The sequence below is a fragment of the Hominimerdicola alba genome (genome assembly GCF_900112155.1).
GTDB classification, from domain to species: domain Bacteria; phylum Bacillota; class Clostridia; order Oscillospirales; family Ruminococcaceae; genus Hominimerdicola; species Hominimerdicola alba_D.
Window position 1 is genome coordinate 1 of sequence record NZ_FOKQ01000014.1, and the last position, 47,921, is coordinate 47,921.

At 43.5% G+C, this 47,921-nt stretch carries 44 protein-coding genes and 2 pseudogenes; 16 read left to right on the forward strand and 30 right to left on the reverse strand.

Going from position 1 to position 47,921, the window contains the following annotated elements:
* Positions 1-368: 368 nt before the first annotated feature.
* Positions 369-590 carry a hypothetical protein gene (locus tag BM265_RS09000; RefSeq protein WP_074961238.1) on the reverse strand — a complete coding sequence of 74 codons (222 nt, stop codon included), beginning with the start codon at positions 588-590 and terminating at the stop codon, positions 369-371.
* A 522-nt stretch (positions 591-1,112) separates the two neighbouring features.
* Here BM265_RS09000 and BM265_RS09005 point away from each other — a divergent pair.
* From BM265_RS09005 to BM265_RS09020, 4 genes are all read left to right on the forward strand, one after another.
* Complete coding sequence (locus BM265_RS09005) at positions 1,113-2,021, forward strand: hypothetical protein (RefSeq protein WP_074961239.1); 909 nt, start codon at positions 1,113-1,115, stop codon at positions 2,019-2,021.
* A gap of 13 nt (positions 2,022-2,034) precedes the next feature.
* Entirely contained in the window at positions 2,035-2,856 is an 822-nt protein-coding gene (locus BM265_RS09010) for a VanW family protein (RefSeq protein WP_074961240.1), read from the forward strand.
* A 175-nt stretch (positions 2,857-3,031) separates the two neighbouring features.
* Positions 3,032-3,568: an RNA polymerase sigma factor gene (locus tag BM265_RS09015; protein ID WP_074961241.1), complete on the forward strand. Its 537-nt coding sequence runs from the start codon at positions 3,032-3,034 to the stop codon at positions 3,566-3,568.
* Positions 3,546-5,333: a hypothetical protein gene (locus BM265_RS09020; protein ID WP_074961242.1), complete on the forward strand. Its 1,788-nt coding sequence runs from the start codon at positions 3,546-3,548 to the stop codon at positions 5,331-5,333. The genes BM265_RS09015 and BM265_RS09020 overlap by 23 nt, the downstream gene beginning before the upstream one ends.
* A 264-nt stretch (positions 5,334-5,597) precedes the next feature.
* Here the strand turns inward: BM265_RS09020 and BM265_RS09025 are convergent, their stop codons facing one another.
* The 3 genes from BM265_RS09025 to BM265_RS09035 all read right to left on the reverse strand — a co-directional run bounded on the left by BM265_RS09025 (position 5,598) and on the right by BM265_RS09035 (position 8,834).
* Positions 5,598-6,722, reverse strand: a complete 1,125-nt coding sequence (locus tag BM265_RS09025) for a DUF4179 domain-containing protein (protein ID WP_074961243.1) — start codon at positions 6,720-6,722, stop codon at positions 5,598-5,600.
* Positions 6,715-7,278: an RNA polymerase sigma factor gene (locus tag BM265_RS09030; protein WP_074961244.1), complete on the reverse strand. Its 564-nt coding sequence runs from the start codon at positions 7,276-7,278 to the stop codon at positions 6,715-6,717. Before BM265_RS09030 ends, BM265_RS09025 begins: the two co-directional genes overlap by 8 nt.
* A gap of 317 nt (positions 7,279-7,595) precedes the next feature.
* Positions 7,596-8,834, reverse strand: coding sequence for a DUF3810 family protein (locus tag BM265_RS09035; RefSeq protein ID WP_074961245.1), 1,239 nt, complete (start codon positions 8,832-8,834; stop codon positions 7,596-7,598).
* Between the two features lie 348 nt (positions 8,835-9,182).
* Here BM265_RS09035 and BM265_RS09040 point away from each other — a divergent pair, with 348 nt between their 5' ends.
* Positions 9,183-11,327, forward strand: coding sequence for a BspA family leucine-rich repeat surface protein (locus tag BM265_RS09040; protein ID WP_074961246.1), 2,145 nt, complete (start codon positions 9,183-9,185; stop codon positions 11,325-11,327).
* 484 nt (positions 11,328-11,811) lie between these two features.
* Here the strand turns inward: BM265_RS09040 and BM265_RS09045 are convergent, their stop codons facing one another.
* Complete coding sequence (locus BM265_RS09045) at positions 11,812-14,814, reverse strand: glycoside hydrolase family 9 protein (RefSeq protein ID WP_074961247.1); 3,003 nt, start codon at positions 14,812-14,814, stop codon at positions 11,812-11,814.
* Between the two features lie 415 nt (positions 14,815-15,229).
* Here BM265_RS09045 and BM265_RS09050 point away from each other — a divergent pair, with 415 nt between their 5' ends.
* A complete protein-coding gene (locus BM265_RS09050; protein WP_074961248.1) occupies positions 15,230-15,529 on the forward strand; it encodes a MerR family transcriptional regulator in 300 nt (99 codons plus the stop codon).
* 198 nt (positions 15,530-15,727) lie between these two features.
* Here BM265_RS09050 and BM265_RS20995 read toward each other — a convergent pair.
* The 3 genes and pseudogenes from BM265_RS20995 to BM265_RS09065 all read right to left on the reverse strand — a co-directional run bounded on the left by BM265_RS20995 (position 15,728) and on the right by BM265_RS09065 (position 20,845).
* Positions 15,728-17,202 (reverse strand): annotated as a pseudogene (locus BM265_RS20995) (IS1182 family transposase).
* 221 nt (positions 17,203-17,423) lie between these two features.
* A complete protein-coding gene (locus BM265_RS09060; RefSeq protein ID WP_074961249.1) occupies positions 17,424-19,643 on the reverse strand; it encodes a BspA family leucine-rich repeat surface protein in 2,220 nt (739 codons plus the stop codon).
* Positions 19,644-19,969: 326 nt separating this feature from the next.
* A complete protein-coding gene (locus tag BM265_RS09065) occupies positions 19,970-20,845 on the reverse strand; it encodes a hypothetical protein (protein WP_074961250.1) in 876 nt (291 codons plus the stop codon).
* A 121-nt stretch (positions 20,846-20,966) separates the two neighbouring features.
* Here BM265_RS09065 and BM265_RS20620 point away from each other — a divergent pair.
* A pseudogene (locus tag BM265_RS20620) lies at positions 20,967-22,079 on the forward strand (ISAs1 family transposase).
* Positions 22,080-22,118: 39 nt separating this feature from the next.
* Here the strand turns inward: BM265_RS20620 and BM265_RS09080 are convergent.
* The 14 genes from BM265_RS09080 to BM265_RS09145 form a co-directional block, all read right to left on the reverse strand.
* Entirely contained in the window at positions 22,119-22,595 is a 477-nt protein-coding gene (locus tag BM265_RS09080; RefSeq protein ID WP_074961253.1) for a nucleoside phosphorylase-I family protein, read from the reverse strand.
* Positions 22,596-22,664: 69 nt separating this feature from the next.
* Positions 22,665-22,904, reverse strand: coding sequence for a hypothetical protein (locus BM265_RS09085; RefSeq protein ID WP_074961254.1), 240 nt, complete (start codon positions 22,902-22,904; stop codon positions 22,665-22,667).
* A 166-nt stretch (positions 22,905-23,070) separates the two neighbouring features.
* Positions 23,071-23,580 (reverse strand): GNAT family N-acetyltransferase, encoded by a 510-nt coding sequence (locus tag BM265_RS09090; protein WP_074961255.1) that lies wholly within the window; start codon positions 23,578-23,580, stop codon positions 23,071-23,073.
* 25 nt (positions 23,581-23,605) lie between these two features.
* Positions 23,606-24,166: a DJ-1/PfpI family protein gene (locus tag BM265_RS09095; RefSeq protein ID WP_074961256.1), complete on the reverse strand. Its 561-nt coding sequence runs from the start codon at positions 24,164-24,166 to the stop codon at positions 23,606-23,608.
* Positions 24,167-24,168: 2 nt separating this feature from the next.
* Positions 24,169-24,792: a transglutaminase-like domain-containing protein gene (locus tag BM265_RS09100; RefSeq protein WP_074961257.1), complete on the reverse strand. Its 624-nt coding sequence runs from the start codon at positions 24,790-24,792 to the stop codon at positions 24,169-24,171.
* A gap of 18 nt (positions 24,793-24,810) precedes the next feature.
* Positions 24,811-25,560: a class I SAM-dependent methyltransferase gene (locus tag BM265_RS09105; protein WP_074961258.1), complete on the reverse strand. Its 750-nt coding sequence runs from the start codon at positions 25,558-25,560 to the stop codon at positions 24,811-24,813.
* 413 nt (positions 25,561-25,973) lie between these two features.
* Positions 25,974-26,729 (reverse strand): carboxymuconolactone decarboxylase family protein, encoded by a 756-nt coding sequence (locus tag BM265_RS09110; protein ID WP_074961259.1) that lies wholly within the window; start codon positions 26,727-26,729, stop codon positions 25,974-25,976.
* A gap of 12 nt (positions 26,730-26,741) precedes the next feature.
* Positions 26,742-27,227 carry a flavodoxin gene (locus tag BM265_RS09115; protein ID WP_074961260.1) on the reverse strand — a complete coding sequence of 162 codons (486 nt, stop codon included), beginning with the start codon at positions 27,225-27,227 and terminating at the stop codon, positions 26,742-26,744.
* Between the two features lie 52 nt (positions 27,228-27,279).
* The gene (locus BM265_RS09120; RefSeq protein ID WP_074961261.1) at positions 27,280-27,906 is read right to left on the reverse strand and encodes a flavodoxin family protein; all 627 of its coding nucleotides are present in this window, start codon (positions 27,904-27,906) and stop codon (positions 27,280-27,282) included.
* Between the two features lie 17 nt (positions 27,907-27,923).
* Positions 27,924-28,256 carry an antibiotic biosynthesis monooxygenase family protein gene (locus BM265_RS09125; protein ID WP_074961262.1) on the reverse strand — a complete coding sequence of 111 codons (333 nt, stop codon included), beginning with the start codon at positions 28,254-28,256 and terminating at the stop codon, positions 27,924-27,926.
* Positions 28,257-28,260: 4 nt separating this feature from the next.
* Positions 28,261-29,115, reverse strand: coding sequence for an aldo/keto reductase (locus BM265_RS09130; RefSeq protein WP_074961263.1), 855 nt, complete (start codon positions 29,113-29,115; stop codon positions 28,261-28,263).
* A 54-nt stretch (positions 29,116-29,169) separates the two neighbouring features.
* Entirely contained in the window at positions 29,170-30,336 is a 1,167-nt protein-coding gene (locus BM265_RS09135; protein ID WP_074961264.1) for an iron-containing alcohol dehydrogenase, read from the reverse strand.
* A 15-nt stretch (positions 30,337-30,351) separates the two neighbouring features.
* Complete coding sequence (locus BM265_RS09140) at positions 30,352-30,594, reverse strand: hypothetical protein (protein WP_074961265.1); 243 nt, start codon at positions 30,592-30,594, stop codon at positions 30,352-30,354.
* A gap of 95 nt (positions 30,595-30,689) precedes the next feature.
* Positions 30,690-31,571 (reverse strand): LysR family transcriptional regulator, encoded by an 882-nt coding sequence (locus tag BM265_RS09145; RefSeq protein WP_074961266.1) that lies wholly within the window; start codon positions 31,569-31,571, stop codon positions 30,690-30,692.
* A 201-nt stretch (positions 31,572-31,772) separates the two neighbouring features.
* Here BM265_RS09145 and BM265_RS20890 point away from each other — a divergent pair, with 201 nt between their 5' ends.
* Genes BM265_RS20890 through BM265_RS09155 form a run of 3 tightly spaced genes read left to right on the forward strand, consistent with a single transcriptional unit; the run spans position 31,773 to position 33,593 of the window.
* Positions 31,773-32,096 (forward strand): SDR family NAD(P)-dependent oxidoreductase, encoded by a 324-nt coding sequence (locus BM265_RS20890; RefSeq protein ID WP_278287620.1) that lies wholly within the window; start codon positions 31,773-31,775, stop codon positions 32,094-32,096.
* The gene (locus tag BM265_RS20895; RefSeq protein WP_278287621.1) at positions 32,075-32,566 is read left to right on the forward strand and encodes an SDR family NAD(P)-dependent oxidoreductase; all 492 of its coding nucleotides are present in this window, start codon (positions 32,075-32,077) and stop codon (positions 32,564-32,566) included. Before BM265_RS20890 ends, BM265_RS20895 begins: the two co-directional genes overlap by 22 nt.
* A gap of 49 nt (positions 32,567-32,615) precedes the next feature.
* On the forward strand, positions 32,616-33,593 hold the full coding sequence (locus tag BM265_RS09155) for an AraC family transcriptional regulator (protein WP_074961267.1): 978 nt from the start codon (positions 32,616-32,618) through the stop codon (positions 33,591-33,593).
* A gap of 331 nt (positions 33,594-33,924) precedes the next feature.
* Here the strand turns inward: BM265_RS09155 and BM265_RS09160 are convergent, their stop codons facing one another.
* From BM265_RS09160 to BM265_RS09195, 8 genes are all read right to left on the reverse strand, one after another.
* Positions 33,925-35,391: a sensor histidine kinase gene (locus BM265_RS09160; RefSeq protein WP_074961268.1), complete on the reverse strand. Its 1,467-nt coding sequence runs from the start codon at positions 35,389-35,391 to the stop codon at positions 33,925-33,927.
* Entirely contained in the window at positions 35,381-36,055 is a 675-nt protein-coding gene (locus BM265_RS09165; RefSeq protein WP_074961269.1) for a response regulator transcription factor, read from the reverse strand. Before BM265_RS09165 ends, BM265_RS09160 begins: the two co-directional genes overlap by 11 nt.
* Positions 36,056-36,136: 81 nt before the next feature.
* Positions 36,137-36,649 carry a hypothetical protein gene (locus tag BM265_RS20035; protein WP_074961270.1) on the reverse strand — a complete coding sequence of 171 codons (513 nt, stop codon included), beginning with the start codon at positions 36,647-36,649 and terminating at the stop codon, positions 36,137-36,139.
* Positions 36,646-37,347, reverse strand: coding sequence for an urease accessory protein UreH domain-containing protein (locus BM265_RS09175; RefSeq protein WP_074961271.1), 702 nt, complete (start codon positions 37,345-37,347; stop codon positions 36,646-36,648). The genes BM265_RS20035 and BM265_RS09175 overlap by 4 nt, the downstream gene beginning before the upstream one ends.
* Before the next feature lie 4 nt (positions 37,348-37,351).
* Entirely contained in the window at positions 37,352-38,137 is a 786-nt protein-coding gene (locus BM265_RS09180; protein WP_074961272.1) for an acyl-CoA dehydratase activase, read from the reverse strand.
* Positions 38,137-39,447 (reverse strand): 2-hydroxyacyl-CoA dehydratase family protein, encoded by a 1,311-nt coding sequence (locus BM265_RS09185; protein WP_074961273.1) that lies wholly within the window; start codon positions 39,445-39,447, stop codon positions 38,137-38,139. Before BM265_RS09185 ends, BM265_RS09180 begins: the two co-directional genes overlap by 1 nt.
* Positions 39,448-39,457: 10 nt before the next feature.
* Positions 39,458-40,618 (reverse strand): 4Fe-4S binding protein, encoded by a 1,161-nt coding sequence (locus BM265_RS09190; protein ID WP_074961274.1) that lies wholly within the window; start codon positions 40,616-40,618, stop codon positions 39,458-39,460.
* Entirely contained in the window at positions 40,615-41,079 is a 465-nt protein-coding gene (locus tag BM265_RS09195; RefSeq protein WP_074961275.1) for a 2-hydroxyacyl-CoA dehydratase family protein, read from the reverse strand. Before BM265_RS09195 ends, BM265_RS09190 begins: the two co-directional genes overlap by 4 nt.
* 436 nt (positions 41,080-41,515) lie before the next feature.
* Here BM265_RS09195 and BM265_RS09200 point away from each other — a divergent pair, with 436 nt between their 5' ends.
* The 6 genes from BM265_RS09200 to BM265_RS20040 all read left to right on the forward strand — a co-directional run.
* Positions 41,516-42,613 (forward strand): site-specific integrase, encoded by a 1,098-nt coding sequence (locus tag BM265_RS09200; RefSeq protein WP_074961276.1) that lies wholly within the window; start codon positions 41,516-41,518, stop codon positions 42,611-42,613.
* Between the two features lie 156 nt (positions 42,614-42,769).
* A complete protein-coding gene (locus BM265_RS09205) occupies positions 42,770-43,363 on the forward strand; it encodes a tetratricopeptide repeat protein (RefSeq protein ID WP_074961277.1) in 594 nt (197 codons plus the stop codon).
* A gap of 24 nt (positions 43,364-43,387) precedes the next feature.
* On the forward strand, positions 43,388-44,029 hold the full coding sequence (locus tag BM265_RS09210; protein WP_074961278.1) for a hypothetical protein: 642 nt from the start codon (positions 43,388-43,390) through the stop codon (positions 44,027-44,029).
* Positions 44,030-44,063: 34 nt separating this feature from the next.
* Positions 44,064-44,549: a membrane protein insertion efficiency factor YidD gene (gene yidD / locus BM265_RS20625; RefSeq protein WP_242940812.1), complete on the forward strand. Its 486-nt coding sequence runs from the start codon at positions 44,064-44,066 to the stop codon at positions 44,547-44,549.
* Between the two features lie 10 nt (positions 44,550-44,559).
* The gene (locus tag BM265_RS09220) at positions 44,560-47,244 is read left to right on the forward strand and encodes an ATP-binding protein (RefSeq protein ID WP_074961279.1); all 2,685 of its coding nucleotides are present in this window, start codon (positions 44,560-44,562) and stop codon (positions 47,242-47,244) included.
* Positions 47,245-47,260: 16 nt separating this feature from the next.
* Positions 47,261-47,921, forward strand: a 661-nt coding sequence (locus BM265_RS20040) for a hypothetical protein (RefSeq protein WP_074961280.1), incomplete at its 3' end; no start/stop codon positions are given.

Sequence of the window (47,921 nt, forward strand, 5' to 3'; positions counted from 1 at the left end):
TTTTGATTACTTTTTCTTGCACTTCTATTATACCATATTTTGTTGGATTTGTCGATATTTCGTTGCTTTATTGCTGTGTGAGGAGAGACTAATTATAGGTCCGAGAGTATTGTATTCCTCGAACCTATAATATTGTTTGAATGATGATCACACTGTGGTTAAAATATCCGTGTTTGCTATCGGCATTAGTTACAAATCAACTCTTCGGCAGAATCCTGTCGAAGAGTTTGCATTTGATAGCTAAAAGATATATAACAGCAATTACATTATAATGCCTTCTCATAAAGTAAAGAAATGGTATCCGAGCAGAATTCAGTAGGGTGGTTTTTAACGCTTGCTTCAGAAACTTTGAAGCAGTTATCTGCGAACTACGAAATGACTTCTTTGGTAAAACCTTCATCGGAAAGCCTTACTCTGAGATCTATACTGTCAAGAAAACTCCGCATAGCGTCAGCGCAGTCTTTCTCGCTTCTGCCGTGCAGCAGCTTTGAAATAGCAGCATATTTTTCAGCCGCTATTAGTAATCCTAAATATCCTAACTGTTCAATATTATCAATATCCAGAGCTTCCCCATAAACGCTCAGACACACATATGCATATTTTTTGTACCTAACCCTGATACTTGATACAAAGCACCTGTTTAGCTTAGCGATCTCCCGATTTACTGCGATATGAATACCTTACATCAAATAGCTAAAGAAGGCAAGCGTGTTTACGCGCAGGAATAATATATCAATAACGCCAACATATATACAGAAAATACATCAGCTATTTGTGCAATAATACAAAGCGTAAAATTCTTTCTAAATAAAGCGTTACTTTTGAGCTGAATTCGGCATTAGTATATGAATGCATTCAATAACAGCAATGAAAGTCGACTCAAATAAACATAAGAAAATTATAAAGCAGATCTTGAAACTATGAAAGATCAAAAAGAAAATGAGGCGGAAGCTTATGAAAAAGAATATCGCATATATTCGTCAAAGGCTTAAACCTTCTTCCGAGTTGAAACGGCGTGTGATGAAGCGTGCAGAAAAGCTCGAAGCCGGAAATAAGACATTCGGCTATAATAGGACAACAACGGATCACATAATAAAAAGGAGCAGATTCAAATGAAAGCAAATAATACAAGAGAGAACTCAAAAATCAAAAAACGTTTTCCAATAGCCGTTATTTCGGTTGCAGCGTGCGCAGCACTTGTTATGGGTCTGACAGCGTGCAGTAATAATAATGACCAAACAGATCTCTCGGCGGCTGCTAAGGACAGCAGTACAAACATAAGCGTGGACAACACTAATGAAACCAACATTGTTTCCGAAACAACGGAGAGCAGTGTTTCAAATGACGTTCAGAATGATCCAGTCGGTGACAGCAATATCCCCTCTGACAACAACGACAATAATCCCGAAGCAGCAAACAGTCAGACTGAAAATGTGGAGATGTCTGTAGATAAAATGCTTTCAATGGACGGTGAACAGCTCAGGGCACTTTCAAATGATGATTATGAGATACTTGAAGCGGCATCGTCGCAATGCGCTAATTTTGGTCTGAAATGCGCCGCATTCCCCGAATACGTCTTTGTGCTTGAATGCGCGAACTATATGTACAACAAGCCGGAAATCACCATAAAAGTACCTTACCATGGTGATGAGTTTGGGCTGGGTAACAAGATAACACAGCTGAATCTTTATGAAGGCGCGAACGTCGGCAACGGTGTGACTGTCGGAATGACATATAATGAGATAGAAGAACAGCTGGGACATGATATCGGAGTAAGTATGGTCAATACTACACTTGGTCTGGCTGCATGGACCGAAATAGACGGCAGATACTGGGCTCTGCATTTTGATGTGACCGATGTACCGGATGGTGAGATATGGAAGAGACTGGAAGAATCAACGGAAGGTGGAGAAATCAATCTTGACGATCCCGGTCACGCTGACTTATCTGATATTAATCCCGTATGCGATCTGGCTGTATTTGATATAGAAGCAGATAACTGGCATTACGGAAGAATATAAAAGAGGTAAAAAAATGAAAAGAAAACTATTCTGTGAGCTGTCTCCGCTTACTTACGCTATCTCGGAGCGCAAGTGTGAAATGGTAAGAACGGTAAAAAATCTGTTTGAGGCAGGCAACTTTGCAAAAACGAGATCGGATCAAAAGCTTGAATATTCAATATACAAGCACAATTCGCTTATAAGACGCAGACTCGGAAACGTGGATATGCACTTGCAGGAGAATAAAGCAGTAAACCTTTCTCTTGCTGCACCAAAAATAAATATGCTCCTGATACGTCCCGGTGAGACCTTTTCATTCTGGTATCTTGTTGGCAGTCTATCCGAAAAGAACGGATATAAGGAAGGACTGACGATATTTTCCGATCACCCTTCCTCGGGGATAGGCGGCGGTATGTGTCAGATGACTAACCTTATCCACTGGATGGTGCTTCATTCCGAAATGGAGATAACAGAGCACCATCACCACGACCAGATAGATCTGTTCCCTGACTTTAACAGGACTATACCCTTCGGGACAGGCACAAGTATAATGTACAATTATCTGGACTATCGATTCAAGAATACGACTGATATCACATATCAGCTTGTGATCTACACCACCGACGAATACCTTTGCGGAGAACTAAGGGCGAATAAGCGACAGGAACACAAATACCATATATGGGCAGAAAACGTTTTTTTCTCGCAGAAAAACGGTATCGTATACCGCAACGGAGAGGTATATCGTGACAAAATCGACCGCAGGACAGGAGAACACGTCGAGAAAAAGCTGATACGAAAGAATCATGCAAGAGTTTGTTATGATACGAGCGGCCTTGAAATAAAAGCAGTGTGACAGCTGCTTTCTCGTCAGTAAGCTTCAATTCAATCTGTCATAGAAGTTATCGACTTGTGCAATGATACAAATCGAAACGTTTCCTCTTCAAAAAGCGTTACTTTTATGCTAAAATCATCATTAGTATATGAGCACATTAAACAAACAAAAAAACATAGAAAGGCGGTGAGCGGCAATGTCGATGGAAAGTGCAGAGAAAGACCTGGAATATGTTATGGATAAATACGGCGGGACTGTGAACGGCATTATCTGCTCAATGCTCAGGTCACATTCGGAAAGAGATGATCTTTTTCAGGAGGTGTTCCTGCTGTACTATACAAAAGACCTTCATTTCGAAGACGAAGGAGCGCGGCGCTCGTGGCTTATACGCACGGCACTGAACCTTTGTCGTTCGGCGAACCGTTCGCCGTGGAATCTGCTTCGGAGCGGAGAGGAATTCGATCCGTACAGCGTGGTAGACACCGAAAGTCTTTCGGAAGATAACGGGCTGTGGCAAAAAGTCTGCGGGCTTAAAGAAAAATACCGACTGCCGGTGTATCTGCATTACTTTGAGGGACTTTCCCTGGCGGAGGTAGCAGAGATCATGCAGACAAGCGAAGCGGCGGTGAAAATGCGGCTCAAAAGAGCAAGAGAAAAACTTAAAATTGAACTTACTAAAAATGATAATTCGGAAATGGAGGCGGCAGGAAATGAAAAAAGAGAATATATCTGAAATACGCCGCAGCCTTGAACCGTCCGCAGAGATGAAGCGCCGCGTTATGGAACGTGCAGCAAAGCTCGAAGCGGGCAGAAAGACCTTCGGCAATGAAAAGACAACAACGGATAGCAGCACAATAACTGCATTCGGTACAAAAGATAAAAAGGAGCAAACAACAATGAGTGTAAACAGATCTGATATTATTAAGGTTAAAAGCCATCTTCCCGCAGCTGTGATCTCGGTTGCAGCCTGCGCAGCTGTCGTTATCGGTATAGCAGCTGTCAACATGAACGAGAAGACTCCAAAGCCTCTCCCGACGACAGGTCAGGACAGCAGCATGACAACAGACGATCAGACGATCACAAAAGATGAAGAACTATCCCCCGAAGACGTTATGACCGTGACCGAAAGTGACGGAAGCTCTTTCACCATTACAGATAAAGACAGGATAGCGGCTATTGACGCGATAGTCGAAAAGACAAAAAAGTGCCATATCTGGTATGGCGAAGCCGTTCCGACCGAACGTACTTTAGAATATTATGTTGACGGAAAACAGCGCATTGTCGAGATCAGCGGAGAACAACTCAGCACCTATCATCCGGACAGTGACCCTCACCCTGAAATTTGCTGGGTAGTCACTGTTGACGGCGGATCATATGCTCTATGCGAGTTTACTCCCGATGAACCATATTATCAATTGTACTATGCGACCCAAAAGGGCGGCAACCTGACTTTCAGGAAACAGAATAATAAAAATAATGACAGCAATAATGAAGACGAATTTTATGATAACCCGTTTGATGAAGAATACCATAACGAAGAGGCTGCCCGTAAGCTAAGAAGTATTATTGATGATATACGTAAGAACAGTACGCCTCAGTTTGAAACAGAGAACCTGTATTATTATTATGAAGAACACTTGCCATCAGGGGATGATTGTCGTGCTGATTGTTCCTTCAAGCTGGACGGAAATTACTACGATATCGAACTGTACTGGGATTCCGATCTGATACGTCTTGATGTATGTGAATGGAGTGACGGTAAAGATCTTACTTTACTGTATAAAGACACGCAGAATTGGATAGCCGAATTTGATGAAGTATTCGGCTCACTGACTGATATTCCCGATGAATCCGGAGCACAGCCGGAAGATACCGCAGAAATTGAGTGGTTCGGAGAAGATGACACAGCATTCGGCGCACAGGAAGATGAACCCTCTGATGATATGGTCAAGATACCGGAACTTTTTGAACTGACAGAAGAACAGGCTGTTGCCGCACTTAAAAAAGCCGGTCTGAACTGCCTGATCAGATACAATTTTGACTCTACAGAAAAAGGCTATGTCTGCTCGTATTACGGCGATCCCGACACAGATAATTATGTTAACAAGGGAACATATATCGCAGTGGATATATCACTTGGAGAATATGACGGACCCATTGAAATGGTTAAACCAGAATTCGCAACTTGGTATTATCCTACTAAGGAAAGCAAACTGAAAGTACCTGTCCCCGACTGCCTGAGCGGTTCGTACACTTTTAATATTTACTTCGGAACAGATCCTGAGTACACAACTACAACAGATGATATAAAGGGCGTTAAAAACATCACATTAGATGTATATGCCAGTGACAAAGAACGGTTCGTTGTTTACGCAAAGAAGAATAACTCGGCTGAAGAAAACCTTATCCGCTATGCGACCTATGAGTTCGATTATACATCCGAGACATGGACTCTGATCGGCGAACTCAACACCGACGGACTTCTCGGAGCAAATTAAATAAACTGATAGGTATTGCGGAGTGAAAAACCTAGATAACTACCTCGTAATAAAAACCGAGAATTCTGTATTTTGATGCTTCTGTGATCTGCAATATACATAAAAACACCGACATCTAAGTGATGCCGGTGTTTTTGCTATCAACTGTATTGTCTTTGATCATATGGTTTTGAAAAAACTTCCTTGTGCCGGGGCATCATACTCATATATGCAAAAATCCGTCTATACATGAAATTCGATGAAACAGAAGGTACGCCGATAGGATTATTCTGCATATCTGTATTCAACACCGTCTATAATGACGCTCTCTATATTATCAAGCTCGAAGAATCCGTCTTCTTCGACCCTTGCCACAAGTGACTGATCTACAATATTAGAATTATCGTTATACTGCTCTTCCCTGAATTTTTCTACATCCTCGGGGTCACCGTTAAAGTCATCAAATTCCATTGTGAAACCAACCTCTGCAAAAGGCTTTGCTGTACTGCCGTCCTTGAAGTTTATCGTGACCTCACTGTAAGCACCATCACCATTGTATCCGCCGTCCTTAAGATATCTGCCACACTCGATGTCATGTTCTGTGCCTCTTACATAAAGCGAATATGGCGAGATAGTTACGTTTTCAAAACCGTCACCGTTCACTGCCTTTAATTCACGTTTCTCGATGTAATCGGATAAGTAAAGCTCTATTGACAGGCCGCTGACTTTTTCTGTGATGACAAGCGGCTGATCCCAATCATAATCCATTGTAGGGATATACACCAATGTTTCGAATCGGTATTTATTGCTATTTTTTGTGGATCCACACATAGATGCCGCCAGATAATTTGTTTCACAATTCAATTCATCTCCTTTTGTACTTCTGTCACTGTCTCGATCTCCATTGCTGAACACCAGGCTGGGTTCAGCGGTTTCCAAACCGTGTTTTTTCCAGAGTTTTCTGGTCGCTTCCTCCATCTCCTTCTCTTGTGTATAATCATATTTCTCCACGCACTTTGCATGATCTAAATCATATCTAAAGGTGAGGTAGTCAAGATCTCCGACTATCTTCCTGCCCTTCTTTGAATGCGACTCAACACTCAGTACGACCTCACAATCATCTGCATCGAATACAAAACCATGTACGGTCAATGTTATATCATCGTTTTTGACCTGCTTTATCGTTTGACTTATCTGTTCGGAATATGGAGAAAGGTCGCCCATGAAATGTCTCTGTAAGACATCTATAAGCCCGAATCTGCCTGCCGATACCAGACATAATACTACCGCTGCCGCTATAAGTAATAATACTATCCGTTTGTTTATCTTCTTTCTCTGTGTTTCACTTGCTTCAAGGATATGTTTGTCACTTATACCCCCGAATGCTCGAAGCAGTTTCATTTCATTCATTGCTCCATCCCTCCTGCTCCAGATATTTTTTCAAAGCTTCTCTTGTCCGTTTCAGGCGCATTTTGACAGCACTTTCGCTGAGTTTATAGCTGTGTGCTATCTCCTTGACGCTGCTCATGTACCAGTAACGACGCACGAATATCTTACGTGTGCCGTCGTCCAGTGTTCCGAGAAAACTGTCAAGTAACTGTTCTAAAACCTTCTGCTCCGTATACTTCTCCGCACTTTCATCTGACGGTATTACCTCAGCAAGCTCTTCTAGCACAAGCTTCACCTCGCCTTTGCCCCGTTTTGCTGAATTCAGTTTTTCGTATAGATTTAGCGACAGATTACGCACAATCCTGCCGAGATATGCCTTCAAGCTAAGCGGGCGGGACGGCGGTATGGTATTCCAAATCTTGAGATAGCTATCGTTCACAACTTCCTCAGAATCACTGTGGTCATGAAGGATATTCATCGCAATTGAATTGCAATATCCGCCGTACTTTCCGCTTGTCTCGGTGATAGCATTCTCGGAACGAGCCAAATAAAGCCCAATGATTTCTTCGTCCTGCATTGCTGTGACCTCCTTTCACTTATATAGACAGGAGACATGGTGGATAGGTCACATAAAAATAGAAATTTTCCGAAAATAATTATATCATGAGTTCAGGGCTCAGTCAAGAAAGTTTGACATTCCTGAAAAAACACCAAAAATAAAGAGCTTAGCTGAATCTCTGTGAGGATGAGGACAACGCTGACAAAAACAAGTGACAGTTAGTACATAAAAAGCCGCAGATCAGACTGCGGCTTTTTTTACTTAGAAAGAGTTTCATCCGGTGAAAAAGTAGTATGAACGTGTTCCTATAATAATGTAAGACCCAATTATTCCGGTTAGTACAATTTACCGTCATAATACTGCAAAAGCAGCAGCGTAGCACCATCATAGCAGTTCTCTTCGAGGATATCCTCCTGTATTTCCCAACCCTTATCTGCGGTCGCCGTTATAGCATTGTTTACCGCAGGCATTTCGTCGATGATATGCTCGTCTTCCTCGAATATCTCTATCTCAATATCGTTAGATGCATCAAATATTCTCTGTGCCCTATCGCTTATCTGCGGTTCGTTCTTATAATACTTATTGTACAGAAGCTGCATTGCTTCATACGCTCGCTCAGATTCTTCCGTTGAATCAATAGGAAGATCAATGTCAAGCTCACCGCTTTCGATCATATTTTTGAACTCCTTCTCCATCTCCGCATCGATTTTTTCGTAATAGCTGTCACATACCCACCAATAGAGGGCATCATAACCTGCAATACGCAGATAAGGGTCGGAGCTTTGGGTCAGCGCAACTATGCTCAGCATTTCTGCCTCGTTTTCCAGAAAATATCCCTTGTGGTGCGCAAGCTCATGAGCATCGGTAACAATGCGATCCAGCGGCGCCTGATACTTACTGTGAGTAGGTTCCATCGTAAACGGATAGTTGTACCCTGTTATATTCATTCGTTCAAGTATATCTGAGCAGAGCGCCGTTTTCACAGGCGGATAGTAACCATTCAGACGTGGGAATTCCTCACCCATCGACCGCATGGCATCTGCGATAAGAGACTGAGTTTCCTCCGCAGTCGGGAAAATCACAGTACCATCAGAAGATATCTCTATTTCCTCAGCAGCAGAATTCATCCCATCCACCGAATATCTTACCAGCTTTTCCACCTCGTCATGGTTGAAATCTGTTCGAGCATCTGTCTCCCCTTTTCCGAGTACCGTCCCGCAGAAGGGTATGTACCAGGTCGGCATATAGATTAATAACGTACATACAAGAGCCATCAGCAGCGTTTTGAAATACACTGCACAGAACCTGCGGTACCTGCCCTTTTTGCGCAGGAAGATAAGCAGCAAAAGAAATATCACCGCAAACACCATTGCCGCGGCACCGATATACATAATAATCTCGCCTATCGCAAACGGAACAAGTCCTGTTACGCGGCTCACACCGTTACATATATTATAGAAAATACTGTCCGTGTACCTGTCGCAAAATTCGGGAAAGAACCAAGCGGACCCCATCACCGCAGTGCATATCAACAGAACGATAAGCACTCGCCAATATGAAGAAAGCTTCTTCAAAATATCATCTCCCGTTTTACAAAATAACTGTCGTTATTATATCAGACGACATTATAAAAGTCAACAGAACGCTTTGTTAGAACTCCTTGATGTGGCGTCACGTCACTGACGTACAGCGTCCGTAGTAAAGACATAAATTGTATAGGATCACATCGTCAAAGCGAATCAAATATATACTCAATGCTGTGAAGAATACACATTAATATGAGCTTCTATTATGAATAAGCAACGAATGATTAAGAAGATGTATCTAAATTATTGACATTGATAAGTACATGTGCTATCATATTCAGGGGAATATTGATATATATTGCAATATTCAAATTGATAATTTGGGAGGACAAAATTATGCAGATGAAAAAAATTTTAGCAGTAGTAATGTCGCTTTGTATGACAGCAGGTGCTGTCAGCAATGGTGCACCTGTTATCACACAGGGAATAATTGCACAGGCTGATTCTGTCGATGGCAGCTGTTATTCCTTTGATGAGGCAACAGGTGTGCTTACACTAAGGGGAACGGTAGATCGTGATTCATTAATTGAAATTCTCAAAACTAGCAGGGATAAAGTCATATCCATTGTCGCTGAAGAAGGAACAGTTTTTCCTGAAAATAGCAGTGAGCTGTTTTTGGGCTTTAGTTATTGTACTTCCATCGATCTTTCTAATGCAGATACGAGCAATGTTACAGACATGAGCAATATGTTCGAGCGCTGTTATAAAGTGAAAACCATCGATGTAAGCGGTTTCGATACAAGTAATGTAACAGATATGAGCAGTATGTTCGATGAATGTCTTGAATTGACATCACTTGATCTGAGTGGGTTTGATACAAGTAAGGTCACAAATTTCAAAAGAATGTTTGATACCTGCCAAAAATTGACAACACTTGATATAAGTGGATTTGATACAAGCAACGTAACAGATATGAGCTGTATGTTCTGTGGATGTCTTGAATTGTCATCGCTTGATCTGAGCGGATTTGATACAGGCAAAGTTACTGATATGCATCTGATGTTCATAAGGTGCACCGCTCTGACAGAACTTGATCTGAGCAGCTTTGATACAAGTAATGTCATTGATATGTCTTCGATGTTCTTCCATTGTTCCAACCTGATAGAACTTGATCTGAGCAGTTTTGACACGAGCCTTGCATCTGATGAGAATAATCGCAAGGCAAGTGTACGCAATATGTTTGAAGGTTGCTACACGCTGCAATTCCTCACTCTCGGTGAGAAGTTTACTGAAATAACAGAAAAAATGGAACTGCAATGCAGCTACAAAGGCTGGGCAAACGCCAATGACCCAGCAAATCTCGTCAGCGGTGAACATGAATATGCGGTCATCAAAAACGAAGGCAAAAACACCTACGTCCGTCGTTTCTCCTATTTGCATTATCTCAAATATCCCACCAACATCAAAGTAGAATACAGCGAAAAATACCGTCAGGTGAGATTCACATGGAACAAAGTCAACAGAGCTGACAGGTACGGTATAGCTGTATATCTTGCAGGCAAATGGAAAGTACAGGCCCAGAATATAACTGACACTACCTATACCTCTCCTAAGAATCTCACAACAGGCATGACCTACAAAGTAGCTATTGCAGCAAGAGTTAATGGCAAATGGGATACAGAAAACGCTATCAAAAATGCTGTTACCTGTAACATAGGCGGCAATAATTCCTATGTCAAGCCTGACAGAGAGCTCGTATTTGGTGCGGATCTATATGTTATGGACGATGACATCACTATGTATCTCGGACCCGATACAAGCTACGGTAAAGTTACAACGATTCCCGGAAAATCTTACCTTCAGGAACTCGGCGTTATGAATAATAACGATAACTGGGTATTTACATTGTATAGAGGACAGTACGGCTGGGTACAGGTCGTGAATGAATTTGGCGATAGACAGATCCAAATTCCACAATATTTATATCCTATAGTTGCTAAGCCTGTTATCTATCTTTATCCCGAAAATGAGACAGATGTTCATGTTGAGGTGGAGCTGACCGAAGCAGATCTTGCCACTACCTATCCTAAATACAACAACGGCTGGGATGTAGTCGCTAAGCCAGACGGATCACTTGTGAACAAGGCTGACGGCTCTCATCACAGATACCTGTTCTGGGACGCTGTAAACTGCCGAACCGAATTTGATTTTTCTAAGGGATTCTGTGTTGCAGGCAGTGACACCGAGAGTTTCCTCAAAGAAAAACTCAGATATATGGGTCTGAATGAAGATGAGATGAATGAGTTTATCGTATACTGGCTGCCACAAATGGAGCACAACAAGTATAATCTCATATCCTTCCAGAGTGAAAAATATACAGATTCTGCAAAGCTGAACATCACACCCACACCCGACAGTATGCTGCGCGTATTTATGACATATGCACCTCTTGAAGATGCTGTGGACATCGAACCGCAGGAGCTTTCCACATTTGAAAGAAAAGGCTTCACAGTTGTTGAATGGGGCGGTTCCGAAATATAATGATCGTGTTAACGTGATACATTTTTAAAGGGCTGTGTCAGCCGTGTGAGAGATCATACTCTCATGCGGCTGTTCACAGCCCTCGTTTTTTATCCTCTACCAGCAAGAAGACTCTCAATTTTAAGTTAGAAGATGAATTACGACCATTTTGACAATAAACTGTAGGGCGGAAGTCGAGCAAGTCACCGCATTCTTCCTCAAGAATTACTTTGATCTTGTCTATGTAATCACACAACCTCAGTATCTCTATCCAGTTGCAATGACACAGAACATCAGCCTATTCAGGCTCATGCTTACTGTTTTTCAGAAGTGTGGTTTGAATAGTTCTGTTCAAAAAAATTTGTAAAGCAATATGAGTAACAGGGCTGTTTCACCAAGCAACAGCCCCGTTTTAATTTTCGCTAAAGCACAAATAAAAACGGATAGTCGTCTGCTTAGGACGATTATCCGTTTTGTTTTTAATAAATTGGATCAATGAAGTCTATCACTTTATAGTAACAGTACGGGCATATTTGATAGCAGTTGCTGTATCCCATTTGCCGTTCACCCTTGCGGCGATCGCTACCTTATATGTTACGCCGGGAGTCAGATTTTTGGGAGAAGTGTAGGTAGTGCCTGTGATATCCTGCTTCTGAACTCTCCACTTGCCTGCCAGATAAACTGCTATTCCGTATCTGTCAGCACCTTCTACCTTATCCCATGTAAATCTTACCTGATGGTACTTCTCACTGTAATCGACCTTAATATTGATCGGATAAGGGACTGGTTCTGAACCGCCGAACCGATCGTTCATGAATGATGACATCCAGACCAGAGAAGCGTTCCAGCTGACGGAAACCTCATTTACAGTCCATGCCTCAGGACTGTCAGCATAGCACTTCTGAGCAGCTAAAGTGCCTCTTTTATAGCCGAGACCACGAAGGTATTTATCATTATTAATATATGAGCAGGGACCGCCTGCAAGAACACCTGCGGGTGCCGCCGGGAAGGACGGATCGATACTGTTTGCCCAGTATTTGTGGCGTGGCGATCCCATTGCCTTATCACCGTAGCCTGATACATAAGAGAAGCCCAGACCGTTTCGTCCGAAGAGGTAATCAAGTGCTTCGGCTGCACCGTTCCGATAAATATATTTGTCGTTATCAGTATCATAAGCATAAGCCAGTACCATAGCGTTGTTGATAACGAAGGAGTTGGAACCATACTCATAACCTGTGTACACATCTCCATCGCCGATACCGATATAGTCCCCGAAAGTCGAACTCTTGTAAGGTATGCCCATGCCTTCTTTATACATCTGAATAATATATCGATCAGCAATTTTTTGGATAGAATTGACAATAGTCTTCCTGTCAGCAGAAGATGTCTTGTCGCTCAGGTAGAGTGAAAGAGTGCCCATACCCGCAGTATTGCCCCAATTGAAGGAACTGAGCGAACCGTTGTTCTCGCCGCCGCTCAGGCAGGAAGTCAAGCTGAATGCCTTATCCTGACCTGACGGATCATTATAATTATTATAGCGTTTTAAGAAGCCATAGTAAGCCGAGTCCCCTGTTGTTGCATAAAGTTCACAAGCTGCCCAGTAAGCATCGTCAACTACATAGGTGTCACCGAAATTGTTGTATCCGCCGAATTCACTGGGAGCAAAGTAAGGATCATCATAGTAATAGCCACTTGTAACGTCCCATTTGGCTTGCTTAGCCATGATAGCCTTCCAGCTGTTCTGTGCATTTTGCAGACACTCTTTTGCGAAATCATCATCTATGCCCTTCCACAGACGTGAAGCCTGTGCAGCACAAGCGATCATGTTGAATGTGGCTGCATACGTAGGAGGTCTGACGATACGGTAAGGATAAATGTCCTCCATTGTTATGTGCGTCCATTTGAGCAATGACGTGAGTGGAAAACCTTCCCACTCATAGTTCTGCACTGAATGATATACAAAGCCGTCCTCATTTATCATTTTGAACATCCACTCCAGCTCTACCCTTGCTTCATCAAGTATATCGGGAGCATTATCCTTATTTTCGGGGACAGCTATCGTGCCGTCAGTCCACTTGCGTGTATTGCCTCTCCTCTTGGAGAACTCATAAGCGTTCTGAAGTGTCCATACGGAGAAACCGCCTTCGACAACGTGCTTACCGTGGTCGCTTGCAGCGTACCATCCGCCTGTAACGTCGATCTTCTTATCCTTCTCGCCATCAGAGAAGTCATCTTCGTAAGTCTTTACCCACTTGCTCTGTACATAAGCCATATCGGGGTTATGAATCATACCGTGAGCCAGCATACTCTTATCACCTGATGTGATGTACTCAGACTCTATCCGTACTCCTGAGCGGTTCTGATAGAAGTAGTTCATGGAATCCCTCAGCAGCTGATCATCATAGATCTGTCTGTCTATCCTGAATGGACTGCTCTCGTTCATCGTATAAGTTTTCATAGTTACGGGATTTGTCCATAAAAGCTTATCACCGCTGAGCTTTGTATCGTTTACATTTTTAGAATTCATCACCTGAGTGCCGCTTACGCCGACTGTATCCTTAACGAATATCGTGTACTCGCCCACAGTTCTGAAATCCGAGAAATCAATGATATGTACGTTGGCACCTGAGTCCTTGTATCTTGTGTATATTGTGGCCGATTTAACTGCTGTATCCTTACCTGTACCCGAATCAGGATCGCTGCCGAATACCTTAGTTTTGCCTGTGTACTTTACGTTGCCCGATCTGTCACGTATCTCAAAATCCAGTGGCTTATCAGCATCGGTAACATAAGAAGCCCTCTTTTCCAGCTGAGGATAGTAACCGATCTGATTCAGACGAACGTTGCTTTCGGGTCTTACAACGCCCCACTCGTTATTATCACTATCGATAAAATATCCACCGGTAGTGTCGATCAGAGACAGATCATCGAATTTGAGTACCGTACCGTTTGGGAAGCAGTCTACCGGCTGATACCGACCCTGTCCGCCGTAGTGGAATGCCCACTCAGCAACATCAATATCTTCTTTAGCTGTAAACACAGCATCGAAGGTGTTGTCGCCTTTAGCGATCTTTACGCATTCCCACGTCTGATTGAAATCATCATTGCCGCAGTTGTTGTGCCAAGCTTCAACAGTTCCGCCGTAGTTACCGATCCTGGTGTACAGCTCACCCTCATTGGAAGAATTGACCTTCCAGTGTACCTTGTAAGTATGACCCTTTAGTATCACTAAATTTCTGCAACGGAACTGAAGATCCCATCTTGACTCGGGACCATCGTTGTTCAGTATCGTTACATTGTAAGTGCCGTCTGAAATATCGAAGTCCTGCCGTGCCGGTGCATACTCTAATGTGTGCCAGGGAAGACCCATGCCTGCCTCGAAGTCAGACTGGATAAGTATCAGTTCATCTGCTGCAAACACACTCATAGGTGCAGATGCGGCTGCTGCCGATAAACCAGCGGTAATCGCCACAAGCCCTGCGACGATACGTTTCATTGTCTTGTGCATTTTCTCTTGACCCTCCTTTTGAAAATAAAAGAACTTAAATCTGATACGGCTGTAACTTACAGTAAACGAAATATATACCTGAAACAGCCATAGCCACATTATAACAGTGATGGACAATTCACAGTCATTACGCTGTTATGTCCGATAGATATTATATCACATTGCTTTTCAAATTGCAATGATTTAATAATATAATTTCATTTTTTTTCAATCCAACCCTCTGCCGTATCAGATTTCCGCAGTATATAAAAATCATGACACATAGATAATTTACAAAATCGATGAATCTAGCCAAGCAGCGTAAATACGCCGTTTTAGGATGATGATATATGAACAAGCAATTTGTCAAAATATAAGCTAATAATATCCAAAGATCATTGGATATTTCTGCAATATTTAATAAAGGAGAATTCTTATGACAAAAGAACAAAAAACAGAATTTATGTGCAAACTCATGGCTCTTATAGATGAGTATATTGATGTAGAAGATGTAGGTGTTGAACATGTGCCCTCTGTAACTACAACAGAAAAAGCCCCTGCTGAAATGCTGACTGTTAAAGAATGTACCCAACAGTTCGAAGGCATTTCCGAACATACTATCAGACAGTTAGCTGCGAGAGGAGAAATAATCTCTGTAAGGGCAGGTGCCGGCAAACACGGAAAGATACTACTTATCAATAAGGCATCGCTTATGAAGAGATTAGGATTCATCTAATTAAATACATTCATGGCATATCTCTATATAAAGTCTTACATTCGTAAAACTGAGGCTGTTGCACACCGCAGCAGCCTCCTTACCTTTGTGAAAAGCCAGAACAATATAACACATTGTAATATATCACCCATTTTCAGAGCAAACTTCCCCAAGCCCCGACGAAAGCCGGGGCTTTTTTGACGGTATTTGAGAAAAACACTACGCCGTTTTCAACTCAAAAAGTGAAACTCCGCAGCGGTTTTGGGAAACCTTTGCAAAAAGCTTCTTTATGTTGTAGGAAATCGCCAGCAAAAGGAACTCCGTTCTGATGTTTTTGCTGCCCCTGCATAGGAATCTGCTGAAGCCGTGATCCTGCTTCAGCACACCGAATGCCCCCTCCGACTGGATGCTCCTGTTCATCCTCAGCTGTCTGCCGAAGTTGGTCGTAATGTTCTCCAGGCTCTCTTCCCGCAGCTCTTTGAACCTGTTCGATACCGAAAGCGTCTTGTTGCCCTTTGCTTTCGTGCAGTTCTGCCTGTACGGACAGCCCTCGCAGCTTTCGCATCTGTAAACCGCTTTCTCCGAAACGAAGCCGGTCTTGCTCTTTTCATGCTTCGTTCCGCCCCTCCAAAGTATCCTGCCGGCCTCGCATACGAAGATATCGCCAACTCCATATTTTCGGGCCTGCCGTACTTCGTGCGTTGGTTTTTCTTCTTTTGCTGTTCATAATTTACCGGCTTTATGTATGAGATCAGACCGTGAGATCTGAGATACAGATAATTCTCCTCGCTCTCGTATCCTGCATCGCAGATGATGTTTTTCAACACAAACAGCTCAAGGCTGTTGAGTTTTTCGAGGAACGGGATCAGCGTGTTTACGTCGCTTCGCTCGCTGGAAATGTCTATTCCGAGTATGTATTCCCCCTCGACAGCAGCCTGTATATTGTATCCCGGCTTAAGTTGACCGTTTTTCATGTGGTCTTCCTTCATCCGCATAAAGGTAGCATCGGTATCGGTCTTGGAAAAGCTGTTCCGACCGTCAAAAAGACTGTTGTAATACTCATACTGTGCCAGCTTTTCAGAATATTCTTCGAGCTTTTCAAGTGCTTTCTGATATGACGATTTGTGATGACCTTTACCCGTGACACGAACTATCCCGACCTTTGACATCAGCGATGAAAGGGTAGCTATCATATCAGGAACCGGCGTATTTCTGGGAAATCTTATGCCAAAGGCGGAGTCGATCTCATCCAAGACAGCCGGCAGTTTTGCACGGAGCTTTTCTTCATTTTTAGCAACTGATTTCTTCCAGACAAACGTATATCTGTTGGCATTGGCTTCGATCTTGGTGCTGTCTATAAAAAGATTTTCACCACTGATCTCGCCCATTTTCTTTCGGAAGCGTGAGATCGTGCTGTGATCGGGATTTTTGGATCCTTCGAGCGGCCACCAGAAGTATATATCGCGTTTGCAGAGCTGTTCGATCTTACGGCTTGAAAATGCGCCGTTCATATAGCCGAATATGAGTATTTTCATCATGATGTCCTCAGGGATATCCCCCATCCACTTGCTTTGAACGGTGTAGTCCGCAGTGTAATAGATCTCGTTGATGACATCGTTCAGCATTTTCACCTGTGAGTTTTCCTCGATGTAGATATCAAAATTCATATTCATCCGCACTTGACAATTTCTCATTTTTATGGTACAATCCTTTCGTTGGTTTGATGTTTTCTTGCAATTACATTATACCACAAAATGAGAAGCCTAGCACTATTCCTTGCAGGGTCTTATATTTTAGGGGATAAGAAAATTCTGACGGTTACCTCATTTACGCAAGTATAATAAAAAACGGATAGTCGTCTGATACTGACGTTCTATCCGTTTTGCATTTATCAAATTATAACAAATTCAGCCTATCACTTTATAGTAATAGTTCCTGCATTTTTGATTGCATTTGCTGTATCCCAGCTACCGTTTACTCTTGCCGCGATAGCGACCTTGTAGGTCTTACCCGGGGTGAGGTTCTTGGGAGAAGTGTAAACTGTGTCGGTTATGTCCTGTGCTTGAACTATCCACTTTCCTGCCAGATATACAGCGATGCCATATTTGTCTGCACCTTCGACTTTATCCCATGTAAATCTTACCTGGTGGTATTCTTTGCTGTATTCTACTTTGATGTTTGTGGGATAAGTGAGCGCATTGGCGGTTAAACGCTTGTAGGTGTTAGTTCCGTTATTGCCGATGACTGCATATTTCCCGTTACCGCTTACAACGTTTTTGGGAGCATTTGCATTTACCCAGCCGCTGCCGTTCGGGAGACTCATTTCCTCTGTTATATTGCTAAACTTCTCACCGATCTTGAGAGTGTTCAGCTTGTTGCAGTCTTTGAATGTATCGGTAAAATCTTTCACTTTGCTTGTATCAAAGCTGCTGAGATCAAGTGTTGTAAGGCTGGAACAACCAAAGAAAATATCACTCATGTATTTGACATTGCTTGTATCGAAACTACTCAGATCAAGTTTACTCAGACCGGAGCATCCGTTGAACATTGAATGCATTTCTGTTACACTGCTTGTATCAAAATTGCTCAGATCAAGTTCGGTCAAACTTGAACAACCACCGAACATCCAACCCATACCTGTGGTATTTTTTGTATCAAATCCGCTAACATCTATCGACGTCAGACCCGAACAGCCGTTGAACAAACTGGTCATTATTTTTACATTGCTTGTATCAATTGAACTAACATCAATCGTTGTCAAAGCGGAGCAATCATGGAACATACCGGAGATATCTTTTGCCTTTCGGGTATCAAATCCACTTACATCAATTGAGGTAAGGCTAGTACAATGACTGAAGATAAAAGAGAAACTATCGACACTGCTTGTATCAAATCCACTCACATCAAGCGAAGTAAGATTTGAACAATCGCTGAACATATTGTTCATATCTTTTACCTTGCGAGTATCAAAGCTGCTTACATCAAGTCTTTTCAAACCGGAACAGTAACGGAACATTCCATATATATATGTAACATTACTTGTGTCAAAATTACTCACATCAAGTTCGCTCAGTTTTTTACAGCCACCAAACATATAGGACATAGTTGTGACATTACTCGTATCAAATCCGCTTACATCAAGTTCAGTCAAACCTTTACATCCATAGAACATCCATCCAATATTTGTGACCTTGCTTGTATCGAAACCGCTCAGATCAAGCGTGGTCAAGCCATAACAGGATGAGAACATATCGCACATATCCGTGACATTTTCGGTATTAAAGTTACTTATATCAAGTGATGATATTTTCTTACATTCCTTGAACATACCGCTCATATTCGTGACATTGCTTGTATCAAAACCGCTTACATCGATCGAAGTAAGTTTTGAACAGCTTTCAAACATATAACCCAGATTTGTTACGTTGCCGGTATCGAATCTGCTTACATCAAGTTCAGTCAAGCTGGTACAATCCTTGAACATCCTAAGCATACTGGTAACATTGCCGGTATCAAATCCGCTTACATCAAGTGATGTCAGACCGATGCACCCCAAAAACATTGCAGGCATATTTGTAACATTGCTTGTGTCAAATCCGCTTACGTCAAGTGCAGTCAGTTTATAACAACGTAAAAACATACAACCCATATCTGTAACATTGCCGGTATCGAATCCGCTTACATCAAGTGTAGTCAGTTCGGAACAATCATAAAACATACTATTCATATTTGTAACTTTGCTTGTGTCAAATCCGCTGATATTAAGGGTGCTCAGTTTTTTACAGCCAGAGAACATATTGCTCATATCAGTAACATTGCTTGTATCAGCATCTGAAAGATCAATATAAGTACAGTAATTAAAATCGCTGAACAGCTCGCTGCAATCTTCAGGCAAAACAGTTCCTTCTAAAGCTACGATGGTTTTTACATACGAACGGTAACAAAAATCCCTTACAGCTGTACCATTTACCTCACCTCTGAGAAACAGCACTCCTGAATTTTCATCATAGGAAAATTTGTTTGCAAATTCGGCATGCGCGGTTATAGTCTGTGTTATTATCGGCGCGCCAACGCTGACAGTTCCTGCTGCCATACACAGTGACACTACTACTGCTAAAAATCTTTTTACTCGCATTGTTGTTACCTCCAAAATTTTCAATTTTTAATAGAATAAAATATATAAATATTCTAAAAGACATGATAGCATACATCACAAAGAATGTCAACAATTACGATATGTTTTATTTATTATTTGTTTATTATCAATAAAAGAAAATATATTTTTTTATGCTTTTGTTGAATGTCGATCTTTGATAACACGAACGATCAATATTCACGTACCAAAACGAGCGTATGCATACGTTTGCATACGCTCGTATATTTTGGTATCGTTTGGAATAAAATTCGTATCGTCTGGTATGAGTTCGTATAATTTGGTATACACATCAACGAAAAAACTATCTACCGATGCATAACAACCAAAGCCAACACTGCCATACCAATACACATCACACCCAGAAACACAGACCCGACTCTTGTTCCCATCAGCGGACGATATATCTTCGACGGTTTCTCGGGCGAAAACCTTATCTCCCGCAGATTGCCGATATCCGGCACATCAACATTCGTGAACACACCCTCGCTTGAAACATAGATCGTCCCATTAACTTCATACTGCCACCAGGGCTTGTAAAGGCGGCTGATCCCGCTGCCTCGCCTGCCAACCGTTCTTCCGCCTCTCTTATGGCTGCTTTTAGAATAATGATAATTTCTGTAAATGCACATAGCCGTGATCACCTGCGTACATTCTCTCATTTTACGCGAATGCACCACAGGCGGTATCACCAGCATTCCCAAGCCAACTATTCCAAACCCGACGCAGGCAACTTCTATCATCCTTTCCTGCGTAAAATAAAAGCTACCAGGATGTGACTTATGATAAACGTTCACCACCGATATCACCACCAGCACAGCCCCTATCAGCGGAATCACAAGATTCATAATACTCTCCAGCGATACTCCGTCCTGAAACAGACCGACCAGCCCGACGAACAGTAGCAGCGCCCCGAATGTCGTCATGCAAAGTAAAGGTTCCGTTTGCGCAAAAATCGGCATAGCGATCAGCACACCGATAAACGCTATTACAACTATCGCTACCTTGATACTGTCCGCCTTGCTTGTCTTACTTTCCTCCAGACCAAGCTTTCCCTCCAGTCCAAGCCTTTCAGCAGGCACACCGTCCACAATCAACCTTTTTCCATAAGGATTGACAATCGCCCGCATCAGCGTTCCCATATCGAACACAGGTGAAGTAAACTCATCATTACCACTATTCATATAAATGCCCCCTATCTTTATTTATATTATACCACATCACAATATAAAAGTAAAGAACCATAGCTAACTGATACACGGCAACAGCATTTACTTTTTAGAGAAAAAGAAGTAAAATAGAGATATGAAGATAGAAGAATTAAAAGAAGGAATACGAAATATAAGTGAGCCAAGGAGGACAGGATATGGAAATATCCGACACAAGCTTGAAGATATAATAATCATAGGACTGTGTACCATAATATGCGGAGGGGAAGATTTAGCCGATATGGAGGCGTTTGGCAAGAGTCGACAGGAATATTTGTCGAAATTTCTTGAACTTCCGAATGGTACACCTGATAGTGACACATTCAGACGAGTATTTGAAAAACTAAATCCGTCTGAGCTTTCGTCATGCCTGATAAACTGGATATCATGTGAAAGAACCAAAAGAGGAACAGTTGCGATAGACGGAAAAACGATTTGCGGAAGCGGCAATTGTAAACATAAAGCATATCATGTAATAAGTGCTTTTGTTGCAGAAAATCAGCTTACTTTAGGTGAATTGGCAGTTGAAGAAAAAACAAATGAGATAACGGCAGTTCCTGAACTTCTGGATCTGATTGATGTAAAAGGCGACATCGTAACTGCTGATGCAATGAGCTGTCAGAAGAAGATCGTTGAAAAGATAATTAAGAAGAAAGCAGATTATGCAATAGGTCTGAAACAGAATCAGCCTGCATTATACAAGGATACCAAAGATTATTTTAATGAATTTTGTGATGATATTCCGATGAAATCGACGCTTGACAAGGGACATGGAAGAATTGAAAAACGTGAATATCAGTAGCTTACCGAACTGTCTTGGCTGGAACAAAGAGACGAATGGAAAGGCTTAAAGGGACTTGGATGCGTGAAGTCAACAGTTAGCGAAAAAGGAGAAACACGAGAATTTACAAGATATTTCATAACCTCGCTTACTGATCTCGATGAATTTGCCGATTCTGTAAGAAAGCACTGGGCAATAGAGAATAATCTTCATTGGTGCCTTGATGTTATTTTTAAAGAAGATGCTTCAAGAGCAAGAAAAGACAATTCACCACTCGTTCTCAATATTATGCGTAAAATCGCTCTCAATCTTGTTTCTCAGGCTCAGTACAAGCGTATTAGTAAAAGGCGTCTGATGTTTCGTGCTGCTCTTGAACCTACTCTTTTTCTCGATATCCTTTTTGATCCTTCTTCCGTTTCTCCTCAATAGTAAATGCTGTTGCCGTGTCTCAGTGGTTACAATGAATAATTAAACAAATATAGTTTCCTTTTTAAGTTGAGTAGCACCACAAAAGTATATAAACACTAACACCAAACAAATAAGACAGCGGTTCAAAGGGGCTGTTGCAGCCCCTTGTGACGGAATGATAAATTTTCCGTTGGTAATGCTATTATCCAGACTCCCGCAAGAGCCAAACATAATAAATTTATTTGCCCCTGTCAGGTGATTTACTTCTGCTGTCAGTTCTCCTGCACGGTCAGAACCAATATGTGTCAAATAAAAAGCGCTCTCTCTATGATTCCTTTGAAATGACCATATCGGTATATTTCCGTTACAGACACTTACTTCTGCAATTTGTTTGCATTCATACTGCGACAATAAATGTTCGTATATCTCCTTGGAGAATATTACAAGGCATATTTCAACGAGATGCTTTTTTTCACTATAGAAAGCCTCGAAATTTACGATCGGTTCACTTTTAATATCATAAGAATCAATTATCATCTGAACCCTAACCACCTTTCAAATTCCGTTTATATTGATAATCAATTATATCACTACTTTGACGCATTATCAATGGAAACGCCATAGTACTTCTGACTTTACATCAGAAATACTATGGCTTAATACTTCTATATGAGTATCGGCAGTATCGAAGCTGTCCTTGGGAATGATATGTCCGTTCTCGTTCTTAACGACAAACGCCGACGAAGCAGTATAACTGTCGTTAACGGGGTTTGCTTTGAGTTCGGAAAGAGCCTGATAAGCCTCACTCTCGACCTTGAAATCCACTACAAAAATACTTTCTGCCATTGTTTATACCTCCTGTTTAGTGCAATACTGTTATATTGCATAAAATTTTGTATTATTATCGCAACATATTTTTATTCGTTTGTCAACACCTAATTCAAAATTTCAGGCAAGTACGATGCCGGGCTCTTGAGGTGACGATCAGAAGTGCTGTGTTCGGTATTATAAATCATGCATCTTTTATCAGCGCATACATCTTCATATTCTCGAGCTTACCGTTCTTGAAAGCATTGCACCTCAGCACCCCTTCGCAGGCGAAGCCGGCCTTTTCAAGTACTCGGCAGGATGCTGCATTGCTTTCAAAGGGCTCAGCAAAGATCCTGATGATGTCGGTATTGTCAAAAACATAGCTGCAAATCTGCCTGACAGCTTCGGTCGTATAGCCGTTACCCCAGTAGGGTTCCCCGATATAGTAACCCAGCTCGGCAGTCCGGTAATGGATATTTCCGCAGCGGAATATGCCTATGCTCCCGATGATCTTATCATCGGCAGTGACCGCAAAAGCAAAGGTCTTATCCTCATCGGCGGACAGCATCGCCCGTATAAAATCCTCTGCATCCTTCTCCGTGTAGGGAAAAGGCAGACCGTCCCTCAGATTATCAAGTATCTTTACGTTGTTCAGATTCTCGGCCAGCGCGGTCTTGTCTTCAAGCTTCCATTTTCTTATTCCGATAACCATTTTCATTACCTCAATTAAGTTTATTTCAGAACCCCATAGCGGTCTTTGTTTGCTGCATCTTTTCCGTGCCCACCAGCTCTTCAAAGAGCATAAAGGCAACAGCCTGGCTCGTCTTCGGGCAGTAGGATGTTATGATATTATCCGTCCTCACAACCGGCTCATCCACGACGATTGCACCGTACTGTGCAAGCTGTTTTTGCCTGTGTCCACCGTTAAGGTGATAGGTCGTGGCACGCTTCCCTTTAAGTATGCCGCTGTTGCCCAGCGCAAGCGCCGCGACGCAGATAGTTGCTATCATCTTGCCCCGAGCATTGAAATCATTTATCAGCTTAACCGCCTGCTCCGAGAAGGCATCCTCGTAAAAGCCGTATTCCTCAAAGCCGCCGGGGATCGCCAGCGCATCGTAGTCGTCGATGCAAACATCATCGAGCAGCAGTTCCGCGTTGACCGACACACCGAAAGTGCTTGTGACCGTCTTTCGCAGAGCGCAGGTAACAGCATCGACACCTGCCCAGCCCATAATGTCAACAAAAACGCTCGCCTCCATTGTTTCAAAGCCTTGAGCAAGAAAAAGCAATACTTTCATGTTTAATCCTCTGTTATATAACCCAGTTCATCCGGCAGATCATCCCATAATTTCTCTCTTGAACTGTACTTATCAAATTTTGAAACTATCAGAGGTGCGGGTTCGGGATAGACCGTCAGGCCGTCTCGTTCTCCCTTCTCGGGACGGATCGGGAATGCAAGCTGCTCTGTTTCGAGAGAAAACTGCGCGTTCACGCCCGGCTTGTTGCCTCTTGGGTCAAGCCTGATCCACCTGCCGAGAGACTTTATATATACTCCGTTCAGACCGTGATAAATGAGGATGGATGCGACGTCATCGTCCAGTATCAGCTTCTGATAGCAGAATCCTGCGGGGACTCCCTTGCAGCGCAGTATCGCAGCTAATAAGTGAGATTTTGCAAAGCATATCCCATGTCCCGCTTTCAAGACCTCCGATGCCGAACAGGTCAGCTCATCTGCATTTATATCCGCCGAGTGTGATATGTTATCACGCACATATTCAAAGACTATTCTTACAAAGTCTGTTTCATCTGTTGCTTTATTGAACAATGTGTCAGCAAGCTCTGAAACAGCCTGATCGGAATAATCTATTGCATCGGAGCAATTAAGATAATCCCCAATCTTATCGGAATAAACCGTAATATCCATTCTGTAGCGTCCTTTCACTTATTTGCAAAACAGCATATTATTGACCCATTCCGTGACCCATACCTCTTTGTCGATGATCTTCATATCGTAGCTTTCGACAACATCACGGTCATATTTCCGCATAATATCGAGATAGGCCTGTTCCATTTTTCTCGGAAAACGGATACTGCTCTTGAAAGAATCAGCAGGAAACAGACCGCTTTCCCTGCAAAGCTCTTTCCACTCTTCTGCTGAATAAAACCTGATATGACCATCGGGCTTGACCTGCATATATTCGTCTATAAAACCGTCTTTGTCGATATCGTTGGGGGTCGGGTCGCAGATGAACAGATAACCCTCATCCGTAAGCACCCGGGATATTTCCGAAAGGCTCGCCCTTATCTCCGGGAAGTGATGCAGCGCATATCTCGATACCACCATATCAAAGCTCTTATCCGCAAAGGGGAAATTCACTCCGTCATATACGCAGAAGCTGATATTGTCAAGCTTTTCATCAGCTGCACGCCTGCGGTCGTTTTCCAGAGCCTTTTCAACTATATCCAGGCCGACAATAGTAACATCGGGAAAACTCTTGGCTATCGCAAATGTAAGATACCCTGTCCCCGCCCCCAGGTCGAGTATCTTCATCCCGGGTCTTACAGGAAGGAAGTCGATTATCGCATTCAGCTGCGTATCATCCTGGGTTTGTCTGGCATAGAAGTTTTTCTCAGCGAAGGCCGCTTCAAAGCCTTCCTTTGCTGCGGCTATGGTTTCTTTGGTATCTGACATGGTAACATCTCCTTTCATGCGGCTTTAAAGCAGCACTGCCTCTCGCCAGCGTTACGATCTGTATGCTATCATTCTATCATATATTTGTCCGGGAGTCAACAGCTTTTCAAAGGTCTGTATGGTCTGATAGCTATTATGGTTGACCGGGGAGCAGGAGAATGTTGATAAAATGGGCTGGTACAGCTTTGCATAATTACAGGGTTTGTTTATCACGGCGCTGCTTCGCAACTCCGTGAAAGCGCGAAAAAAGATGGGGCTGTTGCACGAACAGCGTAACCGTGATTCGCGCATAATCGCACTTTGATAAGCATAAAAACACGAAACGAGCCGCGTAGCTACTCGGTGAAATGCCGAAAACAGCGGCGGGAAAGCTGTGCAACAGCCCCCCGATTTTGACTCCAGTATCAAAGTTCCTATTTCAGCTTATTGTAATCCTCATCCGAAACAGCCTCGCACCATTCCGTACTGCCGTCCTCGCCCTCGATTTCTATTGCAAGGTGTGAGAACCATGAATCGGGTGCAGCACCGTGCCAGTGCTTAACATTCGCAGGGATATTCACAACATCGCCCGGATGAAGCTCTCTTGCTTCCTTGCCCCATTCCTGATAGTATCCACGACCACCGACACATATCAGCATCTGACCACCGCCGCTTTTTGCGTGGTGGATATGCCAGTTGTTGCGGCAGGCAGGCTCAAAAGTGACATTGAATATCGCAAGCTGTTCGGTAGAAACAGGAGCAAGATAGCTCTGCCCTACGAAGTAATCGCCGTAGGGATTCGGCTCTCCGATTGGGAAGAAAATCTCGTTCTGATACCTGTCCTTATCGGTCATTTCAGGAGATTTGTCATTCCATACTTCTTTTGCAAGTCCAAACACCGCCCAAGCGTGCGGCCAGCCTGCATAGAAAGCCGTGTGTGTGATGATCGCTGCGATTTCCTTCTGAGATACGCCGTGATTTTTCGCATTCATCAGGTGGAATTTCAGCGCATCGCTCGTCACGCCCTGCGACATGAGAGCAACAACAGTAATGATACTGCGTGTTTTCAGGTCAATGTCGGTATTATTCCAGTTCTCCCCGAAAAGAATATCATCGTTGTAATGGGCAAATTCGGGAGCGAACTCACCGAGGGCATCTCTGCCAGCGGTCTGTACTATCTTTTCTGCCATAGTGTGACCTCCTCACAGCCATTCGGCAACGGTATTCTTAGAATCCTTTGCTTTTGATCCGACGATAGCAAGTCCCTTGCTGTCAACACTTGCACCCTTGCACATTTTCTTCACATCAGACACCATACTTCCGAGACCGGAGCCTTCATGGGTGCTGATGACTCTGACGGTCTTCCCGCTGAAATCAAGCCCTGTCAGTGAAGTTTCTACTTCGGGAGCATAAGTTCCCCAATAGATTGGACTCATGATAAAAATCGTGTCATAGGCGGAAATGTCCGTCAGCTTCTCCTTAATAGGAGCATTTCCGATACGCTGTTTTGCTTCCTCGATACAGGTCTTGTAATCAGCCGCATACGGAACAGCAGGCTCGACCTTGAATATATCCGCACCTGTCAGCTCCTGCACGAACTCTGCAACGATTTCGGTGTTGCCCTTGTCGATATATCCTACTGCGTAGTTTTCATCAGCTCTGCTGAAATAAATGATAAGTGCTTTCATAAATTCCTCCTGTTTTAGAAATTCGTATTCAGTTTCTTTATTTACTCCTTGATCAAAGATCTTCTCTGATAAAATGTGTAGGCTGCCATGGCTCTTTCTCAGGCAATCCATACTTTTCCTTTCCGAGAGCAATAGACTTCATCAGAAAGCTCATATTCTTAGCAAGCGTTCGCATTGTCTGCAAACCCTCTGCGTCCTTTTCGGCTTCACCGATCTCACGACCATGTACGCAGTTCCAGTATTGGCTTGAAGCTACGGGCATATTGCTTATGGTGAAATACTTATTCAGCTCGTCGAATGTTGCTGAACAGCCACCGCGCCTTGCGACAACAACACTTGCTCCGACCTTCATGGTCTTATCGAAGCGGGTGCTGAAAAACAGTCTGTCAAGGCAGGCGATGAGCGTTGCGTTTGCTGAAGCATAATACACAGGCGAAGCTACTACAAGACCGTCCGCCGCTTCAAACTTCGGTGCAAGCTCATTGACCGCATCATTGAATACACAATGCCCAAGCTCTGCACATTTGCGGCAGGCGATACAGCCGCGAATATCCTTGTTCCCGATATGACAGACTTCCGTTTCTATGCCTTGTGCTTCAAAAGTCTTTGCAAGCTCGTTTACAGCTATCGCAGTATTGCCTTTAGCGTGGGGACTTCCGTTAATTATCAATACTTTCATGCCAGTTTCCTCCGTTTCTATTTAACAATAAATTTCGTATCCTTATCGGGAATACCGTCCTCATCGGAGATATACCTTTCGACCTTCATTTTCAGACCGTACTTCTCCCGAAGCTCTGTAATTGTCTGCATCATGGGCGAAGCATGATGGACATCAATTGCGCCCTGACTTGTCCATTGATCTATCAGCAGTACCGTTTCGGGATCGTCAAGAGGCTGAAAATACTCATAGCGGAGATTGCCGTTCTCATTTCGTATCTTGTCCACCGTACCGCTTTGAATCATTTCCTCTGCGAATTTACGGGCGTTTCCGTTCTCGCCCGTGTAATAGATGTTTACCGTGATGCTCATACTTTCACCAAGTCATCGCAAACTCGACCTTTTCGGGAGCCTCGGGGTTTCCGATCATGGGCGAAGCCTTATCGAGTGCCTGCAAGGACAGCATCTCGTCCTCGTTCAGCTCAAAGTCAAATATGTTGATGTTTTCCCTGATACGCTCGGTATGCACCGACTTCGGGATAACTGCAACATCACTCTGCACAAGGAAACGCAGAATCACCTGTGCAGGCGTTTTGCCATACTTCTCAGCAAGCACCTTCACGGCAGGCTCGGAGAACATTTCATTGGATCTGCCCTGACCGAGCGGAGAATAAGCCTGATGTGCGATACTGTACTTTTCAAGCCATTTCTTTTCTTCAAGGCGCTGGCAGTAAAGGTGCGTTTCGATCTGGTTGAGCGCAGGCTTTATTTCGTTGAAGTTGATGAGGTCGATGAAACGATCAGCTTCCATATTTGAAACACCGATCGCCTTGATCTTGCCTGCCTTGTAGTATTCCTCAAGCACACGCCAAGCGGCGTACACATTTCCAAAAGCCCAATGTAACAGAACCATGTCGATATACTCCACGCCGAGCTTTCTCATTGACTCGTCAAGGCTCTTGCGGCAGTCCTCGGTCTCAAAGGAGCGAAACCACACCTTTGTTGTGATGAAAAGCTCCGAACGGGTGCAAAGTCCTTCGTCGAGTGCCGCCTTGATGCCTGCGCCGACAGCATCTTCGTTGCCGTAAGCCTGTGCCGTGTCGATCAGGCGATAGCCTGCCCGTATCGCTTCAAGCACGCTGTTTTTGCACTCCGCCGCATCGGTCACCTGAAAAGTGCCGTAGCCGAGCATGGGCATTTTTATGCCGTTGTTCAATACCTTGTAAATCATAATGTGATCCTCCTTTTTTCTGTGTAACAGATATTTCGCATTGTTCCGGTCTTATTACATACTCGCTTTCAGTATCTTAACGACCTCATCATGGTCAAGCACCTTGTAGCCTCCGTTCAGGATAATAGTCGCATCAGCGATACCCTCGATCATATCTTCGGTCGCACCGAGGTCTTTGATGTTCATCACAAGTCCGATCTCCTTCATCCAGCTTTCCATAGCGGAAAGTCCCTCATTAGCAAGCTGTTCATCGGTCTTGCCCTCGGCGGATATGCCCCATACCTCGGTTGCAAAACGAGCAAACTTCTTCAAACCGTAAGGCATGATATATCTGTAATACGGCAGAGATACCGCAGCAAGTGTCATACCGTGCGTTGCGTCCGTATATGCGCCAACTGCCTGACCGAGCATATGCACCATCCAGTCCTCGGATTTTCCTCTGGAAACAAGCGTATTTAGCGCCCATGTCGCAGTCCACATGATGTTGGAACGTGCTTCGTAGTCCTGCGGGTTTTCAACAGCGATACAGCTTGCGTGGATAAGGCTTTTCATAAGTCCCTCGCTGATGTAGTCAGAGGTATTGTTGTCCTCACCTGAGAAATACTGTTCGCAGATATGATTGAGAATATCGTAGATACCTGCCACCATCTGATATTTCGGGAGCGTCATGGTGTATCTCGGATTGAGGATAGAGAATTTCGGCATTACATCGTCACTGAACACATGACCGATCTTGAGCTTTGCTTCGTGATTGGTTATGACAGAACCGCCGTTCATTTCTGAGCCTGTACCTGCCATTGTCAGCACGCAACCGACTGGCACGATCTTGCAGGTCGGTTCTTCAAAGCGGATATAGTATTTATCCCACGGATCATCATCACAGTGAACGGAAACAGATACAGCTTTTGAATAGTCGCAGACAGAACCGCCGCCCACAGCAAGGATAAAATCTGTCTTATGCTCACGGGCAATCGCAACGCCCTCATTCAGCTTGTCGGAAGTCGGATTAGGCATAACGCCCGAAACCTCGGCAACATTCTTACCGCAGTCGTTCAGGATAGCAATAATTTCATCATACAGACCGCTTTTTTTGATAGAACCTCCGCCGTACACGAACAGAATGTTTTTGCCGTAGTTTGCAAGCTCAGTTTTCAGATTGCTGAGAGAGTCCTCACCGAAATAGAGCTTGGTCGGGTTGTGGTAGCTGAAATTTCCTAACATGATACATACCTCCGTTTATTGGTTTTTGTTTTCCGTACACCATATTACATAATCAAGCCTGTCGAGCAATGCCTGTTCCTTGTGGATAGAATCAAGCAAAGAACGCCTTGCATTTCGCAGGATACGAACCTTTTCGGCACAGCATTCCTTACCGCAGCATTCGGAAAGAAAAGCCTTTATCTGCTTGTCGGTCAGCCCCGCCTGCGATAATACCTCGGCTATCTCATTATCGGTAATATTCGTATTTGTCACTTTCATTCTATCACCTCGCAAAACAAAAAGAGTACAGGTTTTATGTCCTGTACTCATTATAGCATAGTTTTCTCAACATGTAAAATGCTTATATCTTATACTTAGGTATGCTCAGAATGTATACTTTTGATATATTCAAGAAACTTCCCCGCCGCACCCGAATAGGGACTGAGTTTTTTCCACGCAAGAACCGATGTAAACGACAGCTCGGGTGTCAGCGGTCGGAACGTGAGCTTTGCGGGATCATACAGATCGACTGCACCTTCAATCGTCAAAACACAGGCTATCCCGCGCTCTGCAAGAGGTGCAACGTTGTTGATAAGGTTCATTGTCGCAACAATGTCCAGTTCGGAGACGGGACACCTCAGCCATTCTTCGATCTCGCTTTTCAGGGCGATGCGACTCGTCACAACCAAAGGCAATCCCTTTAACTGCTTTCGGGTTATCGCTTTTTCTTTCGCAAGCGGGTGATCGGCAGGCATCAGCAAGCCCCACGTTTCCTTTGAGGGCAGTCGGATATAGTCGAATTTCTCTATATCCACAGGCTCTAACAGTATCCCGAAGTCAAGAAGTCCGTGTTCGAGCTTTTCTTTGACACGGTCAGCCGTACCTGTGAGAATATCAAAGCTGACAAGCGGATAGCGTTCACGGAAATGAGAGATCAGTTCGGGGAGTATCTCCGCCGCTTTCAGACCTCCGCTGCCAACCGATATGATGCCGCTGATTTCTTCCTGTTCCTGAAAGTCGCTGTCTATCTTCTTCATCAAGGTAACAACTTCTTCCGCACGTCTTCGGAGCATCACGCCCGAATCGGTCAGAGTGAGCCGTTTGCCCCTGATAAAGAGCGTGGTGTGCAGTTCGTCCTCAAGCTCTTTCATCTGACGGCTGAGCGTGGGCTGGGTGACGTGCAAAACCTCGGCGGCTCTTGATATGTTCTCCTCACGCACAACGGTGAGAAAGTATTCCAGTAAACGCAGTTCCATGACAGCACCTCCAAACACAGCATGATATATGATAATTATACCACATGAGGATTGAAAGGTCAATCGGCAGAATGAGTATATTATTTCATTTGGCACGAATTGATAATAATATTGGCACGATATGATGTTCCATTGGCACAGCTTTTCTGCTATAATAGATACAACAGTAAAACACTAACGACCGAAACGGAGGTATCTACTATGAAAAACACAGCTCTTATCACAGATTCGACAGGCGGACTCGGCTCCTGCTTCGTGAAGATTAACGCTCAGACAGGCAGTGATCTCATTCTTGTAGGACAGAACGAAGCAAAGCTCCTCGCTCAGAAAAAAGAAGTTGAGGAAAAGTACAAAGTAACAGTACAGACGATAGTCGCAAATCTGACCGATGCCGAACAAGTTGATAACATCTACAACACCTGCAAGCAAAACGGCTGGGAGATAGAATATCTCATCAACAACGCAGGCTTCGGCGGTCAGGGTGATTTTCCCGTGAACGTACAATGGAACAGGATATTTCCATGATCGAGGTCAATATCCTTGCTCCCACACGGCTCTGCAAGCTGTTTCTGCCCGATTTTATCAAGCGAGGACATGGCAAGGTGCTGAATGTTTCTTCAACCGCTGCTACGATGCCCGGACCGCTTCAGGCAGTCTACTACGCAACCAAGTCCTATGTTACAAGCTGGTCAAATGCACTTTGGCGTGAGCTGAAAGGCACAGGAGTAACAGTAACCGCACTTATGCCCGGTGCTATGAAAACAGGCTTTGCCAACGCAGGCGGTCTGTCGGATACCAAGCTGTTCGCTAACGCCGTTGATCCGTACAAAGTTGCACAGGACGGATATAATGGCATGATGAAGGGCAAGCTGAATGTCACTTTGGGCTTACCCGGCTGGCAGACACCGATGATAAAGCTGGCTCCGCTGTTCCATAAGAAAGCTATGCTAAACTTTGTTTACGATCAGCAGATCGCAGGAAGTGCCAAGAAGTGATTGCTTTTCAAAGAAAAATATGGTATCCTATTTACAGAGGTGATGCCCGATGAAACGCTTTATCATAGACGGTAGATATGTCGAACTTCTAAAACACTATCACATCAGCCTTGAGGAGATACTGAGGAAAACCGAGCTGCCCGGAGATGTGTTCAGCCATAAAACGCCCACCATGACCGAGGAGCAGTATTTCCGCTTTATTGAAACTCTCGGAAGCTATGCCACTGATCCGCAGATGGCGATTCAGATCGCCTGCACGGATAAGATAGAATCATTCTCACCTCCGATATTTGCGTCATATTGCAGTAAAAACGGTCTTGTGTGGATTGAACGCCTTGCACGGTATAAGGCTTTGATCGGACCGATGAGACTTATTCTCACCAAAACGGAGGATACGCTCATCGTTGAGCTGACAACCGCACAGGGACACCCTCTACCGCAGTTCCTCGCAGAAACGGAAACAGTGTTCCTTGTCAATCTGATACGCAAGGCAACAAAAGAAGAAATAGCTCCCGTTTCGGCAGAGATGATACAGCCGCCCGACACTAATGATTTTGCGGAATACCTGAAAACGAAAATAACCAAATCGGAGCGAAATGCTGTGACATTCAGCCTTGCAGACCTGACCTTGCCGTTCATCACCCACGATGAAGCGATGTGGAGCTACTTCGAGCCTGAACTGAACAAACGGCTTGCAGAGCTTGACATAGACGAATCCACCGCCGCAAGAGTGCGGAGCGCTTTGACTGAGCTTTTGCCCGGCGGTGCTTGCAGTATCGAAGATGTTGCCGAAAAGATCGGTCTGTCAAAACGCACTCTGCAAAGAAAGCTGTCTGAGGAGAACACTACCTTTCAGATACAGCACAACAGCGTTCGGGAGATGCTCGCCAAGCACTATATCCGAAACACCGATATGACCACTAATGATATTGCTTTTCTGCTGGGGTATCAGGAGATAAACTCGTTTATCAGAGCTTTCAGCCTTTGGACGGGCGAAAGCATCAGTGAATACAGAAATCATAAATAATGAAACACCGCACAGGGGGTTCTCCTTGTGCGGTATATTTCTGTTCACAACATTGAGTACACCCGGTTCAAGTCTCGTGAAATGTACAAACTATCGTACTAATACAAATTGACAACCCCGTAAAAAAGTGACATAATTAAGGAAATCAATTGTGGACGTCGGGATGTTTTATCATTTCTTCACACTCACGGTTTATCAGCCTTTGCAGGATATCTTGCGGGAAACGTTATTAGTGCAGCTCATAGTATATTGTTTTCGTTATCATAGCATAAACAAAGGACTACGTCCCCCATAATCGGAAGAAATAGCCCTTATCTTCTGTATCATAAGTCTATCCGATCAATGTCATGTTCAGCGTGATGCGGAAAACGCTCCCTTTGCCGATCTCCGACTCCGAACCGCACACACCGCCATGCTGAATGACGATCTGCTTCACGATAGCAAGTCCTAAGCCCGACACGCCCTTTCCGTTGCGCTGACGATTGGTATAGTATTTATCCCAAATACGTTCAAGCTCTTCGGAAGCGATACCCTCGCCGTGATCCGCTATCTCGATTATCGCTTTCACGTTTTCGGCTTTCAGAGTGACGCCGACCCATTTATCGGAACCGATATGCCTCACAGCATTGTCAACGAGATTATATACCGTCCTCATCAGCCTTGACGAATTGCCCGATACAAATATGCCTTCCGCTATGCTCCGCTCAAAAGTATATCCGTCCTTTTCATAAAGACTCTCAAAGCTGTCGGTAACAGTCCCGACAATTTCGCTCAGATCAACATTCGTCATCACAGCTTCGGTATCCGTCATCTGTAATTCCGAGTATTCGAGTATCTCGTTCACGAGTGCAGTCAGTCTGTCCGTTTCCCTCACGATTACCGCTACGTCCTCGGCGCACTGGACTTCGTCCTCATGGGAGATATCCCGTATCATCTCGGCATAGCCCTTTATCATGGTGAGCGGCGTCCGCAGATCATGAGAAACATTCGCAAGCAGTTCGTTCTGGAATTGCTTATTTTTTCTGAGCTTTTCATCGGTTCTGTCAAGCGTGTCGTTAAGGTCGTCAATCTCGGAGCAGAAGCCCTTGTGATAGTCGACGTTTTCCGCACTCTCGCCCAATGTGTGAGCCTTTTGGTTAAGCTGTGAGATAGGTCGGGAAAAACGTCTCGACATAAACCACGCAAGCACAAAGCCCACACCCACCGAAAGAAGTGTGACTATTATCAGCTGAATACGAATGATACGCGCTGCCGAACCGACCGCGTTCAGGTTCGTTCCGAGGTAGAGTATCGCCTTTTCTCCGCTGCTGCCGTAGTCGATATATTTGCCAAAGAAATACATCTGCTCGGTTTTCATTTCCGCACTTCCGCTGTCGGAGGAAGAAAGCTTCCGAAGAAAATCCTCGTAATTATCGGGAAGCTCTCTATAATGCTGCTGCCCTTTCCGAAGTTTTCTGCCGCCCTTTATCTGCTGAAAGTCCTCGTCATCATCTGCTGAATGTTTGTGTCCCTTCTTGTACTCGTCGGCTGAATAGAGGATATTCCCCTCCGTATCGATGACGTATACAAGCAGCGAATTGTTGATCGATATATCGTCAAGCGCCTCGCTCATATCGCCGTCCAAGCAGAACGACGTTATCTTATCGGCAGCGGACTTTGTGTTCCCGATGACCATGCTGTTATAGAAGTTCTGCAAAAAAACCGTTTGCAAAAGCCAAAGCACCGTGAAGATGACCGCCGTAAAAAACATAAAATATATCAGCAGTTTCTTTCTGAAGGAACTTGCTTTATGCTTCAAACTTATACCCCACCCCTCTTACCGACTTGATACAATTGCGAGCCGTGCCGAGTTTGTTTCGTAACAGCTTTATCTGCCAGTCCACCGTGCGGTCAACGCCGAAGCTGTCATAGCCCCATACCTCGTTGAGTATCTTATCACGGGATAACACTGCGCCGCGGTTGTTCACAAAAAGCATAAGCAAGGCAAACTCCTTTGCAGTAAGCTCGCTTTTTACGCCGTCAACAGTTACAGTTATCCCGAAGGTATCTATCTCAAGCCCGCCGATGATTATTTTGCCGTTATCGGTATCGGGCGTATATATCCGGCTGCGGCTGAGTACCGCCTTTATCCTCGCCATAAGTTCCATAGGCGAAAAAGGCTTTGTAACGTAATCGTCAACGCCCACCTCAAAGCCGAACAGCTTGTCAAATTCCGTACCCCTCGCCGAAAGCATTATCACGGGAATGTCCTTGAACTCCTTTATCTTCTTGCAGGCTGTAAAGCCGTCGGTATCCGGCATCATAACGTCCATGATGATAATGTCGAAATCTTCTTTCTGACAAGCTTCGATAGCTTGTCTGCCGTCTTCGGCTGTCATGACTTCGTAGCCCTCACGCTTTGCATAACGGCTTATTAGCGTGATAATATCGGGTTCGTCATCGACCATAAGTATTTTTGACATAGCACACCTCCTGCATCATGTTCATACCATTATACACGAAAAATGCTTCCTTGTAAAGTGCAAAGAAGCATTTTCAGCTTATCAGCCATATAGTGAATAATACTCGCTTTGTGCAGCACTTTGCTTTCTTGCACCGTTCATACATCTTGGATTCAGCAGTGAGCAGCCGTGTCGGCAGCCGCCGCATTTGAGCTTACCAAGATATTCTTCCAGTGTAGGAGCATCAGATGCTTCGGTGCTTTCCTCAATCTGCTGTTCTTCCTCCTCATACACAGGTTCAGTCTGCTCCGTTATGATCTCATCTGGAACTTCTTCGGGAGTTTCAGTCTGAACATCAGTGCCTTCTTTGGTAGTGACTTCAGTTTCTGTAGTTCTGTGCTTTCTGTTATGCCTTTCTGATGATGTGTTTGTGGTCAGCTCAGTCGTAACGGATTCAGTAACTGTCGTTGAGACAACCGTTGTCTCATTTTCAATAATTTCTGTATCTTCAAATGACTCTGATGATGCAGGTATGTTTATTCCGTGAACTGTGCCATATGCCAGACATATAACAGAATACACTGCTGCAATTGCAGATAAAGTTTTCTTTCTCATAAAGCCATGACCTCCTTTATCAGCCCGACTGCAAATACAGCTATGAGCAGCAGATAGCAGCCAAGTCTGAACCATGTAAGATACTGCGGTATTTCTTTCCGCATTTTCTTTGCAAGCACTCCCGAAAGCAGCATGATGAAAAGCGCAGGAGAAACAGTGCTTGCAAGGGAGAAAACTGCTCCGAGTATCGCTGCAAAGCCAACAGGCAAAGTTGCCGCATAGCCTGTTATCAGTATCAGCGGAGCACAGGGCGATATGCCGTAGCCAAAGCCCATGCTTATCAATGCGCCGTGATGTGTTTTGTCCTCAGTGAGCTTTTCTGTTTTGTCAGAATTGCACCCTTTGCAGGATTTACAGCTGTGGTGTCCGAGTCTTTCCCTTATCCAGCCGATCAGCAGCCACACTCCCATAACGAGCATAACTGCATCAACGATGACTGCTGCCTTGATTCCGAATACACTGCCCGTATCGTCGATCACGCTTCCGCCGACAAGTGATGCTGCACAGCATAACAGAATAACTGCAAGAAACTTCCCGAAAAAGAAATCAAGAAATGCCCTGACCGATTGCTTTACATCTTTTGTGTGCGTGGTAAGATAGCCATACAGCGCGGCACTTATCCCCGACCCGCAGCAGGTGCCGCAGCCCATGCCGACAGAAGCCGCTGCCGTTATACCTGAAAACAGTGTTGTAAACATTGCTTCACCCTCTTTCGCTCGCTATCAGTGCCGCACCTATCGCACCGTTGAACTGCGGATAGGCAGCCACATAAACATCACGCATAAGTTCTTCCTCAAATGCCTTGTGAAGCCCGATATTCAGCGAGCCGCCGCCTGTCATGAGGATATCGCCGTCCTTTTCGGACTTCTTCATCATCTTGACGATTCGCCTTGCCATCGAGATATGCATGCCCGCTAAGATGTCACGGCGGTCATACTTCCTTGCCACTAATGATATGACCTCAGACTGTGCAAACACCACGCAGGTGCTGTTGATGTCGCAGGGATTCTTTGCTTCAAGTGAAAGCGGTCCAACGTTATCAATGGTCGTTTCGAGTATCTGAGCTATGACTTCCATGAACTTGCCGGTTCCTGCGGCACATTTGTCATTCATACTGAAATTCTTCACCGCGTAATTCTGATCGAGATAGATTATCTTCGAGTCCTGCCCACCAATGTCGATTATCATTCCGGGGCGGTAGTCCTTTGGGGCAGTCAGCCGCACTCCGTAGGCATGGGCGGTTATCTCGGAAATGTCATCATCTGCTAATTCAAGAACCTTTCGGCTGTAACCAGTTGCCATGATATAGCCTATCTCCGATGGGGATATGCCGTTGTTGTCACACAGCTCACGGGCAAGCTTACGCGCTGTGCCATCATTGTCGATACCAGTATTTCTCACCATAGTATCTATGACCTCACCGTTTCCAATGAGTGCGGCTTTCAGATAAGTCGAGCCTCCGTCAAGACCGATATAATACTTACCCATTAAAAATCCCTCCTTGCGGCTGTGTGCTTTTCCGGCTTCTGCCGAAGCTTTATAAGCTCGATGAACGCCTCTATGCGTATGCGAAGCTGTTCCACATCTTCCTCGTTGTAGTCGCTTTCAAGGCGGATCACAGGTATGCCGAGCTGTCCCAGTTCTTCCTCGATGCGCTTGTATTCAAAGTCATATACCAAACAGCCACGCAGAACGTGGTATATCACACCCTGTATCTGATTGTCCCTGATAAGCTGTTTCAGACGGTATATCCGCTGTGTATTGTCGGCAAATGTCGGACAGGGACAGGGGCGCAGAGCCTTGTTCGCAAGCGCCCTCATCATGCCGTCGAAGCTGTCGTCAGTTATCACGGGCGGATCATAAAGACCGCGTTCACCCATACAAGTCTCATCCCCCGCGACTATGCCGCCCATCTCCTCGATCAGAAGCGGTATCTTCATGTTCGGGAAAACGATCGGCGAACCTGTCAGCAGTATTCGGGGGAGCTTTTTGTTCGTCACTGTCTGACTGTTCTTTGCACGTTTTTTGAGAGATGCATTCACCGTGTGCAGAACATCAGCCCATTTTTCAGCGGTCATATAAGCCGAAGCGTTCATTATTGTCATGGCGTGCGTGCCGCGTATCAGGTAGGGGTTCTGCTTTTTGAGCCTTATGAACTCCGATAGCTCATACTGCGCCCGACCTGTTTTGCGAAACCCTTCCGCAAGTGTGTTGTATGTTATCTGATTTCCCGTAACATCTTCAAGCCGTGCCGCCATATCGTAAAGCTGATCTGTAAATTCGTCTATCTCGTCATCTCCCTTTGAAGTCGGTATGTGCATCGTCATGACCTCGCATTTGTCGGCAAGCATTCCCGCGATCTTCTTTTTGCAGTCACAGGTCACGGGAACGATCATCAGCGAGCAGTCCTCGTACAGCGGCATAAGTCCCGTATGCTTGAAGCCTGCGACCGCCTTTACAAGCGGACAGGCATCTCGGGGAGCAATATCGTCTCCCACGAAAAATGCCGTATAATTTCCGCTGCACAGCTTTACAGGTACAGCACCTGCCGCATATATAAGCTCCGGCGGTGCCATTACGCAGTATGTGCCGATAGTCTTTTGCCCGTGTGGAATATCAATTCCCTGCATATCCACATATATCCGCTCTAACGTATCGAGGAACGGCTCCATGCCCTCGGGTGCGCCCGAAAGCTCCTCTATACGGCGTAAATACTTTGCGGCAGTCTGTGTTTCCTTATTGATGAAACGCTTGTCCTGACGAGCCTTGCGCTCCTGTTCTCTTGCAGTGATGATCATATCAGCCGCCTCATTTCTTATCAGTTTTATACCCCGACATAATATCTTTTCTTGATGAAGTGTAGAGCTTCACTCCCGCACAGGTCAATGTCAGTGCCTTGTCCTCGGGACAGCATTTTATGCACTCACCGCACATTATGCAGTTTGTGTCCGTAACATCGATCTTTCCGCGCTCGGTATATATCTGTTTTATCCCCATAGGGCAGGCTTCATAGCACGCACCGCATTCGGTGCAGGCTGTGCAGTCCTTTTTGATGCGAAACAGCGATACCTTGTGGAACAGTCCCACGATATACCCGACAGGGCAGATGTTGCAGAAGAGTCTGCGCTTGAAAAATCCGCCGATAAGCACGAATATCATGATAAATCCGCTGACGTAAAGACTTGTGCTCATTCCTGCTAGTATGGGCGATACGGCAACAGCAGGGCAGAAATTGCAGAAGTTTCCGCCGACAAAACAAAGTCCGATAAAAACGGTCACCATTGCCCATTTAATGGGTGTCAGTGCCGAATACAGCTTTTCGTTTGCTGATATACCATCGGTCTTTGTCTTTCGGCGTATCTTGTCCATGATGTCCTGAATAAGCCCCATAGGACAGAGAAATCCGCATATCGCCCTACCGAGAAGTATGATGCAAAGCAGAGTGCTTCCAACAAATAGAAGTATGCTCTTGATCGGCAGCTCGAACAGCTCATTCAGATGTGAGAGATAGTAGCAGCTCGATTCCGTCATCTGTTCGGTGTTCCACGGACAGGACAATATCGGTATGCTGATACTTGACATTTTCAGCCCGAAGATAAGTCCGCCCCATATCATCATGAAGCCGAACACGATCATGACCGCCCAGCGTATTATCATGAACGGTACGGGCTTCTGTTTCGGGGCTTTTGAGCTGCTTTTTCTGCCTGCAAAGCGTGAGTAGTTTTTGTCCTTTTTCAGCATGAGTTTTCTGAGCCATACTGTCATGATGATACCCACCGCCGATAGCCCGATGATAATAAGCAGCGGCGCAAGCGTTTTCAGGTATTCAACAGAAAGAATTTTGTCAAGGCTCGTTTCGTAGTCATTGACCTCAAACTCGTAGAACGGGAATACAAACGCAAAATATGCGAGCGTTCCCAAAACGATACACGAAACCGCCGTCAATATTATCATTTTACGAGTTTTCATTTTGCCTGTTTCACCTCTTTATATCGGTTTTGCGTGAGCATTTCCGAGAACGCTTCAAGTCTGATACGAAGCTGCTCGATGTCCTGATACTGATAGTCTGTTTCAAGTCTGAATACGGGAATACAGTATTCTGCGAACAGTGCTTCAAAACGTTCAAGCTCAAAATCCTGTTCGATCTGTCCTTTCAGCACATGATATACAACACCCTCGATGTTTCTCTTCTGAACAAGCCATGAAGCGTATCTGTAAACTGCATCGTTTTTGACGAATGAAGATGAAGCGTCTCGCCTATACCATGCCGATGCGATACTTTTTATCAGTCTGTCACGGCTGCTGTGCAAATCCTCCGCTGAATATATCAGATACTGCTTCAGAAGAGAGCTGTCAATGACTTCTGTAACAATACCAAATGGATAGTGTCCCCAAAGTGACCTTTTACCGATAAAAATCCAATATAGCAAAAAAGAGTGTCAATCTCCAATATGGAGACTGGCACTCTTTTTCTGTCCTATTTACCCTTTCAATCATCAAGATAGCAAAGTTAATCATAATTCTGTTCAACAAAAAATGTTTCAAAAAATAAGAACCGCTTTGCTTTTTGCAAAACGGTTGAACAGTTTTCGTAAATTTTCGTATTTGATGCGAGTAACTGATTATTACTTTTCAACAAAAGCGATACTGATTTATTAACTTGTATTATACCATATCACCGAGGAAAAGTCAATACAAATGCGACGATTTTATGAATTTTGTGGAACGTAAACAGTTTTGCTGCCGAATTTGGGCAACTTTGAACAAAATAAACCGTCATATTTCTTGTAGTATATACAGAAAGTTGATTGTTATAGCTTGTTATAATTATTTATAACGGCTTACTCATGAAAGGAAGGAACTACAATGAGCAAAAGAGGACTTAACATTTACCGCCGAAAGGACGGAAGATACGAGGGACGTTATGCAGATGGGTATGGGGAAAATGGCAAGACAAAATACCGTTCGATCTACGGCAAAACTTACACTGAGGTCAAGGAGAAACTCCTGCAAATAAAAGCGAGAGTGATTATACCCAAAACTGAAAGCGGATTGACGGTCAAAGAACTTTTTACCGAGTGGCTCTCTGCAAAGCTCACACAGACTAAGGCTTCAACCTACGCTAACTATGCTTTTAAGGCAGAAAAGCACCTTATTCCTGCTTTCGGCAGCTTGAAGATAGAAAAGCTGTCACCGAGCAAAGTGTATGACTTCATTATGGAAAAGCGGAACAAGGGGCTTTCTAACAAGTATATCTCCGATCTTATCATCGTTCTCAAAAATATGACGAGATACGCAGCGAGGGTACACCATTGTGTCAACCCGATTGCTAATGTAGAGCTGCCAAAGAAAGAAAAGCATGAGCTTGACCTCTACAACAAAAATGAGCAGAACCGCCTGAAATCGGCTCTGCTCACCAATATGGATCTGACTAAGCTGGGTATTATGATCGCCCTCTACACAGGTGTGCGTATCGGAGAGCTTTGTGGCTTGAAGTGGTCTGATATTGACCTGAATGCTAAGACTATCTGTATAGAGCGCACTGTACAGCGTATTCGTGTAAGCGGTAAGGTCAGCAGGACAGAACTCATCGTATCCACGCCCAAGAGCCACACTTCGGTGAGAACGATACCTATACCTGAATTTCTCGTCCGTATGCTTAAAGCATTCAAACCGTCAAATGCTGATGCTTATGTCGTAACGAGCAATGCCAAGCTCCCCGATCCGAGAACTATGCAGTACCGCTTTAAGGCTCTGCTTATGAAGATAGGTCTTAGAACGCTCAATTTCCATTCGCTTCGTCATTTATTCGCCACTAATTGTGTCGAGCTGGGATTTGATGTAAAAACACTCTCGGAGATTTTAGGGCATAGCTCTGTAGAAATTACACTCAACCGTTATGTGCATTCCTCTATTGAAAGAAAAAGGCAGTGTATGAATATGCTGTCGCTTGATGTGGCTTAATTATTTGTGCCGTCAAAATTACCGTAGCTTGAAAATTGAATATGTAGGAATAATGGCACTTTGGAGATGAATTGTTTTTGAATACGAAAATTTACGAAAAGATTATGTGTCTATGTCTATTATAATCTATTAATAATACAAAGAGGTGAAAGCCAGATGGCTCAACAAATAGTTGAATTGACTTGCCCTGGTTGTGGAGCAAGAGTAACAACGAGTCAGACCGAATGCGAATGGTGTCATGCACCAGTTATTATTTCTACTTTCAATAGCGTTTATTCGATGCCAATGCCAGAGGTCAATAAATACGCCGGAACATATCGAAAAGCTTTGGCAGATAATCCTGATAATATGGAACTTAATAATTCGATTGCAATGTGTTATCTAAAGCTTAAACTATATGATAAAGCATTACCAGCGTTTGAAAGTGCAATGGAAGATAATTTTGATAATTCTGAAACATTCTTTTATGCTGCAATTTGTTTGCTCAAAGGAAAAAAGGCATTTGTACAGCAGAGACCTACAATTGATAAAATCATTGAGTACATCAATGCGGCTACCATGATTGAGCCGAGAGGTATCTATTATTATTTCTTGGCTTATGTAAAATACGACTACTTTGCAAGGAAACATTTAAATGTTCCGCCTAACTATAAAGAGGTTTTAACGCAGGCAAATCAGTTGGGTTATTCTCCGCTTGATGTTGAACAGCTTTTTGCTATTCTTGGTGTTGAAAAACCCGATTGCATTTAATAATACATACTGGAGGAATTAATAATGGCAGGTTATACGAAGAAGGATATTAACAAGCTTTGTAAGGGAAGAACACCTGAACAGCAGTCGGTTATCAAGTATTTTTTGACTGGCGGTTGCTTGTCTAAGACAATGTCTGATCAGGAATACGAATCTCTTGTCAGACAGAAAGTAAACAGCTTGAACTGTAAACAGAGAGCTTTGAATAAGATTGGACTTGATGAGTCTGAGGTTAATGAGATCCCTCCTGTGCATTTTGAAGGCTTTGTTTTCGATGATAAAAGAGCATACTGGAAACAGGGACAGGATCGTATATGGAGAAGCTCCGTGTATCAGATTTCGTGGTTATTCTTCTCGGACACACAGGTTTATCTGTATCAGTACACAATGTACATGAACGAGGATAGCAAAAAAGAAATAACTGAAGAGTATTTCTATAAAGATGTTACAGCGGTTGCTACTTCATCAGATACAGCCGAAAAAGAAGATGTATTGGAAAAGGTTAATTGCAAAGGCGAAGCTACATACTCAAGAAGAACAGTCGATACTGATAGATTTAAGCTTGCTACAAGTGGTGGTTCGTTCTATTGTGCTATGACCTCTGGCACTGTTTCTGATGATGTAATTCAGGGTATGAAAGCAAAACTGCGTGAAAAGAAACTTTAATCAGGATATAGTTCCCTGCTTTTGGAGTAAATAAATGAGAATGCCAAGTGAAGAGGAGCAGGCAATAGCTGAGAGCTATGTATTGGACAGAATATTGTATCGTCCGGATACAGATGTTAAAAAGGCGTTAAAGTATGTGGGAGCATACATACTTACCTCAAATGCCATTGCATCGCTCAGTTTTGCTGTTCTGTCTAAACTTGGCGTTTTTGGTTATTTGCCTGAAAGATTAAATCTATTCCATACTAACCATAGCAAATTATTTATATTTTTATATTTTTTGATGATATTTATCATAACGGCTCTTTTTGTGATGAAGAAAGCAGTAATTGGTGCTATTAGGCTTTATCAACATTATGCTCCGGAACAAATCAGAAGGCGTTGTCTATTTAAGCCAACCTGTTCTGAATATGCGATACTTGCCGTTCAGAAATACGGGGTAATAATAGGACTGTATAAAGCTTATATCAGATTATTCAAAAAATGTAGGGGAACAATTTATGGAATAGACTATCCGTGAGGTAATTGAAATGAATATAGAAAAGGACTATTGTTTTCAGATCGGTTCGGGAGAAGTAGTTGCATTAAAGGCGATTGAGATTACTTCTATCCCCCATATATCAATTATAAATTCAAAATCAGAAATAACAGAAGCTGAAACATTACTAAAATACAAGTCTGATATAAATGGACTGCTTTCAGAGATTTATCAGGTTTACAAAAACATTAGCACATATTCAGGTGTTTCCAAAGACCTGTCAATTGAACTGTTATGGTTGACCAAAGAGGTTGCGAATCAGACTTTTAATGCTCGTATCAGACTTATTGTTATTATTCGCTCGATAGACAATAATAATGTATCGGCTTTACAATCAGTTGAAAGCGTAAAGAAGCTGATTTGTGACTCTTTAAGACTGCAAAAATATGAATATACAGACTATGATAACGGCGCACTGATAAAGGACATCGCTGGTGTAAAGGATTCCTCGGTCAAGGCAATAATAAAAGAAGAAAAGGCTGAAAACTTGAATAATCAGCTTATGCCTTATTGCTATTCCTACGATATTCTGCCCGAAACAGACAGCGATATGAGCCGTATCGTAAATACACTTATCAACTATCCTGGCTGTGCTTTATCAATTCAGCTTATGCCGACAGTTTATTATCAAAATGAAACCTCTGAAATTGATAATACAACTCAGATGCTGGAAACACTTAGCAAAGGAATAATGGATCAGGGTGTTGGTAATATAAGCTTTGCTTTAGCCGAAAAACACGCCGAGATTTATAAATACTATGCTGACAGAAAGAATGCGCCGCTATTCTCTTTTAATATTCTGATTTTTGGTGATGCTGATTCTGCTTCAAATATAGCTGGAAGAGTTTATGGACAGATCGCCACATCAAGGGATAAACAAGCAAATCTCAAAATTGTCGATATTGATCCTGTTCAGGTAAATAAAAACAATGGTTTTTATCCTTTGCCTTGGGCAATAAGCGAAATTCTTATCAATATTGGAAGAAATACTCAGATATGGAGTTCTGGCATTTTCAGAAATAGCTTGTACAGACTACCCTACATTTTAACTTCCGATGAAGCGAGTGAATTATTCCGTTTGCCGATTGGGAGTGACAGAGTATATGCAGGTCTGCCTGTTAACGAATCAGGGAAAGACAGCAAAACTTATACAGACAACATAATCAATACAGGAGATATAACGGTTGGCAAACTGCGTTCTTCGGCTAATGGTGATACGATAGGTTTTGCCCTCAAAGACCTTGCAAAGCATATGTTGGTTGTTGGTACACCAGGCTCAGGTAAAACAACGTTTTCAGTAAGTCTGCTTGACAGACTATGGAAACAACATCATATTCCGTTCCTTGTAATCGAGCCAGCAAAAAATGAATATCGTTCTCTTGTTCAAAGTATACCCGAACTGCAAGTGTTTACACCCGGAAAGAATTTTATTTCTCCGTTTGTATTCAATCCTTTTGTTCCGCCAAAGAACGTAAGGCTTGAAACATATAAGTCAACATTAAAAACTGCTTTTGCAGCTGCAGTTTCAATGTCTACACCTCTTGATAAAATCTTTGAGGAATCAATCAACAATTGCTATTCGGATTTCAGATGGCTTGATAATTATACGATTGATGACAAGGGTAAAGTGTTTAATATTTCCGATTTTATCAAATGCTTTCAGCAGACTTTTGATGAGATAGGATACACAGGAGATGCTAAAAATATCGGCAGAGCCGGAGTGGTTAGATTAAACAGCTTAGTTAATCTGTTTGATAACTATTTTTCAATTCCGCTTGAAGATCTATTGCAGAAACCTACAATAATTGAATTGGCTGCTATTGAAAACAGTGACCAGAAAGCACTTATTATATCATTGCTGTTGCTTTCTATACTTGCATACGTTAATGCGAATTATATAGGCGAAGGCGGACTAAAAAATGTCATTCTCCTTGAAGAGGCTCATGTATTGCTTGATGCTAATACAAATGCTGGGCAAGGAGATGCCAATCCAAGTGCTATTGCGCAAGGACTTGTTAAAAGAATGCTTGCAGAAATACGTTCTTATGGCGTTGGATTGATAATAGCAGATCAATCTCCCCGTAAGGTTACGACAGATGTTGTTGCACTTACTGATATGAAAATGGTATTCAGGCTTGTTGAGGGTGAAGATAAACAGATAATCGGAGATAGTATGAATATGTCTGATGAACAGGTCAAAAGGTTGGCAAAATTGAAACCCGGTGAAGCTTTTCTGTTCTTTAATAAACTTGACGAACCGGAAGAAGTCATCACACCTGATTACAGACTTGATAATAACATTAGTATCTCTTTGTCTGATGAGGGGATTAAGCAGCTCTCAACTTACTGGAACGATAAACAAGATAAGTTAAGACCATATCCTGAATGTGATATGACACCATATTGTCAGCAAAATTGTGACTACAATAGAAGAATACTCGCAAGAGAGATTGCAAGACGCATTTATGTGAGGAACTTTAAGCCTGACAGTAAAGATTTTGAAATAGTTAAGAAAGTATTTGGGCAGATAAGCAAGCTTGTAATAGCTGAATTGAATGATGAGCCTTTTGATGCTCAATTGTTATCTTGTGTAAAGATGCACCTTTGGAGAAGAATTAAGTACGGGACTAAGATAAAACTTAATGATAAAGTAATAGAAAATTCGATAAAGAAATAATGGAGAGGATATTATTATGGATGACGATGTAGATATGAGTACAGATACCGGCGATAGCGGTTCAAGTGATATTTCTGATGATAGCTCCTCTGATTTCGGTGATTCTTACGATGATACGGATATTGACACGGACGATATTGACGAAGATGTTTCCGATGAAGAAGTTGATGATACAGATGATGATACTGATGAATTAGACGATATTGACGAAGATGCTTCTGATGAAGAACTTGATGATACCGATACCGATACTGATGAATTAGATGAGATAGACGAAGATGTTTCTGATGAAGAACTCGATGATACCGATGCCGATACTGATGAATTAGATGAGATCGACGAAGATATTTCTGATGAAGAACTCAATGATACCGATGCCGATACTGATGAATTAGATGAGATCGACGAAGATGTTTCCGATGAAGAATTCGATGACACCAATGCCGATACTGATGAATTAGATGAAGTTGATGAAGATGTATCAGAAAATGAAATGGATGATACTGAATTGGAAGAACCTGAAATGACAGAGGATACCGATGATATGGCAGCTGACGATCAAGCTGACTCAGTAGAAGATACTGCTGATACCGACACAGAAGAGCCTGAAATGACTGAGGACACTGACGATACGGCTGCTGATGATGAAGTTGATACAGCGGAAGATACTGCCGATA

Excerpts from the sequence above, each read along its gene's own strand:
- BM265_RS09005 (WP_074961239.1), top strand. The coding sequence starts at position 1,113 with ATGAAAGCAAATAATACAAGAGAGAACTCAAAAATCAAAAAACGTTTT.
- BM265_RS09010 (WP_074961240.1), top strand. The coding sequence starts at position 2,035 with ATGAAAAGAAAACTATTCTGTGAGCTGTCTCCGCTTACTTACGCTATC.
- BM265_RS09015 (WP_074961241.1), top strand. The coding sequence starts at position 3,032 with ATGTCGATGGAAAGTGCAGAGAAAGACCTGGAATATGTTATGGATAAA.
- BM265_RS09020 (WP_074961242.1), top strand. The coding sequence starts at position 3,546 with ATGAAAAAAGAGAATATATCTGAAATACGCCGCAGCCTTGAACCGTCC.
- BM265_RS09025 (WP_074961243.1), bottom strand. The coding sequence starts at position 6,722 with ATGAATGAAATGAAACTGCTTCGAGCATTCGGGGGTATAAGTGACAAA.
- BM265_RS09030 (WP_074961244.1), bottom strand. The coding sequence starts at position 7,278 with ATGCAGGACGAAGAAATCATTGGGCTTTATTTGGCTCGTTCCGAGAAT.
- BM265_RS09040 (WP_074961246.1), top strand. The coding sequence starts at position 9,183 with ATGCAGATGAAAAAAATTTTAGCAGTAGTAATGTCGCTTTGTATGACA.
- BM265_RS09045 (WP_074961247.1), bottom strand. The coding sequence starts at position 14,814 with ATGCACAAGACAATGAAACGTATCGTCGCAGGGCTTGTGGCGATTACC.
- BM265_RS09050 (WP_074961248.1), top strand. The coding sequence starts at position 15,230 with ATGACAAAAGAACAAAAAACAGAATTTATGTGCAAACTCATGGCTCTT.
- BM265_RS09060 (WP_074961249.1), bottom strand. The coding sequence starts at position 19,643 with ATGCGAGTAAAAAGATTTTTAGCAGTAGTAGTGTCACTGTGTATGGCA.
- BM265_RS09065 (WP_074961250.1), bottom strand. The coding sequence starts at position 20,845 with ATGAATAGTGGTAATGATGAGTTTACTTCACCTGTGTTCGATATGGGA.
- BM265_RS09080 (WP_074961253.1), bottom strand. The coding sequence starts at position 22,595 with ATGATAATTGATTCTTATGATATTAAAAGTGAACCGATCGTAAATTTC.
- BM265_RS09085 (WP_074961254.1), bottom strand. The coding sequence starts at position 22,904 with ATGGCAGAAAGTATTTTTGTAGTGGATTTCAAGGTCGAGAGTGAGGCT.
- BM265_RS09090 (WP_074961255.1), bottom strand. The coding sequence starts at position 23,580 with ATGGTTATCGGAATAAGAAAATGGAAGCTTGAAGACAAGACCGCGCTG.
- BM265_RS09095 (WP_074961256.1), bottom strand. The coding sequence starts at position 24,166 with ATGAAAGTATTGCTTTTTCTTGCTCAAGGCTTTGAAACAATGGAGGCG.
- BM265_RS09100 (WP_074961257.1), bottom strand. The coding sequence starts at position 24,792 with ATGGATATTACGGTTTATTCCGATAAGATTGGGGATTATCTTAATTGC.
- BM265_RS09105 (WP_074961258.1), bottom strand. The coding sequence starts at position 25,560 with ATGTCAGATACCAAAGAAACCATAGCCGCAGCAAAGGAAGGCTTTGAA.
- BM265_RS09110 (WP_074961259.1), bottom strand. The coding sequence starts at position 26,729 with ATGGCAGAAAAGATAGTACAGACCGCTGGCAGAGATGCCCTCGGTGAG.
- BM265_RS09115 (WP_074961260.1), bottom strand. The coding sequence starts at position 27,227 with ATGAAAGCACTTATCATTTATTTCAGCAGAGCTGATGAAAACTACGCA.
- BM265_RS09120 (WP_074961261.1), bottom strand. The coding sequence starts at position 27,906 with ATGAAAGTATTGATAATTAACGGAAGTCCCCACGCTAAAGGCAATACT.
- BM265_RS09125 (WP_074961262.1), bottom strand. The coding sequence starts at position 28,256 with ATGAGCATCACGGTAAACATCTATTACACGGGCGAGAACGGAAACGCC.
- BM265_RS09130 (WP_074961263.1), bottom strand. The coding sequence starts at position 29,115 with ATGATTTACAAGGTATTGAACAACGGCATAAAAATGCCCATGCTCGGC.
- BM265_RS09135 (WP_074961264.1), bottom strand. The coding sequence starts at position 30,336 with ATGTTAGGAAATTTCAGCTACCACAACCCGACCAAGCTCTATTTCGGT.
- BM265_RS09140 (WP_074961265.1), bottom strand. The coding sequence starts at position 30,594 with ATGAAAGTGACAAATACGAATATTACCGATAATGAGATAGCCGAGGTA.
- BM265_RS09145 (WP_074961266.1), bottom strand. The coding sequence starts at position 31,571 with ATGGAACTGCGTTTACTGGAATACTTTCTCACCGTTGTGCGTGAGGAG.
- BM265_RS20890 (WP_278287620.1), top strand. The coding sequence starts at position 31,773 with ATGAAAAACACAGCTCTTATCACAGATTCGACAGGCGGACTCGGCTCC.
- BM265_RS20895 (WP_278287621.1), top strand. The coding sequence starts at position 32,075 with ATGGAACAGGATATTTCCATGATCGAGGTCAATATCCTTGCTCCCACA.
- BM265_RS09155 (WP_074961267.1), top strand. The coding sequence starts at position 32,616 with ATGAAACGCTTTATCATAGACGGTAGATATGTCGAACTTCTAAAACAC.
- BM265_RS09165 (WP_074961269.1), bottom strand. The coding sequence starts at position 36,055 with ATGTCAAAAATACTTATGGTCGATGACGAACCCGATATTATCACGCTA.
- BM265_RS20035 (WP_074961270.1), bottom strand. The coding sequence starts at position 36,649 with ATGAGAAAGAAAACTTTATCTGCAATTGCAGCAGTGTATTCTGTTATA.
- BM265_RS09175 (WP_074961271.1), bottom strand. The coding sequence starts at position 37,347 with ATGTTTACAACACTGTTTTCAGGTATAACGGCAGCGGCTTCTGTCGGC.
- BM265_RS09180 (WP_074961272.1), bottom strand. The coding sequence starts at position 38,137 with ATGGGTAAGTATTATATCGGTCTTGACGGAGGCTCGACTTATCTGAAA.
- BM265_RS09185 (WP_074961273.1), bottom strand. The coding sequence starts at position 39,447 with ATGATCATCACTGCAAGAGAACAGGAGCGCAAGGCTCGTCAGGACAAG.
- BM265_RS09190 (WP_074961274.1), bottom strand. The coding sequence starts at position 40,618 with ATGAAAACTCGTAAAATGATAATATTGACGGCGGTTTCGTGTATCGTT.
- BM265_RS09200 (WP_074961276.1), top strand. The coding sequence starts at position 41,516 with ATGAGCAAAAGAGGACTTAACATTTACCGCCGAAAGGACGGAAGATAC.
- BM265_RS09205 (WP_074961277.1), top strand. The coding sequence starts at position 42,770 with ATGGCTCAACAAATAGTTGAATTGACTTGCCCTGGTTGTGGAGCAAGA.
- BM265_RS09210 (WP_074961278.1), top strand. The coding sequence starts at position 43,388 with ATGGCAGGTTATACGAAGAAGGATATTAACAAGCTTTGTAAGGGAAGA.
- yidD (WP_242940812.1), top strand. The coding sequence starts at position 44,064 with ATGAGAATGCCAAGTGAAGAGGAGCAGGCAATAGCTGAGAGCTATGTA.
- BM265_RS09220 (WP_074961279.1), top strand. The coding sequence starts at position 44,560 with ATGAATATAGAAAAGGACTATTGTTTTCAGATCGGTTCGGGAGAAGTA.